Source organism: Lawsonibacter faecis, assembly GCF_014287675.1.
GTDB lineage: Bacteria > Bacillota > Clostridia > Oscillospirales > Oscillospiraceae > Pseudoflavonifractor > Pseudoflavonifractor faecis.
In genome coordinates, this window is the sequence record NZ_JACOPQ010000019.1 from 1 (window position 1) to 57671 (window position 57671).

Consider the following 57671-nt stretch of genomic DNA (forward strand, 5'->3'; position numbering starts at 1 on the left):
TCCTCCCCCAGGCGCTCATCCCAGGAGTTGGCCATGGTCGCCGCCGTGGGGAAGCAGGTTGCGGGGAGACTGGCGTTCAGCCCCAGGTGGTCCGCCGCCCCCGCCTGCTTGCGCAGCCCGTGGGGGCCGTCCGACAGGTACATCTCCGGGATGCCCAGCCGCTTCACGGCCTTCGTTGTAAACTGGGTCCCCCCGCTCAGCAGACTGCATTTCTCCTCCAAGGTCATTTGTGAGATTAATTCCGTATATTTCAAATCACATTCCCCCTTATTGTGCTCGGACACATTAGCATTTGCAGTATAGCATATCCCCTAAAAAAGAAAAGCCTCTTTGCGCAAACGGTTGTTTTTCGTTCGTAAATTGCATTCGACCGCACCGCGAAAGTGCCGAATGGAAAAAATTTTTTGCTCGTGACGCAGCGTCACGAATGATACTGGGAAACGGAGGCGATATTAAAAGGGCATATACAGTGGCCGGAGTGCCCATGTATCTCGGTCTTGTGGAGCGTCTGAACGGCCAGCGGTGAGACGTTCCCCTTCCGCAAGGCGGCGGTGGCGTTTCATCTCATCGACAGCCCCACCCACACCGTCTATATCCCGGAGGGGGATGGCGGGGGGCTGGTAAAGCGCCTGCGTGCCGGCGAGCGGAGCCGCGCTCTGTTCCGCAGGCTGGGACGGTACGGCGTGTCTGTTTACGAAAACCACTTCCGGGCGCTGGAGCAGGCCGGAGGCTTGGAACTCCTGGAGGACGGCTCCGCCATTCTGATAAATTCAAGTCTGTATGGGGACCATACCTGGCTGTCGCTGGAGACGGATCTCGAAACTGGATTATTCACCTCATATAATTGAGGCGCAGGAACTTTGTTTTGTTCCTGCGCCTCACTACAGGCCGCATGACGGATATTTGTTTGATTCCGCCGACTGCGGACGGCGGAGCTCTGCGAGGCTTTTACTGCGGAGGGAATTTTGAAAGTCTGAGGTCCTGCGGCCCCAAAGGGGCAGCAGGACCTCTCTGTTCATTGCTTACGATTGCTTATACCAGGCCGTACCGCTGCAGCAGCTCCATGATGATGGTGCCGTCCACCTTTTTCAGCGCGTGCTTGCCCAGGAACTCGGCCACGAAGGGCAGCTTGATGTCCTCCAGCTTTTTTCCGTCCATCATCTTGCTGGTGGAGTCCAGCAGGACGCGGATGTCATAGCAGGAGCCCCAGACCTCGGGCACGCCCCGGTCCACGTCCAGCAGGGTGTAAACTGCCTCCATGGCGGTGCGGACGGAGTACTCGGTGGTGAAGACGGTGTCCCGCACAGTGTCGGCGAACTGGCCGATGAAGGCGAAGTTCACGCAGCCCTCGGGCACCACCTTGGGCCGGTCCCCCGCGGTGCGGGGCATGAAGAAGGCGGTGATGTAGGGCATCATGCAGGGGATGGTGCGGGCGCTGTTGCGGGCCATGTCCTCAATCTCGCTCTCAGGCACGCCCACATGGTAGAGCCACTCCATCGCTATCTCCGCGCCGGTGCACTCCCGCATGGGCTTCTTGACGAAATCGCCGGGCCGGTCGCCGTAAAGGCCGTAGACCCAGACCACCAGCTGCCCCTTGGGCTGCTCCTTGAAGTGAGGCTGGCGGTTGATGGTCCAGCTCATGAGCCAGGAGGAGTCCTTGCAGGTGACGATGCCGCCGGTGGTCACCTTGCCCGCGAAGGGGTCACGCTTGCAGATTTTCTCAAGATAGGGCGGGATGCGGTCGTCCAGAGTGGTTACGGTGGCGCTCTCCCAGTAGGTCTTTTCAATATTGCCGCAGAACTTCTCGGGTCGGCCGAAGGCGGGGTCCTGGGCGGCGATGTTCTTCCAGAGCTGCCAGCAGCCGCCCTCGCCGGGCCTGGTCTTCATCTCGGGCGCGGTGTCGTTGTCGCCCAGGGTGGAGTTCTCGGTGCAGGAGCCGTTGGTGACGAAGACCAGGTCGTCCTCGATGAGGTCGATGGCCTCCTCCCTGCCGTCGTGGACGCAGAGGATCTGCCGGGCAATCTTTCTGCCGTCCCGGAACTCGAAGCGCACGTTGGTCACCCGGGTGTTGTACTGGAACTGGACGTTGTGGTCCTCCAGGTACTTGATCATGGGCAGAATCAGGGACTCGTACTGGTTGTACTTGGTAAACTTCAGGGCGGAGAAGTCGGGCAGTCCGCCGATGTGGTGGATGAACCGCTGGATGTAGAGCTTCATCTCCAGGGCGGAGTGCCAGGTCTCAAAGGCGAACATGGTCTGCCAGTAGAGCCAGAAGTTGGACTGGAAAAACTCCTCGGTGAACACGTCGGTGATTTTTTTGTCGTAGAGGTCCTCATCCCGGGTGAGGAAGAGCTTCACGATCTCCATGGACGCCTTGTCCGAGAGGGCAAACTTGCCGTCGGTGTGGGCGTCCTGGCCCCGGTTCACCGTGGCCCTCTGGAGGGAGTAGTTGGGGTCGTGCTTGTTGAGCCAGTAGTACTCGTCCAGGACGGAGTGCTCCGGATTCTCGATGGAGGGGATGGAGTGGAAGAGATCCCACAGGCACTCGAAGTGGTTCTCCATCTCCCGGCCACCCCGGATGATAAAGCCCTTCTGTGGGTCGTTGATGCCGTCGCAGGCGCCGCCGGCGATGTCCAGCTCCTCCAGGATGTGGATGTGCTCGCCCTTCATCTGGCCGTCCCGGACCAGGAAGCAGGCGGCGGAGAGGGCGGCCAGGCCGGACCCCACCAGATAGGCGGATTTCCTGTCCACGCCCGCGGGCTTCTCCGGGCGGGCAAAGGCCTCATAGTTACCGTTGCTGTAATACATAACTCATACCTCCATGAAATAGTGGCGCAGCCCCTTGTCTGCCGGGGGAGCTCTTTGATGGTTGTATGATACCGCCCTTTGCCTGCGCCCGCCATAGACAGCCTCCGCCGGGTGTCGGAATTTCCGACACTCCCGGGCAACTGTCTGAAATTTGGACTGATAGCCCCGTACATCCAATCTCCGTGTCCGGAGACGACGCGGCTCGTCAAATGTTGACATTTGCCCAAAAAACAGCTATTCTTGCATTGAACGTATATCAGAAGAGGCGTACGCCTCTTCTGCCTGCCAGGGGCCCCTGGCGCAAAAATTTTTCCCGCGGGGCGGGAAAAGGGAGTGAATGCGATGCGCCGCCGGATTCCCGCCGCCCTCCTGTCCGCCTGCCTGCTCCTGACCGCCGCCTGCTCGGACGAGCCGCCGGCGGCGGAATCTCCTCCGCCCTCCTCCACGGTCGTGGCGGAGCCTCCGGTCCTCCCCGCAGCCTCCCGGCCCGTGACGCTGGAGACCGTCCGCGCCTCCGCGCCTGCCGACCTGCCGGCGGACGCCCCGTATGCCGACGCGGTGAGCTATGCCCTGTATCACGGCTTCCTCCGCGGGGACGAGGAGGGCCGCTTCCGCCCCGACGACCTGGTGGACCGGGCCACGGTGGTCACGGTCCTCCAGCGGATGTCCGGCCGGACCGCCGACTACGACGGGCGCTTCTCCGACGTCTCCGCCGGCGACTGGTGCGCCTCCGGCGCGGCATGGGCGGCGGAGACAGGCGTTGACGCCGGCACACCCGGGGGGCTGTTCCGTCCCGCGGACCGGGTGACCCGCGCCGAGCTGGCCGCCATGCTCTACCGCTACGCCGGCCTGATGGGGTACGACACCGCCCTCTCCGGGAGCCTGGAGGCCTTTGACGACTCCGCCCTGGCGCCGGACTCCGCCGAACCGTCCCTGTCCTGGGCGGTGGGCGCCGGGGTTTTCAGCGGCCTTGCGGGCTTCTCCCTCTGCCCCGACGTCAGCGTCTCCCGGGGCCAGTTCGCCCAGACCCTGGTGTGTCTTCTGGCCTATGGCGAGGCCGAGAGCGTGGCCTGCGAAATCGCCGCCGGCTGCGTCAGAACCGTATCCAGCGCCAGCCGGGACCATCATGAAGAAATCCAGGCCGCCGTGGACGCTGCGGCGCGGGAGTACGGCGCAGTCGGCGTCCAGGTGGCCGTGGTGGAGGGCGGCGCGGTCACCGACACCTATGCCGGGGGCTGGGCCACCCGCTACCAGCTCTGTACCTATGACGACGCCGGCGGCGCCCTTGTCACATCCGAATACGGCGACCCCATGACGGCAGACCACAAGCTGCGGGTGGCCTCCCTGTCCAAGGTGGCGCTGGCCATGGGGGCCATGTGCCTTAGGGAGGAGGGCGTGATAGACCTGGACGAGGACCTGGGGACCTACTGGGGCTGCCGGGTGCGAAATCCCGATTACCCCGACGCCCCCATCACCCTGCGGGCCATTCTCTCCCACACCTCCTCCATCTTTCTGGCGGGGGACGGCGTGTCCCGGGAGTACGCCCAGGTCCGGAGCCGGCTCTCCGGCGGCGCCGGCTTCAGCCGCGTCCAGCCCGGCTCCATCTGCTCCTGGGGCTATAATAACTACGCCTTCGCCGTGCTGGGCATGACCCTGGAGCAGGCGGCGGGCCAGGTGATGGACGACGTTATGACCCAGCGTATCTTCCGCAGCCTGGATATCGACGCCGCCTTTGAGACCGGGAGCATCCGCAACACCGACCTTCTCGCCACCCTCTACAACCACAGCGGCGGGGTGGAGCGCTCCGTCAGCGCCCAGAAGTCCCTGGGACTCGCCTCCGCCACCCCCGGGGCCACGGGCCGCTTCTTCGCGGGCGGCTTCACCATCTCCGCCGCCGATCTGGCCAAGCTGGTGGCCGTCCTCGCGGGCGACGGCGTCTGCGAGGGGCTGCGGGTGCTCTCCGCCGAGTCGGTGGAGATGATGGAATCTCCCCTGGGCATCCCCAGCGCCCCGGAGGAGTCCTGCCCGTTCGTCCAATGCCACCCGCTCCGCTACCAGGAGGATATCTACGGCCGCGGCGGCCTCTTCTACCACACCGGCAGCTCTTACGGCGTCTACAACTGCATCTCCTACGACCCCGACACTGGGGACGGCGTGGTGGTTCTCACCACCGGGGCCAGCGCCGCCAGGGACGACCGGGGTATCTACGCCGTCTGCGGCGATATCACCCGGTACATTTATGAGGTTCTCGCCTGATGTGCATCTCATCCGTCCCGATACGACATGGAGGTCCTATGCTGAAACGATTGTTCACCCTTCTGCCGGCCGTCTGCCTGCTGATTTCCCTGGGCGGCTGCGCGGGCGCTCCCCCCGTCCACACCGCCGATATGCCCCTGGAGTCACAGACGGCTCCGCCCGCCCCCGTCCCGACGCCCACGCCCACGCCCGCCCCGGACCCGGAGCCGCCCGCCCCCACAGTGGCAACACTCGCTGTCTGCGGCGACGTCATGAGCCATATGCCCGTCACCAACGACGCCTGGGACGCGGAGCGGGGCGTCTACGACTACACCCCCATTATGGCCGAGGCCGAACCCTATGTCTCCGCCGCCGACTACGCCGTCGCCAACCTGGAGACCACCCTGGCCGGCGGTCCCGGGTACTCGGGCTATCCCCGGTTTCACTCGCCCGACGCCCTGGCCTATGATTTGAAGTCCCTGGGCTTCGATCTGCTCCTCACCGCCAATAACCACTGCATGGACACCGGCTTTCAGGGCCTCTCCCGCACGCTGGACGTGCTGGACGAGGCGGGTCTCGCCCATGTGGGCACCAGCCGGACTTTGGAGGAGGCCCAGTCCGATATCACGGTGGCCGACGTGGGCGGCATCTCGGTGGCCTTTCTGGGGTACACCTACGGCACCAACGGCATCCCGCTCTCCGGCGACGCGCCCTTCTGCGTAAATCTCTTCAACACCGACTATATGACCAGCCTCTCCACGCCGGACACAGACCGGCTCCTCCGGGATATGGCGGCCGCCCGGGCGCTGGAGACCGACCTCATCGCCGTCATGATTCACTGGGGCGTGGAGTACCGCGTCGAGCAGAACGAGTATCAGGAGCGCCTTGCGGATCTCCTGATTGAAAACGGCGCGGACCTCGTCCTGGGCGGCCACCCCCACGTCCTCCAGCCCATGGAGCAGCGGACTGTGACGGGCGCGGACGGGCGCGGGCATACGGGCTTCGTCTGCTATTCCCTGGGCAATTTCATCTCCTCCCAGAACTACGCTCTCACCGACACCACGGTGGTCCTTACCCTGGAGCTGACGAGGGATAACGTCACCGGGGAGGCAGCCGTAACGGACTGGACCTACGTCCCCCTGCTGATGCTGGACCGCGGGGGCGGCAGCGGGCGCTTCGGGCTCATCGACGCCCATGCCGCCCTCAGCGGCGCCCAGCCGCCGGAGCCCGGCCTGGAGGCCAGGCTCACCCGCGCCATAGAGGACTGCCACAGGATTTTGGGCCCCGAACACGACCCCCGGGCGGAGGGCTCCCGGCAGGAGCCCTCGGACGAACCCGCCGCGTAAACCCAAAGGCAGCGGAATCCAAAGCAAAGGCCGGCCCTTCTTTTCCGTCATGCCGGCTGAAAGAGCGTCTCCAGCGCCGCCGGCGATATGCCGGGCCTGGGATGTCGCTTCCCAGATGGAATGCGGCGGAAAACCCCGGTCTAACGAAACTCCAACAAAGCGCATGGTATCCTTTCCGGAGGCAGAGATGGCGGACGGCCTCCTGACCCTGGCGAATCCGGAGGCCGCCCAGGCAGATGGGACGGCGGACGCCCTGCCCCATATCTTTGAGCCCTTCTACCGGGCCGATCCCTCCCGCTCCCAGCAGATCCCCGGCTTCGGCCTGGGCCTGGCGGTCGTCAGGATGGTCGCGGCGCGGCATGGCGGAGCGATAGAGGTGACGACCCAAGGGGGCCGACTCGGCATTCACCATAACCTTTGGGGCCAATCATGCAGGCAATTAAAATCGCCGCTCATGAAGCAGCCGGGTCAATGCCCGGCTGCTTCATGAATGCGTGAGCCGGGCAGGGCGGAAAGCCTGCTTTCCGCCATCGGGACAGGCGGCTCTATTTCAGCTCCATTCTGATGCCGTCGCAGGCAGCCACGGATTCAGGAAAAATCGCCCGGGCGGCGCTGAGCGCCTCCCACGGGGCGGTGAGCGCAGGGCTGTAGTGGGTGATCCAGAGGCGCTTCGCCCCGGCCCGCCGGGCCAGCTCCCCAGCCTCGGCGAATACCATGTGTCCCTTTTCGTGGGCCTTCTCCGCATCCGCCCCGTACAGCCCTTCCGCAATCATGAGCCCGGCGTTCCGGCCAAGCTCCGCCACCGCCTCCACCGGCCTGGTGTCGGTGGAGTAGCTGACCACATAGGGCTCCCGCACGCCGGAGAGCACCTGCTCCGGCAGGATCAGCCGCCCGTCCTCCAGCGTGACCGCCTCCCCGGCGTGCAGTGCGCGGTAGAACTGCTGCGGAATACGGAGCAGTCCTGCCTTTTCGGGGCTGAAGACCGGCTTGCGCGCGACCTCGATCCGCCAGCCGTAGCAGGGCACCCGGTGGTCCAGCGCCCGGCAGGTCATGGTGAGGCCCTCCCAGCCGGGCAGCGTATCCCCCGGCAGGAGCTCCGCCGCATGGACCGGAAACGGCAGCGGCGCCACCACCAGAAGAGCGGTGAGCACCTCCCGCAGCCCCGGAGGCCCGGCGATGAGCAAAGGCTCGGTGCGCCCGGTGTTCCCCAAGGAGAGCAGAAGCCCCGGAAGGCCCATCACATGGTCGGCGTGGAAGTGGGTGATGAGGATGGTCTCCAGGCGGCTCAGCTTACAGCCCGCCTCCCGCAGGGCGATCTGGGTCCCCTCCCCGCAGTCGATGAGCAGGGCGCCGCCCTGATACTCCATCCAGCAGCAGGTCAGCCACCGCCCGGGCAGCGGCAGCATCCCGCCGGTCCCCGGCAGGCATACGCTCAGCATGGCTCCTCCCTTTCCTCAGCCCTCAAGCTGAAATGACGGTCTTCTTTCCGCCGCTTCTTTTCTAACCGCTGACTTTCAAAATGCTTTTTCTATAGGGTTCGTTGATGGCGGACAGGTATACTGGTGTTTTCTAAAAATATTGTCTGACCACCGCTTTGACGATTTCGGCGCTCCCCCGCCCGCGGCGGAGCGGGAGAGCGCCGATGGTAAAAGCGGCAGGCGAAGGTACCGCGTCAAGGTGGGCCGGACTTGCGTCAGCCCCGCCGCGGATTCCACACCCCATAGAGTTGCCGGCTGATTCAGAAGAGGATGAGCAGGAAAGACGCCAGCAAGCCGCAGATGGCCGCGAACTCCACCAGGCACAGCTTGATGATGGTACGGCGGAACCCCTCCATATCGGTGAGGGCCTCCCTCCTGACCGCGCCCGCCGCAACGCCGCCCCCGGCCAGCGTGGTGAGGGCGTTGACGGCGCCGAAGAGCGCGCAGAACGCCGGGAGGCTGAGTCCCAGCTCCAGAGCTTCCGGCATGCCGCTGAAGCATCCGCTCTGCATGGCCAGGTAGAACGCCTGAACGACGCCATAGATGACCTTTGTCCCGCCATAGGCCAGGACGATTATCATCCGCGCGTTCTCCGCCCCGGTGTCCGTCCTTTCGGCCGCCCACTCGTCCCGGGCCAGGTCCCGGTTCCTCCGCGCCATCATGACCCACAGGACCGAAATGACGAAGGCCAGCAGTGGAAGCCCGGCAAGGACCAGAAAAGCCATATAAACTGAATCCATCAAGATTGCCCCCCTCCAGGAATTGATGAAAATGCGAACTCATATCCAAAATTATATAGTATAGCAGCCGGTATGACAAGCTCTTACCTGCGTGGGTGTGAAGCCCAGGAGCCGCTTGGAATACCGGCCATCCTCATCAGCAAATAATGACCTTCTGGACCCTAAAATCGGAGGACTCATCTGCCCAGCCAGCTATCCGGCGGCCAGCAGCAGCGTGGCGGGCAGACTGTCGCGCTGCTGCTAGCCGCCTCCGGCCTGCCCCTGTTCCGGCACTGTGAGTTAAATCGAAGCCGGAGGAGATACTGCCGCGAGTGCGGCGTCCCAAGCGTTTTTGCCAACGGCAAAACCTTGATGCCGGGCGGATTTACTCCGCCCGAGCAGATGAAATAAACCGGGTGGAGCCGCCAAAGGCGGCGGAACCCAAAAAGAGGGACAGGAAAGTCAAACCCGAAGTCTGAAAAAAATTCGCCGCGAGTGCGGCGTGCCAAGCATTTTTGCCTTCGGCAAAAATCTTGATGCCGGGCGGATTCACTCCGCCCGAGCAGATAAAATGAACCGGGTGGAGCCGCCCAAAGGCGGCGGAACCCAAAAAAGAAGCACTGGCTTTGCCAGTGCTTCTTTTTTGGTGCCGGTAGTCGGACTCGAACCGACACGATGTCGCCACCAACGGATTTTGAGTCCGTCACGTCTACCAATTCCATCATACCGGCATGTAACGCTGGATATTATACCGCATTTTTGCCTGCTTGGCAAGCTGTTTTTCCCGGTTCTGCCGGTAAACACCCCGCCGCTCCCGCGAAGGCAGAGCCGCCTCCCGGCCGGGCCGGGAGGCGGCTTCATCAGTTGCGTTCTCAGGGATTGTTTAGTTCGGCCTCTTTCAGCCCGGGATGATCCATGGGCTTGATGATGGTGCGGTAAGCCCCCAGGAAGAAGAGGGTGCACAGCAGCAGTGAGGAGAGCTCCGCAATCGGGTAGGCCCACCAGACCAGGGTCACCTCGCCCAGCTTTGCAAGGAGCCAGGCGGCGGGCAGCAGGACCACCAGCTGGCGGATAATGGACACCAGCATGCTCTGAATGCCCCGGCCCAGGGCCTGGAAGGTGGAGGAGGTGATGATGTTGTACCCCGCCAGTGGGAAACAGATGCTGATGATCCGCATGGCGGGTATGCCGATACGCAGCATATCGTCCGAGGCGTTGAAGATCAGGAGAATCTTGTCGGGGATGAGCTGCATGATGATAAGCCCCACCGCCATGATGGCGACGGCATAGACCATGGAGAGCTTCACGGTCTTCATCAGCCGGTCCTTCCGGCGGGCGCCGTAATTGTAGGCGATGATGGGTACCATGCCGTTGTTAAGGCCGAAAATGGGCATGAAGACGAAGCTCTGCACCTTGCCGTAAACCGTGAGGACCGCGGCGGCTGTGTCCGTAAAGCCCAGCAGGATTTTGTTCATGCCGAAGATCATCAGGGAGCTGATGGAGTTCATGATAATGGAGGGGAGACCCACGGCGTAGATTTTCCTGATAATCCAGCCGTCAGGCCGAAAGTGCCGCAGGGAGAGCTTGATCTCCGGGTTTTTGAAGTGGTTGAGCAGGACGGCCAGAATGGCCGCCACAATCTGGCCCAGGACGGTGGCCAGCGCAGCGCCGGTCACGCCCATCTTGGGGAAGGGCCCCAGGCCGAAGATCAGGATGGGGTCGAAGACGATGTTGAATATGGCGCCGACGCCCTGGGTGATCATGGTGTAGAACGTGCGGCCGGTGGACTGGAGCAGCCGCTCGAAGATGATCTCAATGAAGATGCCGAAGGAGCCGATGCAGCAGACCACCATGTAGTCCACGCCGTACTCCACAATTTCGGGGATATCGGTCTGAGCCAGGTAGAAGGGTCGGGCCAGCAGCGTGCCGACCACCATGAACACCACGCAGGAAACGGCGGTGAGGAAGACGCCGTTGTCGGCGGTCTTGTTGGCCCGCTCGAAATCCTTCTCGCCCAGGCTCTTGGAGAGAAGGGCGTTGACGCCCACGCCGGTGCCCACGGCCAGGGCGATCATAATGTTTTGAATGGGGAAGGCCATACCGACGGCAGTGAGGGCCCGCTCGCTGATCTGGGCCACGAATACGCTGTCCACCACGTTATAGAGGGCCTGAATCAGCATGGACAGCATCATCGGCACCGACATGGACAGCAGGAGCTTGTTCACGGGCATGACGCCCATCTTATTCTCTGGGATACGCTCGGACATATAAAATTTTACATTCCTTTCAATTCACACTTCCCGCCCTGCGTCCGCTCAGCCGAGCTGGGCCTCCCTGGCGAGGGCCGCATGGTAGATGATCTCCACAGCGGTGTCCAGCCCCAGGGCGGAGCTGACGCAGAGGTCATAGCTCTTGCGATCGCCCCAGCGGATGCTGGTGAAATAATTGTAGTAGGAGGCGCGCTGCTTATCCTGGCGGATGACGAAGCCCTCCAGGTTGTCCTCCTTGTCGTGGTACTCCTCACGGGCGCGCTGCACGCGCTGCTCCAGAGGCGCGTAGACAAAGGTGCGCAGCAGCTCCTTGTGCTCGCGCAGGATGTAGTCGGCGCAGCGGCCCACGATGACGCAGCCGCCCTTGTCCGCCAGATCCTTGATGACCCCGGACTGGGCGATAAACACCTGGTCGGGGATGGACAGGGAGTGGGTGGAGAAGTACAGGTCGTACATAAAGCTGTTGGTGGGACGGCGCTCGGCCTCCCGGACAAAATTCTCCGCAAAGCCGGTCTTCTTGGCGACGCCCTGGATGACCTCCTTGTCGTAGAAGGGGACGCCCAGCTTCTCCGCCAGGCGCTGGGCAACGATGCGGCCGCCGGAGCCGTACTCCCGGCCGATGGTAACGATAGTCTTCATAAAAACCTCCGTTTCTGCCGCATAGCGGCGACAAAAAGTATGGTGGAAAATACATTGGCGATTTCCCCGCGCCGGAGCACGTACCCCGGCGCTCATCCCCACACAAGGATGAAAAAAACCGCCCTTCGGCGGCGATAAGGCTGGAAGAGCTGACCGCCTTCCCTTACGATTTCATTATACTGGAATTTAGCCGTAAGGTCAATCATCCGTTTCAATTTTGTGAAAACAGCTTAGATTGCGGCGTTTTTCCCCCGGAAATCTGTTTCTCCTTGACAGCCTCCCGTCCCAGGCCTTAGGATAGGGGGAGAACACGACTTATGAAGGAGTGACCACAGTGAAACATATCAGTTTTATCGGCGTGGGTATCATGGGCAAGGCGATGGTCCGCAATCTCATGAAGGCCGGCTTCTCACTCACCATCTACAGCCGCACCCGGTCCAAGTGCGAGGACGTCATCGCCGAGGGGGCGGCCTGGGCGGACACCGTGGCCGATTGCGTAAAGCACGCCGACGCCGTCTGCACCATCGTGGGCTACCCCGCCGACGTGGAGGCCGTCTATTTCGGCGCGGGCGGCATCATTGAAAACGCCCCTGCCGGGGCCTATCTGGTGGACATGACCACCACCAGCCCCGCCCTCTCCGCGCGCATCTGGGCCGCGGGCCGGGAGAGGGATCTCCACCCCCTGGACGCCCCCGTCACCGGCGGCGACACCGGGGCCAGAGCCGGCACCCTCTCCATCCTGGTGGGCGGGGACGAGGCCGATTTCCAAGCCTGCATGCCCCTCTTCGAGGCCATGGGCAGGAACATCGTCCATTTCGGCGGCGCGGGCGCGGGCCAGCACGCCAAGATGGCCAACCAGATCGCCATCGCCGGGGCCCTCTCCGGCGTCTGCGAGGCGCTGACCTACGCCGGCGCCAAGGGCCTGGACCCCACCGCCCTCCTCTCCGCCATCTCCACCGGTGCGGCCGGTTCCTTCCAGATGACCGCCATGGGTCCAAAGATGGTCGCCGGCGACTTCGCCCCCGGCTTCATCATGAAGCATTTCATCAAGGATATGGGCCTGGCCGACGAGGAGGCCAGGGCCGCGGACCTCACCCTCCCCGTGCTGCAGCAGGTCCTGGGCGAGTGCCGCTCCCTGGAGGAGTCCGGCTTCGGCGACCTGGGCACCCAGGGCCTCATCAAGTACTACCAGCCCTGACGCCGGGAATGTCCCTCCCTTAATCATAAATTTCCCGTAAATCCTGACACCGGATGTCAGGGTTTGCGCGGTATCATACCCCCAGATGGATTTGAAAGGAGGGCTTTTCATGCTGGAACTGCCCGAGGCCCAAACGATAGCCCGCCAGCTCGGCGAGACCGTCCTGGGCCGGGAAATTATCTCCGTTGCGGCCGGGGCCTCTCCCCACCGCTTCGCCTTCTTCACCGGGGACAGCGCCAACTATCCCCTGCTCCTCACCGGCCGCACCATCGACGCCGCCTACCCCCTGGCCCGTCTGGTGGAGCTGGCCCTGGGGGATTACCGCCTGACCCTGGGGGACGGCGCAAACCTCCGCTACCTGGCCCCCGGCGCGGCCGTGCCGAAGAAGCACCAGCTTCTCCTGGGCCTGGACGACGGCTCCCATCTGGTCTGCACCGTCCAGATGTACGGCAGCCTGGAGTGCTTCCGCGACGGTGAGAACGACAATTTCTACTATCTGGTCACCAGGGAGAAGCCCACGCCCCTCTCGGAAGGTTTCGACGCGGACTACTGGTCCTCTCTCCTCTCCAGCGCCGGCCCCAGCCTCACCGCCAAGGCCTTCCTCGCCACTGAGCAGCGTATCCCCGGCCTGGGCAACGGGGTTTTGCAGGACATCCTCTTCACCGCCCGCATCCACCCCAAAACCAAGCTCTCCGCCCTGACGGACGGGGAGCTGGATACCCTCTTCCACCGCGTCAAATCGGTCCTGGCCGACATGGCCGCCAAGGGGGGCCGGGACACGGAGAAGGACCTCTTCGGCAATCCAGGCGGCTACCGCACCCTTCTCTCCGCCAAGACGGTGAAGCATCCCTGCCCCTACTGCCTGGGCGCCATCCAGCGCCAGGCCTACCTGGGCGGCAACATCTACTTCTGTCCCCACTGCCAGCCGCTGAAACTTTAGGATATCCCCGCCGCACCAAGGCTTCCCACGCAGGGGAAGTCTTGCTCTGTCTCCGCCTCCCCGCTCATGGAAGGAGCTGCGGCCCCTGCGCTGCGGGGCCAGGGCTTCCCAATATGCCTCCGTAACCCCGTAAAAAGCGAGCGTGGACGGCACATGCCGTCCACGCTCGTTATGTACTGCTCAGAACAGCCCCGAGATAACCCCGTTTTCATCCACGTCGATTTTCTCCGCGGCAGGGACCTTGGGTAGGCCCGGCATGGCTCCCCACCCGGCCAAGGCCGCGCGGGGACCCCGGATTTCATTCAAATCGGTGGAAATGAATTCCACCGATTTCAAGGTTTTGGCCGCCTCAGCGCCGTTGCGGGCCGGTACGCATACCGGCGGGCAAGCCATACCCGGGCCAAAACGCTTGTGCGCCGCACTTGCGGCGGTCATGACCATGCCCGACTCAGAACAGCCCCGAGATAACCCCGTTTTCATCCACGTCGATTTTCTCCGCGGCAGGGACCTTGGGTAGGCCCGGCATGGTCATAATATCGCCCGTGAGGGCCACCACGAAGCCCGCGCCGGCGGAGACCTTCAGGTTGCGCACCGTAATGCGGAAGCCCTTGGGCGCACCCAGCAGGGCCGCGTCGTCGGAGAAGGAGTACTGGGTCTTGGCCATGCAGATGGGCAGGCCGCCGTACCCCAGCTCCTCCAGCTGTTTGAGCTGCTTTTTCGCATTGGGGGTGAGGTCCACGCCGTCGGCGTGATAGATTTTGGCGGCGATGGCGTTCAGCTTGTTCTCGATGCTGTCCGCCGCGTCGTAGCTGAAGCGGAACTCGCTTGGCGTCTCGCAGAGGCGCAGGACCTCCTCGGCCAGGGCCCTGCCGCCCGCGCCGCCCTTGGCCCACACCTCGGAGAGGGCCACGTTGACCCCCAGCTCCCTGCACTTGTCCTCCACCAGCTTGAGCTCGGCGGCGGTGTCGGTGGGGAAGGCGTTGATGGCCACCACGCAGGGCAGACCGTAGACCTCACGGATGTTCCCCACGTGCTGCAGGAGGTTGGGCAGGCCCTTCTCCAGGGCCTCCAGATTCTCGCTGTTGAGGTCCGCCTTGGCCACGCCCCCGTGGTGCTTGAGGGCCCGTACGGTGGCCACCACCACCACGGCGGAGGGGACCAGGCCGCCATAGCGGCACTTGATGTCCAGGAACTTCTCCGCGCCCAGATCGGCGCCGAAGCCCGCCTCGGTCACCACATAGTCGCCCAGCTTGAGGGCGGTGTCGGTGGCGGAGATGGAGTTGCAGCCGTGGGCGATGTTGGCGAAGGGCCCGCCGTGGATGAGGGCAGGGGTGTGCTCCAGGGTCTGGACCAGGTTGGGCTTGATGGCGTCCTTCAGGAGGGCGGTCATGGCCCCGTCGGCCTTCAGATCCCGGGCGGTTACGGGCTTGTCGCTGCGGGTGTAGGCCACCACCATCCGGCCCAGCCGCTCCTTCAAATCCATCAGGCCGGAGGAGAGGCAGAGCACCGCCATAATCTCGCTGGCGACCGTGATGTCGAACCCATCCTCCCGGGGCACGCCGTTGACCTTGCCGCCTAGCCCGCAGACAATGCTGCGCAGCTGCCGGTCGTTCATGTCCAGGCAGCGCTTCCAGGTGATTTTCCGCACATCGATGTCCAGGGCGTTGCCCTGCTGGATGTGGTTGTCCAGCATCGCCGAGAGCAGGTTGTTGGCCGCGCCGATGGCGTGGAAGTCGCCGGTAAAGTGGAGGTTGATATCCTCCATGGGCACCACCTGGGCGTAGCCGCCGCCGGCCGCCCCGCCCTTCACGCCGAAGACGGGCCCCAGGGAGGGCTCCCGCAGCGCCAGAACCACCTTCTTGCCCAGCAGATTCAGCGCGTCGGACAGCCCCACGCTGGTGGTGGTCTTACCCTCGCCGGCAGGGGTGGGGTTGATGGCGGTGACCAGAATGAGCTTGCCCTTCCGGGGCAAATCCCGGAGCGCGCCGATATCCAGTTTGGCCTTGGTGCGGCCGTAGGGCTCCAGGGCGTTTTCCCCGATACCCAGCTTGGCTGCGATTTCCGTAATAGGAAGCATTGTGGACTCCTGGGCAATTTCGATGTCGGTCTTCATCTGCTCTGCTCCTCCTTTAGAATTCCTAATATTGGAAAGTCTTGCCGATTGAAAAGGGCGCACTACTCAGGTACGTAGTGCGCCCAGACGGTCGGCCTTTTCTGGGGTCCGTGGGAGAATCGGCGGAAAGAGGCCCGGGGGCGTTTCGGCTGTGTTCCATCTGACCCTGCGGCTATACTCCATGTGGTGATTCCACTTCCGTCAGTCATATAGCTCACATTCAGGATACCAAAGTTTGGGCGGCCTGTCAATAGACCGGCCGCCCGACTCCCATAAGTTATATTTCTGACGATGAACATTAACGCCTATTCCGTCTGCGCCATGGGGACAGGCTTCCCGGAATAGGCCAATTCCTCAAAATCCGCCACCGGCATGGGCCGGGCGAAGACAAAGCCCTGCACCATGTCGCAGCTGGTCCGCCGCAGAAATTCCGCCTGCCGGGGCCGCTCCACTCCCTCGCAGACAGTCTGGATTCTCAGTCTGCGCGCCAGCTCCAGCACGCTCTGGACCACGGAGTCCCCCCGGTCGTTCTCCCCCTCGTCGGAGAAGAAGGTCCGGTCCAGCTTGATGACGTCGATGTTCAGATCCTTGAGCATATTCAGTGACGAGTAGCCGCTGCCGAAATCGTCCAGCGAGCAGCGGTAGCCCCGCTGGTGGAACTCCCCCAGCACCATCCGCAGCGCCTCCGCGTTCTCGAAGGCCACGGTCTCGGTGAGTTCGAACTCCAAAAGCTCCGGCGGCACGTCGTATCTGGCCCGGATCTCGTCGTACGGGGCGAGGATATTCAGGCTGCGCAGATGGACCCGGGAGAGGTTCACCGAGATGGGCATGGGTTTTTTCCCCTCGTCCAGCCATTTGCGCAGCAGCCTGCAGACCTGCTCAAAGACGTAGAGGTCCACCTTCACGATGAAGCCGTTCTGCTCAAAGAGGGGGATGAACTCGCTGGGGGGCAGCAGTCCCCGGGTCCGGTCCCGCCAGCGCACCAGCGCCTCCGCTCCGGCCACGCTGTTCCAGCGCAGCTCCACCTTGGGCTGGAGGTAGACCTCAAATTCCCCCGCCGCCAGGGCGGCCTCCATGCGGTTTTCAATCTCCTTCTCCCGGAGCATCCGGCTGCGCCCGTCATTGGTGTAGAAGGCGCAGACGTTCACGCTGCCCGGCTTGCTCCGCTTGGCGGCCTCCCTGGCCTCGTTGGCCCGGCCCTGGATGGTCACGATGTCCAGCTGTGGATCGTCCACGATGCAGACTCCCTCAGCCATAGTGAGCAGATACTTCTCCTGCAGCTTATCATTGAAGCGGTTGATCTCCTCGGCCATCTCCCCCAGGCGCCGCTCCAGCACCGCCCTGTCCCCGCACTTCAGCAGCAGCTTGAACACGTCGCCCGAAATCCGGGCCAGCAGCTCGCCCTCGCCCAGCCGGGCGGCTATGACGTCGTGGATAAATTTGAGGGTCTTGTCCCCCATCTCGCTGCCGAAGGTGTCGTTGATGAGCTTGAATTTCTCCACATCCATGGAGACCAGCGCATAGGTCCCGGGCGGCGCGGCGCGGAGCAGCTTCACCGCCTCCCTGGTGAAGTAGGCGCGGCTGCGTCCCCCGGTCACCGGGTCGCAGAAGGCCAGCTGCTCCAGCTCCTTCCGCTGGCGGCGGAAGCTGCGCTTCACCAGGAGGATCAGCGCCAGGAAGAGGAGCACAATGGCGCTGTCCACCACCACGGCCAGGAGGATCATCCTGTCCACCGTCCTCCCCGCCGTCTCGGTGGGCACCACCGAGAGGAGGTACCAGTCGTTGTAGTCCAGCGGCTGGTAGACCATCGTCTTGTGAATCCCGTCGCGCAGCGCGTAGTAGAGGATGCCCGAGCGGCCCGACTCCATGTCGCTGCGCACCTGCCCGATGTCGTACCCCCGGTCCACACGCCCCAGCTCCAGGTCCAGGAAGAGGTTCAGGTCCTCGTCGGGCGCGTTTTTGCTGTCGGTGGATGTGACCACGTCACCCTGTCGGTCCACGATGACCGAGTATCCCTCCCCGCCGAAGCTCTCCACGCCCAGATAGCTGCGCATATCGTCCAGCAGCGCGCTCCCGGCAAGGACGCCCACCTGGGCACCGTCCTGCCAAAGCGGCACCGCGTACACCACCGCCATCGCCTCCTCCGTGGGGGAGTAGGCCACGTCGGACACCGCGGCCTCACCGCCCAGCGCCCGCAGGATGACCGGGCTGCCGCTCACTGAGAGGCTGCGGCCGTCGGTGGTCTCCATCCAGCCGTCCATATCCGCAATTCCCATGCGTACCATGTGGTTGCTCCCGGCGGCCACCCGCAGCAGCTCCATCCGCTCTCCCGGCTTCTCCAGCCGCAGGCAGAGATCTCCCGCGGTGTCCATGGCCTCAAAGACGTCCGCCATCCGTTGATCCACCTGATCCGCGATGTGGTTGGACACCTCCCCCAGGTACCGCTCTGTCTCCCCGTGCATGAAATTACGAAGAATGCTGACCCTGATAAAGCACATCAGCGCCACCACCGCACCCACCAGCAGCAGTCCAGCGATGAACACGCGAAAGCCGTGCGCACCCTCGTCCCAGTCTGTCTTCACCTGTTCACCTCCCCGCGTCACTCGTCCACGCGGAATCCATTTCTGCCCTGCTTTTTAGCCTCGTAGAGCGCCCGGTCCGCGCGCTGGTAGAGCTGACCGAAGGACTCGCCGCTGCCGGCCAGGGCCGCGCCGATGCTCACGCTCACCCGCAGCCCGGCCTCTCCGGTCTCCAGCGCCTGCGCCTGCTTGAGAATCAGGCGGCACTTGTCCTCCACCACCGTCCGCTCCTTCACGCTGGTCATAAATATTGCAAACTCGTCCCCGCCCAGCCGGCCCAGCAGGTCCTCCTGGCGGAACACCCTGCCCAGCACGCCGGAGAGTCCGGAGAGCACGCGGTCGCCGGTAAAGTGCCCATACTGGTCGTTGACGCTCTTGAAGTGGTCAATGTCGATGATGAGCAGCGCGCCCCGCCTCTCGCCGCCGTCCATAGCCTCGGCAGCCATGCTGCGGATGGTGGCGGAGTTGTAGAGCCCGGTCAGGCTGTCCCGCTGGGCCTGCTCCACCAGCAGCGCCCGCTCCTCTTTTTCCCGCTGGATATTGGTCAGCTTGCCGATGGTGACCAGGGGCTTGCCCCCCTCGTCCTTGAGCTGCTTGGCGGTGACCCGGAACCAGCAGCGGCTCCCGTCGGAGAGGGAGAGCTGCATATCCCTGCCCTGCTCCCCGCCGCTCTGGAGCATCCGGAACAGCTCCCGGCCCGCCGCGCCCTTTTCGGAGTCCTCCTGCCCGATGCGGAACCCAAAATGCTCTTGCACCACGGGCACGCCCAGCATCCGGGCGCTCCTGGCCGCCAGAGTGAGGCGGTCCTTCCGGTAGTCGTATTCGAAAAGATGCTCGTTTGAGAGCTCGCACAGCTGGGCATATCTGCGGTTTTCCAGCTCCGCCTGCCGCATCAGGCGCATCCGGGAGTGGTAATAGAGCAGCAACGCCCCGGCGATGACCAACGCCAGCACCGCCGCCGCCATCATGACCACCCAGGGGTTGGCCTTCACGAAGGCGCCCAGGGTGATGGACTCCTCCGGCACCGCGTTGCGGTAGACCATAGCCTGCAGCTCGTCATTGGGAATGCTGAGCACCGCCTTGTTGAGAATGGTGAGCAGGGTCATATCCACCGGCTTGGACACGCCAATGCACAGCTCCTGCGTGGTGCCCGACTGGGGCACCAGCGAGACATTGCGGTATTTATCGCGGTTGGCGTAGTACTGTACGGTGTAGCCGTTCCCGTAGGAGTAGTCCGCCCGGCCGCTGTCCACCGCCTCAATGCACTCGCGCACGGTGTCGTACCAAATGACGTCCCCCATGTATTCGCCGCGGTAGATGAGCCCCTTGGCCAGGGCCAGCCGCTTGCCCGCCAGGCTGGACGCGTCTATGCTCCCCCCCAGCACCATCACAATCTGGGCCTCCAGATAGGGCCGTCCCAGGGCGACGCCGTAGTACTCGGCGCTCTCGTAGTCGTAGGGGACGCAGGCAGCCATGTCCACCGTCCCCTCCTCCATAAACCGCACCAGCTCCTCCGAGGAGTGGGCCGTCACATACTGGAACTGTAGGCCCGTCTGCTGCGCAATATAGTCAAAGACCTCCCGGGCCACCCCCACAAACTCCCCGGTGTCCGGGTCGATGTCCTGTATCGGGGCCTTCCCCTCCACCACCGCCACCCGCAGGGTGTCCACGCCCCTGATATAGGTCCGCTCCTCGCCGCCCAGGCGGAGGCTGTCGTCCTTATGTCCAAAATACTTTTCGTATAGCTCCACCTCGAAATAGGGGTCCGCCTTGCTGATCTCCGCAATGGCGCTGCTGAGCCTTGCGGTCACCTGACTGTTCCCCTTGGTGGTGGCGAAGTAGAACGGGTTGGGGGAAAAGCGGACGATCTGCCGCATATCGTCCTCCAGGGCGACATCCACCCAGAGCACCGCGTCGGCCTCGCCGCTGTGCAGCTTCTCCAGCTGCTCCCTGTCGCTCTTGCAGGCGACGTACTCCACGCTGATCTGGCTGCTCTCGCAAAAGCGCGCGAGCTGCTCGTTGCGGGATACGGCCCGCTCAATCACCGCCACCCGCAGCACCCTGCCGATGGCGTAATTGCTCTCGGTGATGTCGCTCTCGTCCAGCACGGCCAGAACGGAGTGAGAGGTACCGTAGCTGTAGCCGGGATAGTCGTAAATCTCCTCCAGGGCGTCGCTGTAGTTCATGGCGCCCAGCAGGTCCAGATCGCCGCGCTCAAGCATCTCCAGCATTTCGGACAAAACGTCGTTGAGGCTGCCGTCCATCTGCACAAATTCATACTCCCAGCCGGTATACTGGGCGATTTCCCGGAGGTACTCGTAGGTATACCCCGACAGGTTTCCATCTCCGTCCACCTCGGTGAGCCCCGCCTGAATCGGAAAACCCACCCGCAGGGTCTCGCCGGACTCTGCCGTCGCCCGGCCCGGCGGTGCCAGGGCGACGCAGAGCAGCACCGTCATAACCGCGGCCGTCAGCCGCGCCAGCCTCCCCACCGCTCCACCTACTCTCTCTTTTGCATCATTTCCTGATAGCATATTCTACAGCATAACGAGGAAAAGCACAAGTTATATCATCCTGTTTCGTGCGCATTTATCTGCCCAAATATGTAACTATTCCATATTTTTACTGTACTTTTTGCACAGATTACCTATCCATGTTTTAGTTTTTTTGTCATGGTTGTCAAGCGCGGCTTTTTGTGTTAAACTATGCTTGGACCGGGATGGACTTCGTCCCCCCGGCTACATACAAACAGGCGGTACGGGACTACTCCATTCACGGGTACGTCCGTGCCCGAAATAGGCCCGTCTCGCCGTAAAAAAGGAGGAGACCAAAACCCGCCGGGCCGGCGGTGCGGCAGTGTGGAGACCTGCCGTAAAGCGTGCGGGGTGTCGCTCCCTGCCCGCAAGACTGTATTTGCAGAGGCTTTGCAGTCACGGCCTTGTACATGGCAACTTTGAGTCTGAAGAACATCAAGAAGATCTACGACAAGAACGTCGTAGCCGTCCACGATTTCAACCTGGAGATCGCGGACAAGGAATTCATCGTCCTGGTCGGACCTTCCGGCTGCGGCAAGTCCACCACCCTGCGTATGATCGCGGGCCTGGAGGACATCTCCGACGGCGACCTTTTCATCGGCGAGAAGCGGATGAACGACGTGGAGCCCAAGGATCGCGACATCGCAATGGTGTTCCAGAACTACGCCCTCTATCCCCATATGACCGTGTACGAAAATATGGCCTTCGCCCTGAAGCTGCGTAAGACTCCCAAGGCCGAGATCGACAAAAAGGTCCGCGAGGCCGCCGAGATCCTCGATATCACCACCTACCTGGAGCGCAAGCCCAAGGCTCTGTCCGGCGGCCAGCGCCAGCGTGTGGCCATCGGCCGCGCCATCGTGCGTGAGCCCCAGGTCTTCCTGATGGACGAACCCCTGTCCAACCTGGACGCCAAGCTGCGCAACCAGATGCGCGCCGAGATCATCAAGCTCCGCCAGCGCATCGACACCACCTTCATCTACGTCACCCACGACCAGACCGAGGCCATGACCCTGGGCGACCGCATCGTCATTATGAAGGACGGCTTCATCCAGCAGATCGGTACACCCCAGCAGGTCTTCGACCACCCCGCCAACATCTTCGTGGCCGGCTTCATCGGCTCCCCCCAGATGAACCTCTTCGACGCCAAGCTGGTCAAGGACGGCGCCGGTTATTACTGTACCTACGGCGAGACCCGTGTGGCGCTCTCCGACCGCATCCAGAAGGGCCTGGCCGCCAAGGGCGTGAACTCCATGGACGTCACCCTGGGCTGCCGCCCCGAGCATATGACCCTCAAGCAGGCCGCCGACCCCACCACCGTCAACGCCCATGTGGACGTGTCCGAGATGATGGGCAGCGAGGTCCATCTCCATGTGGTCGCCGGCGAGAAGGACGTGGTTCTGCGCATCCCCTCCACCGACCTGCCCGCCCAGCACCGGGCCGGCATTCCCTTCGGCACCGAGGTCCACTTCTCCTTCCCGGAGGACCTGGTCCATCTCTTCGACCCGTCCACCGAGCTGAACCTGCTGGCCCTGTAAGATAAGAACTAAGAATCAGATAATTCGGTCTGCCGCGAAGCTTCGCGGCAGACCGAATTTTTATTTCTCCCCGCAGGGGCAGGCCGCGCCGCTCTATTAACTTCCGGTTTATTTTCCATCTCACAATTTAATAAGCCCTCAATTGCGCTCCCCCCCGCGCCCTGATACAATAGCCTCAACGAAAGGAGCGCTGCAAATGCCGATGAACGAGATCATCCGCGAACAGCGGAAGGCGCTGGGCCTCACCCAGGAGCAGGTGGCGGACTATCTGGGGGTCACCGCCCCGGCGGTCAACAAATGGGAGAAGGGGGCCACCTGTCCGGACATCGCCCTGCTCTCCCCTCTCGCCCGGCTCCTCAGGGTGGACCCCAACACGCTGCTCTGCTTCGGCGAGGGCCCCACCGGGCAGGAGGTTGCCCGCCTCTGCAGCGAGATCGGCGCCGCCATGCGGACGGGCGGCTTCGCACGGGGCTTCGACCTCGCCATGACCCATCTCCGGACGTACCCCGCCTGCGCCCCCCTGCTCCACAGCGCCGCCATGCTGCTGGACGGCGGCCTGATGATGTCCGGCCTGTCCCCGGAGGAGAGAGAACCCTACGCCGCCCGGATCATCACCCTCTATGAACGCGCCGCCGACTGCGGGGACGGGGAGATCCGCGTCAGCTCCACCTTCCTGCTGGCCTCAAAGCACATTGCTTCCGGGCAGTACGACAGCGCCCAGGCCCTGCTGGACCGCCTCCCCGAGCGCAGCGCCATGGACAAGCGTCTGCTCCAGGCCAATCTCTGGGCCAGACAGGGGAAGCTGGCCCAGGCCGCCGAGGTCCTGGAGTCCCGCCTGCTCTCCGCCCTCAACGAGCTCCAGGCCCTCCTGCTGCCCCTGGCCGAGATCGCCCGGAAGGAGGGCCGGGCCGGCGACGCCGACCGGATTGCGGAAATGGCCGGGCAGGCCGTGGACCTCTTCGGCCAGTGGTCCTACGCCGCAGCCGTCCCGCCCTTCCAGCTCGCCCTGGCCCGGGAGGACGCCGCAGCCGCCCTGGCCCGGCTCTCCGAGCTGCTGGAGGCCGTCCTCGCCCCCTGGGACTGCCGCTCCTCCCCGCTGTACCGCCACCTCCCGCTCAGGGAGAGTCCCGGGGATTTCGGCGCACAGTTCCTCCCCGCCCTGCTCGCGGACCTGGAGTCCGATCCGGGCTGCGACTTTCTCCGCACGTCTCCTGAATTTCACGCGCTCATCGCCCGCTACCGCGCCAAATGCTGAAACCCACCCGGCAGCCTCATCAGACTGCCGGGTGGGTTTCTGTTTTGCTCTTCTCCTCCCTTGACAGGGGGGAGAACCGGCCGGGGCGGAGGATTTCATCCCAGCCCCAAGCCGCCCCTGTATAGCGCCGCCTTACAGCGCCCCCAGCACTTCCCCGGCGGCCTCCAGCGTCCGCCGTAGGTCCTCCCCGCTGTGGGCGGCGGAGACGAACATGGCCTCGAACTGGGCGGGAGCCAGATAGACCCCCCGCTCCAGCATCCCGGCGAAATAGCGGGCGTACTTTCCCACGTCGCTGCCCTTGGCGTCGGTAAAGGTGTTCACGTCGTCCGGGGTGAAGAAGGGGGAGAGCACCGAGCCCACCTGGTTGATGCGCACCCCGGTCCCGGTCCGCGCCGCGATCTCCCGCAGGCCGTCCGCCAGCCGCGCGGCGTAGCCGTTGATGCCGGAATAGACCTCCGGATGGGCCTTCAGATAGCGCAGCTGGGCCAGCCCCGCCGCCATGGCCACGGGATTCCCGGAGAGGGTCCCCGCCTGGTAGACGCTCCCGCAGGGAGCCACCTGCTCCATCAGCGCCCGGCTGGCGCAGTAGGCCCCCACGGGCATCCCGCCGCCGATGATCTTGCCGAAGGTGACGATATCCGCCCGCACGCCGAAGAACTCCTGAGCCCCGCCCAGGGCCAGGCGGAAGCCGGTGATGACCTCGTCGAAAATGAGCAGGGCCCCGTGTTTGTCGCAGAGGGCGCGCAGGCCCTCCAGGAAGCCGGGGGCGGGACCCACCACGCCCATGTTGGCGGCCACGGGCTCCACGATGACGGCCGCCACCTCTCCCGCGTTCTCATTCAGAAGGACCTCCACGCTCTGCAGGTCGTTGAACTGGGCGGTGAGCGTGTCCTTCGCGGCCCCCACGGGCACGCCCGCGGAGGAGGGGTGCCCCCCCGCCAGGGCGGAGGACCCGGCGTTGACGAGCATACAGTCGGAGTGGCCGTGGTAGCAGCCCTCGAACTTGATGAGCTTCTCCCGCCCGGTGGCCCCCCGGGCCAGCCGCAGGGCGGACATGACGGCCTCGGTGCCGGAGTTCACCATCCGCACCATCTCAATATTGGGCACCAGCTCCACCATGAGCCGGGCGATCTCCACCTCCCGCTCCGTGGGCGCGCCGAAGGAGAGTCCGTCCTTCACGGCCTCCTCCACCGCCTCCCTGACCGCCGGGTGGTTGTGCCCCAGTATCATGGGGCCCCAGGAGCAGACGTAGTCGATGTAGCTCCTCCCGTCCGCGTCGTGGATATACGCGCCGTCGGCCCTGGTGATGAAGCGGGGGGCCATGCCCACGGCCCGGAAGGCCCGCACCGGGGAGTTGACCCCGCCGGGCAGCACCCTTTTCGCCGCCTCAAAGAGCTGTTCGCTGCGGTCCATCAGCCGATGTCCCCCTTCCTCATGGCCTGGGAGAGCTCCTTGGCGTAGTAGGTGATGAGGATGTCCGCCCCCGCCCGGAAGATGGAAACCGCGCTCTCGCACATGACGCGGTACTCGTCGATGAGCCCCGCCGCCGCCGCAGCCTTGGTCATGGCGTACTCCCCGGAGACGGAGTAGGCGCACATGGGCAGATCAAAAGCGTCGGAGCACTCCCGGATGATGTCGAGGTAGCTGAGGGCGGGCTTCACCATGAGGATGTCCGCCCCCTCCTCCACGTCCAGGGCGCACTCCTTCACGGCCTCCTTGCGGTTGTGGGGGTCCATCTGGTAGCCCTTTCGGTCCCCGAAGGAGGGCGCGGAGCCCGCCGCCTCCCGGAAGGGGCCGTAAAACGCGCTGGCGTACTTGGCGGAGTAGGACATGATGGGGGTGTTCTGGTGGCCGTTCTTGTCCAGAACGGCCCGGATGGCCGCCACCCGGCCGTCCATCATGTCGGAGGGGGCCACCATGTCCGCCCCGGCCTCCACGTGGGAGAGGGCGGTCCTGCTCAGAAGCTCCAGGGTCTTGTCGTTGTCCACCTCGTGTCCGCACAGGGCCCCGCAGTGGCCGTGGTCGGTGTACTCGCACATACACACGTCGGTAATGACGTAGAAGTCGGGAAATTCCTTCTTGATGGCCCGGATGGCCTGCTGGACCACGCCCTTCCTGTCCCAGGCGGAGGAGCCGCTGGCGTCCTTCTTTGCCGGCAGGCCGAAGAGGATGCACCGGCCCACCCCGGCCTCCACGCACTCCCGCACCGCACCGCAGACGCTGTCCAGCCCGTAGTGGTACTGCCCCTCCAGCGCGTCGATGGCCCGCCTGCCCGTGAGCTGCTCGTCCACAAAGATGGGGTAAATGAGGCTGTCGGGGGACATCCGCGTCTCCCGCACCATATGCCGCAGGCTGTCGCACCCCCGCAGCCTGCGGGGCCGAATGGTCATATCCATCATAACTCCTCCAAATATCATATCCCGGCGGGGCGGGGCGGGGCGCCAAGCCCCATCACGGTCTCCACCAGCGCGTCCATGTCGGCCCTCTCCGCCACCACGGTGCGGATGCCGTGCTTTCCGGCCTCCCCGGCGGTCTGCACGCCGATGCACGCCCCGGTCACCCCGGAGAAATCAAAGTCCTCCCCCACGGAGGCGACGAACCCCTTCACGGTGGACGCGCTGGTAAAGGTCACCAGCAGGTCCTCTCCCCGCTCCAGCAGCTCCCGCAGCTCCCCCGACCGGGGATTCTCATAGACCGTCCGGTAGGTGTGGACGTCGTCATAGGGAATCTTACCCCCATCCAGCGCCGCAGTCAAGGCCGGGGAGCCCAGCTCAGCCCGGAGGATGAGCACCCTTCCCCGCGCCCGCTCCGCCAGCCCCGCGCCCAGATGCTCCGCGTCGTACACTTCGGGCACATAGTCCGCCCGCAGGCCGTGGGCCTTCAACTCCCCGGCGGTTCCGCCGCCGATGGCCGCCAGCTTTACGCTCCCCAGGGCCCGGGCGTCCTTACCCTGCCGGTCCAGCTCGTCCATCAGGGCGGACACCCCGGCGGGGCTGGTGAGGGCCAGCCACTCGTACGCTCCGATCCGCTCCATCGCCCGGGCCATGTCCGGACAGGGCACGATGGGCACGGTCTCGATGCAGGGGTACTCCACCACGTCGGCTCCCAGGTCCCGCAGCCGGCCGGCCAGGGTCCCCGCCCGCTCCCTGGGCCGGGTGACCACCACACGCCTGCCCTTCAGGGGCAGCCTGTCAAACCAGTCGAACCGCTCCCCCAGGGCGCACACGCTGCCGAAGACGCTGATGGCGGGCGCGCCCACCCGCTCGGCCGCCGCCTTCTCCGCCAGGGTGGCGGCGGTGGCGTCCACGCGCCGCTGCATGGGCGTGGTGCCCTGCTCCACAATGGACGCGGGGGTGTCCGGGTCCATACCGGCGGCCACCAGCCCCGCGCAGATGGCGCTCAGGCTCGTGACGCCCATGAGGAACACCAGGGTCCCCCCGGTGCGCACCAGGGCCTCGAAGTCGATGTCCAGGGGCTTTCCGTCACGGGCGTGGCCGGTGATGATGTGGAGCGAGGAGGTGAAGTCCCGGTGGGTCACCGGAATGCCGCCATAGGCGGGCACGGCGATGGCCGAGGTCACGCCGGGCACCACCTCGAAGGGTACGCCGCGCTCCTCCAGCAGTTCCAGCTCCTCGCCGCCCCGGCCGAAGAGGAAGGGGTCGCCCCCCTTGAGGCGCACCACCCGCTTGCCCTCCAGGGCCTTGTCCAGCAGGATTTGGTTGATGCCCTCCTGGGGCACCGTGTGGCGGGCCGCCCGCTTGCCCACGTCGATTTTCTCAGCCCCTTCGGGCATGAGGGCCAGGATGGGCGCGCCCACCAGGGCGTCGTACACCACCACCTGGGCCTCCTCCAGAGCTCTGCGGCCCTTCAGGGTCAGCAGTCCCGGATCGCCCGGTCCCGCGCCCACCAAAATCACGCTGCCCACCATAGGCCCGTTCTCCTTTCCTGCCGCCATCCATTGCCGCGGCAGATCACTTTTCATCGATGCCGTTTCAGTTTTCACGCCTGACCTGTCCCGCCAGCTCCGCGCCCAGCCGCTCGGCCTCCGCCCTGGGGCCGGCCGCGCGCACCCGGCGGCCGCACTCGTCCATGCCGGTCAGCGTGAGAATTTCCCCCTCCACGGTGGCGAAGGCCGCCACCGGCGAGGAGCACCCCCCGTCCAGCGCCCGGACGAAGGCCCGCTCCGCCAGGAGGCAGTCGGTGGCGTCGGCGTCCCGGAACCCGTCCAGCCAGGGGGTATCCGTCCCCGCCCGGGCCTGGACGGCCAGAATGCCCTGCCCCGCGGCGGGGAGCATCTCCTCCGGCGTAAAGCACCGGCTGATCCGCCCCTCCAGCCCCAGCCGCCTGAGTCCGGCGGCCGCCAGCACCAGGGCGGAGTACTGCCCCTCGTCCAGCTTTCGCAGCCGGGTCTGGACGTTGCCCCGCACCGGGGCCGACTCCACCCCGGGGAAAAGCCGCTTCAGCTGCAGCGCCCGCCGCCGGGACGCGCACCCGATGGGCCTTCCTGCGTCCAGCGCGTCAATCCCCGCGGGCAGCACCAGGGCGTCCCTGGGGTCTCCCCGCCGGGAGAAGGCCACCAGCGGCAGCCGCGGGTCGGTCTCCATGGGCAGGTCCTTGCAGCTATGTACCGTCAGATCCACCCGGCCCTCCAGCAGGGCGGCGTCCAGCTCCTTGACAAAGAGCCCCTTGCCCCCCACCTTGTCCAGGGTCCGGTCCAGAATCTTGTCCCCCGTGGTCTTCATGGTCACCAGCTCCAGCTCGATGGACGCATCCCAGGCCCGGATGGCCCCCATCACCGCCTCGGCCTGCCAGACCGCCAGGACGCTCTCCCGGCTTCCAACACGCAGCTTCATATAAACCTCCATGCTCCGCCGCATCAATCCGGGCCGAAAGCCCTCCGTGGGCGGAGGTGTTTCGGCAGACGCCGCGGCCGCCGCTTCAGCGGCGAGCGGCACGCCGATTTCTATGCCTTGTTTGATGTTTGATAAATGGCAGTCTGCCCGGCGGCGCGGGAGCTTTTCGTCTGGCAAGCCGTTTTTTCGCAGGAATCCTGACGGATTTCAGGGAAACACTGCGCCGTCCAGGCGGGAAAAGACCCGCCGATTGGGCGTGTTGACGTTTTCTAACAATATTTATGCCCCGCGTGGTCTCACGCGAGCTCCTCCAGTGTTTTGCGGATGGCCTTTGCGGCCTCCGCCGTCCGCCTGTGCCCCACGCCGTCGGATACCACGCCAGCCACCAGACCATCCCCCAGGCACACCGCCGGAAAGAAGAAGGTGCACTCCTCCTGCGCGTCGGCCACGCTGACGGGGATGCCCAGGGCCCGGGCGTCATCCCCCACCTGCCGGTTGACGGCCCGGTCATCGGTGGCGGCCACAGCCAGAAGGGCCCCGTTCAAATCGCCCTTCTCATAGGGCCGCGCCAGCCACCGCTCCGGCTCTCCCCGGCCCTTCCACACGGGCGCCACCACCGTGACCTCCGCGCCGAAGGACTGCAGCACGCTGATGCGGCGGCAGGCGATGGCGCCGCCGCCCACCATGACCACCTTCCTACCCCGCAGGTCAATGAACAGCGGGAACCGGGGCGCCGCCTGCTCCCCGGCCGGGATGCGCTCTCTGTAGCCGGCCCACTGGCGCAGGCGGTCCATATGCTTTTCGATGATCTCGCCCACCCGGGCGGGGATCTCCGGGCGGTATCCCTCCCCCAGCTGGTCCACGTTGAAAAGCCGCACGCCCTCCAGCGCCCCGGCCTCGGGCTGGATATCCCGGGGAATGGCCAGGTCCACCAGCACCGCCGGGCGGCGCGCCAGCGCAGCGAATTCCTCCGCCGTCACGGTAAAGTGGGGGCTGGTGGTGGCCGAGACCAGCACCTGCGCCCGCTCCATGGCAGCGTAGCGCTCCTCATAGGGGGCGACGGCGCAGCCCCTGGGCACCACGGTCTCCCCGTGGTGGTAGGTCCGCAGGGTCACCGTCACGGCGCACCCCGCGTCCCGCAGAAGGCCGGCGGCCAGCCGTCCCATCTCGCCGTTGCCGATGACCAGGGCCGTCCTGCCCTCCAGGCGGCCCAGCTCCCGCTCCAGCACCTCCACGGCCCGCTGGGCCGCCGAGTGGGAGACCCCCGTGAGGCGCACGTTGGTCTTGACCTCCTTGGCCGCCGACACGGCGGTGCGGAAGAGGGTCTCCAGCACGCTGTCCGCCCCGCCGAACTCCCTCGCCGCGGCGATGGCGGTCTTCACCTGGGAGACGATCTGGTCCTCGCCCCAGATCTGGGACTTGAGCCCCGCCGCCACCTCGCAGAGGTGCCGGGCCGCGTCCTCCCCCCGCCGGGTGACGAAGGCGTGGGAGAAGGGCGCGTGCTCCTGCCCCGCCGCGGCGCAGAGCAGCGCCGCCGGGTCCGGCGCCTCCCCCTCCCCGCAGGAGAGGTAAATCTCCGTGCGGTTGCAGGTGGAGATGAGCACGCACCCCAGCACCCCGGCGCGGGTCTCCCGGATATGCGCGGCCAGCTCTCCCGCCTGGCTTTTGGTAAAGGAGAGCCGCTCCCGCAGCTCAATGGGCGCCAGGGCGTAGTCCAGCCCGGCCATGGCGATGTTCATATGGCAATCAGCCTCTCCTGTATGTATCGTTCTCTCGGGTTCCGCATCCCATCCCGCCGGGGCTTTTCGGACATTCCCCCGCCGGTCTCATTCCTTTACGATGACCACGGAGAAGTACCCCTCCCCCGCCTCCAGCTCTTTCAGACTCTCATAGACCCGCTCGCCCTCCATGCCGCAGTTGGCCACCATGGCGGCCCCCTCCAGCAGCCCTCGGGCCTCCAGCTTGTCCCGCAGGGCGGGCAGGGCCCTGCCCGACTTCATAAATACCTTATTGGAGGGGAAATCGATGCACTCCTCCACCCCCTCGTAGGACGCGGGGACGATGAGCAGCCGCTCGGCCCCCTCGCACAGGGAGGTGTTGAGCCTGGCGGCCACGGCGCAGAAGGAGGGCACGCCGGGAATCAGCTCTGCCCGGTAGCCCCGGGAGAGCACCTTCTTATGGACATAGATGTAGGTGGAGTAGACCGTGGGGTCCCCCAGGGTGATGAACGCCACATTCTTCCCCGCGTCCAGCAGGGCGCAGATGTCATCCGCAATCTTCCCGTAGCAGCCGTCCAGCAGCGCCTTGTCCCGCACCATGGGCGTGGGGCAGTAGAGAAGCTCCCTGTCCGCCGTCCACTCCCGCACGATGTTGAGGGCGGTCTTCTCGCCGCTCCCCTTGTCGGGGACGGCCACCACGTCGGCCTCCCGCAGGATGCGCGCGGCCTTCATGGTCACCAGCTCCGGGTCGCCGGGACCCACGCCCACACCGTACAGCATTCCCTTTTTCATGCTCATTCCTCCCCGGCCGCCGCCAGCGCGTGGCCCACGAACATCTCCCGGACGCCCCGGTATTCCCCCAGCCCTTTTAGGTTACATAACACTTCGTAGCCCAGACTCTCCAGGCGGCTTTTCCAGGAGTCCTCATCCGCTCCGGCCAGGTCGTTTTTCGCGTGGTCCCCCGCCACCACCATCAGGGGGCAGAGGACCGCCCGCTTCACCTCGGGCCGCTCCGCCATGCGCCGGAGCACCTGCTCCAGCGCCGGGTAGCCCTCCACGGTGCCGATGAGGACGTCCCTGCGCCCCAGGTCGTGAAAGACGTACTCCAGCTGGGCGTAGGACGGGTTGACATAATGTTCCGTACCGTGACCCATGAAGATCATTGCCGTATCCTCCCGCTCCTCCGGCAGCTCGGCCAGCACCGCCGCCGCCAGGGCGTGATAATCCTCCACGGTGGTGAGGAGGGGCGCGCCCACGCTCAACCGGGCGAACCGACTGCGGCAGGGCTCCGCCTGGGCGAGCAGCTTGTCGTACTCCTCGCCGTTAATGACGTGGGTGGGCTGAATCACCACGTCGGTACAGCCCTCCCGCAGGAGGTCCTCCAGGGCCTCGGCCGCACTGGGGATGTCCAGGCCGTCCCGCGCCTTCAGCTTCCGGCAGATCATGCCGCTGGTAAATGCCCGGCGGAAGGCCCGCTTCGGGAAGGCTGCCGCCAGCTCGGCCTCGATGGCCCCGATGGTCCGCGCCAGGGTGTCCGCGTGGCTGGTGCCGAAGGACACCGCCAGGATGGCCTTTTTCTCATCCATACTCAAGCTCCTTTTATCAGGTTTCCCGGACATGCACAACGGGTTTAGCCGGCAGCGCAGCGCTGCCGCCGCTTCCCGCAGCGCTCAGTCAGAATGTGGAATTCTTCGCCGGGGTACGCGCCGGCTCTGGATATCAGCTTTTGGGGCAGATGATAGCGCGCGGAATGCCGACGCTTTATGACATGGGCGCGGCGAGGCCCCTTTATGTTCATCTATCGCCCGGCGGCGGTGCCCTATTCCCGCGCGTTCCCGGACGCGAGATAGATAAGCGCGTTGCAGATGGCCGCCGCCACATTGCTGCCGCCCTTTCTGCCCCGGGCCACGATATGGGGCGCGGCGGTGGTGAGCAGCAACTCCTTGCTCTCCACCACATTCACAAACCCCACCGGCACGCCGATGACCAGCGCGGGGTCCGCCTTCCCCTCGTCCATCAGCTCGCAGAGGCGCACCAAGGCGGTGGGGGCGTTGCCGATGGCGAATATCACGCTTCCCTCCAGCGCCGCCGCCCGCTCCATGGAGACGGTGGCGCGCGTCTCTCCCCGGGCCTTGGCCTCGGCGGCCACGTCGGGGTCGGACATGAAGCAGACCGCCCTGCCGCCGAATTTCTCCAGCACCCGCTTATTGACCCCGGACCAGGCCATCTGGGTGTCGGTGACGATGGTGCAGCCGCCCTTGACAGCGGCGATTCCCCTCGCCACCGCCCCCTCTGAAAACACCAGATTGTCGGCGTAGTCAAAGTCGGCGCTGGTGTGAATCACCCTTTTCACCACCGGGAGCTGATCCGCGGGAAAGCTCCGCGCCCCCAGCTCGGCCCCGATGATCTCCATGCTCCGCGCCTCAATCTCCGCGGGCGCGACGCGCTGTAACGTAATCTTCATTGTACGCTCCAATCCCGGCCCGGAAGAAGCCGGCTCAGCTTAATTACTTTTCAGGTCTGATTCGCTTCCGTCCAGAATGCGGTAAACGGCCTCCATGTCCAGCGCGGCGCGCATCCCGTCGGCCAGCTTGTCGTACTGCAGTTCCTTGTAGGCCCTCCAGTCCACCGCCCCGGCGGAGCCGTCCAGGCCCTTGGCCTTGAGCAGGCAGTTGACCAGCGCGGCGGCGCACCCGGAGCGGTCGAAAATACCGTGGACATAGCAGCCCCAGACGTTCCCGCAGGCCAGCCCGTCGGTATGCCCCTCCCCCTCCAGGGTCTGAAAATCCACCAGCGGCGCGTTTCCGCCCAGGTCGGTGCGGCCCATATGGATCTCATACCCCTCGAAGGGGACTCCCTCCATGTCCGCGAACACCCCCGCCGGGGCCCGGAAGCGCCCGGTTACCCGGGTCCGGGTCTTCTCACCGAAGAACACGGTCTCATGGGGCAGCAGCCCCAGCCCGGCCAGGGCGCCGCCCCCCTCCACCCCCCCGGGGTCGGAGACGGTGCGGCCCAGCATCTGATACCCGCCGCAGATGCCCGCCACCGCGCCGCCTCTGGCGGCATGCTTCAGGATGGCATTTTCCAGCCCGCTCTGGCGGAGCCAGCGCAGGTCGTCCATGGTGTTCTTGGTGCCGGGCAGGAGGATGAGGTCGGGATTGCCCAGCTCCTTGACGGAGCGGACGTAGCGGAGACTGACCTCCTCCATCCGCTCCAGGGGATTGAAATCCGTGAAGTTCGAGAGCCGCGGCAGGCGGATGACCGCGATATCCGCCAGGCCCACCCTGGCGCCGGGGCGGTACTCCAGCCGCTGGGACAGGGAGTCCTCGTCGTCCACGTCCACATCCAGCATGGGCACCACGCCCAGCACCGGCTTGCGGGCGATGTTCTCAAGCTGCGCCAGCCCGGGCCGGAGAATCTCCACGTCCCCCCGGAACTTGTTGATGATAAAGCCCTTGATGCGCGCCTGCTCGTCCGGCTCCAGCAGGGCCACCGTGCCGTAGAGGGCGGCGAAGACCCCGCCCCGGTCGATGTCCCCGGCCAGAAGCACCGGGGCGTTCGCCGCCTTGGCCATGCCCATGTTGACAATGTCGTCTTTTCGCAGATTGATCTCCGCCGGGCTGCCCGCCCCCTCGATGACGATGATGTCGTGCTCCGCCGCCAGGGAGCGGTAGGCCTCCATAACGTCGGGGAGCAGCCTGGCTTTGTAGGCGAAGTAGTCCGCCGCCTTCATGGTCCCTCTGGGCACGCCGTTCACGATGACCTGGCTCCCGGTGTCGTTGGTGGGCTTGAGGAGGATGGGGTTCATCCGCACGGAGGGCTCCACCCCCGCCGCCTCTGCCTGCATCACTTGGGCGCGGCCCATCTCCAGACCCTCGGCGGTAATGAAGGAGTTGAGGGCCATGTTCTGGGACTTGAAGGGGGCCACAGAGTAGCCGTCCTGCCTGAAGATGCGGCACAGCCCCGCCGCCAGCAGGCTCTTTCCCGCGTTGGAGGCCGTGCCCTGAATCATAATCGCCTTTGCCATCTACAGCACCTCTTTCAGCGCGGAAATCAATCTCTCGTTCTCACCGTGGGGCCTGACCGCGATCCGGTAGAAGTCCGGGCCCAGCCCCTCATAGTTGGCGCAGGAGCGGACCAAAATGCCCCGCTCCAGCAGCCTTTCCTTCAAATCGGCCCTGCCGGGGGCCTGAAAGAGCAGATAATTGGCCTCCCCGGGCCAGATTTTGAGGTTCAGGGCGCACATCTGCTCCAGAAGCCAGCTCCGCTCCGTCTGAATGAGCTTTCGCGCCTCCTCCGGCCACCGGGGACAGCCCATGGCCGCAATCCCCGCCGCCTGGGCCGCGCCGGAGACGCTCCAGGGCTGGCCGCAGAGGGACAGCCGCTCCAGAAGGGCCCCGTCGGCACTGAGGCAGTACCCCAGCCGCAGGCCGGGGATGGCGTAGCTCTTGGTGAAGGCCCGCAGGAGCAGCAGACGGGGATTTTCCGCCAGCCTGGGGGCCAGCCCCGGCCCCGCGCCGTCAGACAGGCTCAAAAAGCACTCGTCCACCACCAGAAGGATGCGGTTTTCCCCGCATTGATGCAGAATCTGCTCCATAAGCGGGGCCTTCACCCTTCTTCCCGTGGGGTTATTGGGGCTGCAGAGGAAAAACACGTCCAAACCGGGGGTCAGCTCTTCTAAAACCCGCTCCGTGAGGTCAAAATTCTCTTTGGCGTACAGCCGGTGGGAGAACACCTGCGTGCCCACGGCGCCCAGGGCCTGGGCGTACTCGGAGAAGGTGGGGGCGGTTACCAGCGCACGGGCGGGCCGCAGGGCGATGGCCAGCCGGAAGATGAGGTCCGCCGCCCCGTTTCCGCAGAGAATCTGTCCCGGCTCCACGCGGTCGCGGGCAGCGATGGCGGCGGTCAGCTCCCGGCAGAGGGGGTCGGGGTAGTGGACGCAGCCGTCCACCGCCGCCCTGGCCGCCGCGCGTACGGCCCCGGGCATCCCCAGGGGGTTCAGATTGGCAGAGAAGTCCAGTATCTCGCCCCCGTATCGGGCCTTTGCGGACAGGATATCGCCGCCGTGGGTATATTCCGCCAAACGAAACCGCCTCTTTTCCATTAAAACAGACTCAGAATCAGCGGTACTCCGCAGAAGAGCACCAGGGACACGAAAGCCGTGGCGTACAGAAGCCGGTTGGCCCGGACGATGTCCAGCGGCTCCACCGGATGGTCGCCGTCGCCGATGGTGGGCTTTTCCAGCCGCCTGCCGAAGTAGACAGCCGGACCGGCCAGCTGGATGTGCAGCGCTCCGGCGGCAGCCGCCTCGGTATGGGCCGAGTTGGGGGACTTGTGGTTCTTCCGGTCCCGCCGCATAATCCGCAGGGCATTGCGCCCGTCAAACCCGGCGAAGGCCGACGCGAAGCACATCAGCACCCCCGCCAGCCGGGCGGGGATGAAGTTGAGCACGTCGTCCCACCTGGCCGCGGCGCGTCCGAAGTACAGGTACCGGTCGTTCCGGTAGCCCACCATGGAGTCCATGGTGTTGGCCGCCTTGTAGAACATGCCCAGGGGCGCGCCGCCGAGGGCCAGGAAAATCAGCGGCGCGATGACGCCGTCGGAGGCGTTCTCCGCCACGGTCTCCACCGCCGCCTTGGCCACCCCCGTCCCGTCCAGCCCATCGGTGTCCCGGCCCACAATCATGGAGACGGCGCGGCGCGCCTCCTGGAGCGTGCCGTCCTTCAGCGCCCGGTAGACCTTCATGCTCTCGTCCCGGAGGGATTTGGTGGCCAGGAGCTGGTAGCAGATCAGGGTCTCGGCGGCAAAAGCCAGCCAGACGGAGAGCTGCCCGCACAGCCGGATGACCAGCCAGGTAAAGAGCGTGGAGACGCCCAGCACCAGCGCCACCAGCACACCCCCGCCCAGCAGCTCCCCGGACGGACTCTTGGGAAAGATTTTGCGCAGGCCCTTTTCCAGGAGGGAGATCAGCGCCCCAATGGCCCGGACCGGGTGGGGCAGCCAATGTGGGTCGCCGACGATGAGGTCCAGGCAGAAGCCCAGCAGCAGGGCAAACAGCCGCATGGAAAGCGTCATTCCCTCACCTTCCCCACCGCGCCGGTGACGGTCAGCGTCAGCGGCGCGGCCGTCAGCTCCGCACGGTAGCCCCCGCAGTTTTCAAAGAGCCAGTCGTAATAGGCCCGCCTGGGGACGCCGAACTGGGAGAGCATGCTCATAAAGAGGCCCCCGTGGGCCACGACGCCAGCCCGTTTCCAGCCCCTGGCGGCGCAGTCCCGCGCGATCTCCTCCAGGGCCGCGGCCGCCCGGCGGTTGCAGTTCTCAATGGGCTCGCCGACGGACAGCTCGCCGCTGAGCCACCGCCGGTATACCGGGTCGTCCTGGAGCTCGGCGTGGCACTTGCCCTCGTAGGGGCCGAAGTCGGTCTCCCGCAGGTTGGGGACGGTGGTCCGCGCCACGCCCTCCCAGAGGAGGCCGGCGGTCTGCTGGCAGCGCGTCAGGGGGCTGACATAGAGGTGCTCCACGGGCGGAAGGGTGGGCGCCACCGCTCTGGCCAGCGCCTCCCCCTGGGGCGCCAGGGGCTGATCCAGGCTGCCCACGAAGCGGCGCTCCAGGTTGCCGGGGGTCATCCCGTGGCGAATCAGTATCAATTCCATGGAAGTTCTCCTTTCAGGGGGCTGGGAAGGCCGCAGAACACGCGCACCACGCGGTCCGCCCGCCGGGCCAGATGGCAGCAGAGGCGGCCCACCGCCTCCCGCCAGGCCCGGTCGGCCTTGTCGATGGGGACCACGCCGCAGCCCACCTCGTCGCAGACGATAATGACGTCCGGGTTGGCCGCCAGGAGGCCCTCCAGGCCGGTATCCGGATGGAGGCGCATCCAGCGCTCCAAATCGTCAAAAATCGGCTTATGTTCGGCTGTTCCGGGGTCGCGGGCCACATCCTCCGGGGAGAGGCCGGTTTTTTCGAGAATATAGGCCAATTTCCCCTGATTTGCTCCGCCGATAACGAGAATCACAGCAAGACCACCGCCTTTTGGCCCAGAATCACGGCCAGGACTATGGCGCACTCGCAGATTTGGAGGAAAAAGCCCGCCAAATCCCCGGTAATGCCGCCGAACTGGCGGCGGGACATACGGATATAGTAGAGGAAGCTCAGCGCGGCCCCGATGAGGGAGGCGGTCCCCGTCCAGGGGTCCAGCGCCACCATCAGCACCGCGCAGACTCCCAGCCAGAGGCCCAGGATTATCCTGGCCCTGGAGGCGTCCATGGGCTGGGTAAAGGTTGCCAGCAGGCCGGAGCCCCGGGCGTTGGGCTGGGTCACCGCCGCCAGGCCCGAGAGTCCTCGGGAGAGGACCGGCCCCAGGGCCAGCACCAGGGCCGCCCTGTCCGTGGGCAGGACCTCGCACCAGGCGGCGAAGAACAGGAGCAGATAGACCGTGCAGCAGATGATGGCGAAGGCCCCGGTGTGGGAGTCCTTTAAAATCTCCAGCTTGCGCGCCCTGTCCTGGTGGGAGCCCAGGGCATCCGAGGTATCGCAGAAGCCGTCCAGATGGATGGCCCCGGAGACCGCGATGGGGATGAGCAGGGAGACCGCCCCCCGGAGGAAGGGGCCGATGCCCAGCGCGGCGCAGAGGAGGAACCAGCCGTACAGCAGCGCCCCGATGACAACGCCGATGACCGGGAACCAGCACAGCGCCCAGGAGAGGCTCTTTTTGTCCCACTCCACGCTCGGCGCGGGGAGCTTGGAGTACATGGCGAGGGCGATGAACAGGCTTTTCATGGCGGGGCCTCCTTTGGGGATGGAAGTTCGGGCGCGCCGGTCCGGCGCGCCCTACGGCTTGTGCCGGACGGGGATGCCGCAGACCACCTCGTATACCGCGCCGGCCCGGCGGGCCAGGGCGCGGGAGAGTGCGGCCAGGAGGGCGAGGTAGGCGGCGGTCTCGCCGTCATAGGCGACGCCGTCGGAATAGACTTCGCCGGTGACCACCACAAGAAGCTCCGCTGCGCAGATCAGGCGGTCCAGCGCGGCGAGGATGCGCCCCTCGGCCCCGCCGGGGCCGGCGGGGCCGAAAAACTCGTTGGCCGCCAGGTTGGGCAGGTCCTCCAGCAGGACGGCGGGGGCGGGCGGCAGGGTCAGGGGACTGTCCGCGAAGGGGAGCTCCACCGTTGTGAAGCCCTTATCCGCCCGCATGGCGCGGTGGCGCTCCACGCGGGCCTCGCTCTCCTTGTCCCGCACCTGCATGGTGGCGAGGTAGACGCGGCTTACGAGGCCGCTTTGTACGATCAGGCTCTCCGAAAAGGCGGATTTGCCGCTGGCGGAGCCGCCGGAGACCAGGATGAGCATAGGCGTCACCTCACGGGTTGGATTCGGACAGCCCCCTCCGCCAGCCCTTGGGGCCGGAGGGCGGCGGGGGCGTCAGGCCAGGGGGACGTAGGCGTCCATATTGATGCCGTCGAAGGTGGCCATCTCATTGTAGACGGCGAGGCCCATGTCGAGAAGGGGCATGACCGCCGCCGCGCCGGTGCCCTCGCCCAGGCACATATTGGCAAAGAGGAAGGGCGTGAGGCCCAGGGCCTCCACCACCATGGCTCCCGCGGGCTCGTTGGAGGCGTGGCTGCCCAGCATATAATCCTTGGCTGCGGGGCAGATGGCCGCGGCGGCCAGGGCCGCGGCGGAGGAGATGAACCCGTCCACCAGGACCGGGATGTGGAAATACGCTCCGCCCAGGAAGACCCCCGCCAGGCCGCACAAGTCCAGGCCGCCCACCTTGGAGAGGACGTCCACGCCGTCTGCGCTGTCGGGCCGGTTGAGGGCGACGGCCCGCTCAATGGCGTCCACCTTGCGGCGCAGGCCCTCGGAGGAGAGGCCCGCGCCCCGGCCCGTCACCTCGGAGGGCGACTTATGTAAGAGCACGGAGACGACGGCGCTGGAGGTGGTGGTATTGCCGATGCCCATCTCGCCGGTGCCCAGGAGGGTATACCCCTGCTCCTTGAGGGCGCGGACCACGTCGATGCCCACCTCAATGGCCCGGACGGCCTCCTCCCGGGTCATGGCGGGACCCTGGGTCATATTGGCGGTGCCCCGGCGGACGTTCCGCTGGAGGATCTTCTCCCCCTTGACGGGGACGGCCACGCCGATATCCACGGGGACGACCTCCGCCCCGGCCCGGCGGGCCATGCAGCAGACGCTGGTGTCCCCGGTGGACATATTCTCGGTGACAATGGCGGTGACCTCCTGGCCGGTCTGGGTGACTCCCTCGGCCACCACGCCGTTGTCGGCGCACATAACCACGACCGCCCGCTTGCCCAGATCCACCCTGGGGCTGCCCGTCATGCCCGCGATGCGGATGACGGCGTCCTCAAGAAGGCCCAGACTGCTCAGTGGATGGGCGACCGCGTCCCAGTGGGTCTTGGCCGCGGACATGGCGGCGCGGTCCGCCGGGGTGATGGATGAAACGACTTCGGAGAGAGTAAGCATACGAATAACCCCTCTTTTTTGATTGATTTGCGCGGGGAAGCGGCGGCGGAAAAGACGGCCGACAATTTGTGAATCGCTTCTACAGCGGCGTGCCGTACTGTGCGCAGGCGGCCACAAAGCGGCGGGCGGCGGCGGGAATGCCGCAGAAGTGGAAATGGGGAAAGCCAGCATAGAGGGTGGGCGTCGCGTAGGCGCAGGGCCAGGAGCGGGAGGACTGGGGCTTTTGGGCGAGGAACGCCTCGCCGGGGTCCTCGCTCTCCCAGTAGTGGAACTCGTGGGCGGGGAGAGATTCCCCCCTGGCGCAGAGGAGATTGTCCGCCGATGCGCTCAGGGAGACGTACCCGAAGCGGCTGAGGCGGCGGGTGCGGTAGGCGCGGTGGGGGAAATACCCGGCCATGGGGTAATTCTGTCCGTCGGCCCCCTCCAGTTCGGCGTGCAGATAGAGAAAGCCGCCGCACTCGGCCACGGTGGGGACGCCCCGCTCAATGGCGGCGCGGAGGCTGGCGCGCATGGATGCGTTTGACGAGAGCTCCTTCGCGTAGAGCTCCGGGTAGCCGCCGCCCAGGTAGATGCCCCGGGTGCCGGCGGGGAGGTCCCCGTCGCTCAGGGGGGAGAACTCCACCAGCTCCGCGCCCAATTGCTCCAAAAGCCGCAGGCCGTCGGCATAGTAAAAGCAAAAGGCGCGGTCCCGGGCCACGGCGATGCGGGGACGGGGGACGGGTCTCCCCCGTCCGGCTCCGACGGCATTTCCCCCCTTGGGGGGAGCGGCGGGAGGAGCGCCCTCTCCCGCAGGGCGTTCCGAGAAGAGCGGACTTTGACCCCCGGGGTCCCCGCAAGGCCCCTGGGGCTTTGTGGGGGGGAGGAGGGGCAAGGAAGCGGAGAGAGGAGCGCCCTCCCCCGCAGGGCGTTCCGAGAAGAGCGGACTTTGACCCCCGGGGTCCCCGCAAAGCCCCTGGGGCTTTGTGGGGGGGAGGAGGGGCAAGGAAGCGGAGAGAGGAGCGCCCTCCCCCGCAGGGCGTTCCGAGAAGAGCGGACTTTGACCCGACGACGCGAGCGCCAAAAGGCCGTCGATATCCAGGGTCTGCTCGGCCTGGCGGGACAGGCGGCGCAGCTTTTCCTTCAGGTCCGCCACCTCGGCGGCGGTGACCAGTCCCAAGTGGCGGCTCTCCAGGGAGCAGTCGGGCAGGTTGGGAAGACAGCCGTAGACCGTGATTCCCGTCTCCGCCTCTATCGCCGCCTTCAGGCGGGGGTAGAGCATGGGGGAGACGCGGTTTAAAATCACGCCCCGGATGTGGCTGTCGGGCCGGAAGGAGGCAAAGCCCTTCACCTCCGCCGCCGCTGAGAGTGCGCGGCCCCTGCCGTCCAGAACCAGCACGGCGGGGACGTCGGCGGCCCGGGCCAGGTCGTAGGCGCTGGCGTCGCTGGAGAGGGCCACGCCGTCATAGTACCCCATGACACCCTCGATGATGGACACGCCGCAGTCTTTGCCGTTCTCCCGGAGCAGGCGGCAGGCCTCCTCCTCCCCCAGCAAAAAGAGGTCCAGGTTGCGGCTCTTGGCGCCGATGACCTCACTGTGGAACATGGGGTCGATGTAGTCCGGGCCGCATTTGAAGGCCGCCGGGTTCAGCCCCCGGTCCACAAGGGCCTGGAGGAGTGCGCAGGTGACGGTGGTCTTCCCTCCCCCGCTGGCGGCGGCGCAGAGGAGAAGCCTCGGCAGGGCGGTCACCCCTGGCCCTCCCCGGAGATGATAAAGACCGGGTTCTGGGCGGTCATCATATGGTAGGTCCCCACGCTGCGGGCTTTGGTGACGGACACCTGGGCAATCTCCACGTTTTTAAGGCCCATGCCGTCAAAGAGGCGGGTGGCCTCGGCGAGGGTCTCCAGCGTCACGGCGGTGACCACCACCCTGGCGGCGGGGTTTTTGTCGAAGACGATACCCAGAATCTCCGCCATACTGCCGGAGGTGCCCCCCAGGAAGACCCGGTCGGGGGCGGGCAGGGGCTGGAGAGCCTCGGGTGCCTCCCCCGCCACCAATTTTAAATTGCCCGCGCCGAATTTGGCCTTGTTCTGGGCCATCAGCTCCAGGGCGGCCTGCTCCCGCTCCACTGCGTAGACCTGGCCGTCCGGGACAGCCAGGGCCCCCTGGATGGATACCGACCCGGTACCCGCGCCCACATCCCAGAGGATGTGGTGGGAGTAGAGATGGAGCTTGGAGAGGGCCAGGGTGCGCACCTCCTCCTTGGTCATGGGCGCGTCGCCCCGGAGAAAGTCGTCGTCGGAGATGCCGGGGACGGCCACGCCCGTGCGGACCGGGGCGGGGTTTGCCACCAGCATGACGGCCAGGGAGTCGAAGTCCTTCCGGGCGAGGTCGGCGGCGGTGCCGTAGGAAACCGCCTCGTCGGGGTAGGAGAGCCGCTCCCCCACCCAGACCGCCAGCTCCCCCATGCCCCGCTCGGCAAGCTCGGCGCAGATGTCCTGGGCGCGGTTATCGCCGCCGGTGAGGAGGAAGGTCTTGCCGTGGGACCGGACCGCCCCCACGCAGTCGCAGGAGCGGCCGTGGGCGCTGACGATGTGGACGTCCTGCCAGGCGGTGCAGATCCGGGCGCAGAAGTAGGACAGGGAGCTGATTCCGGGAATGGAGAGGACCTCGTAGTCGGCGAGGAGGGCATAGAGGCCCCTGGCCCCGCTGTAGAAGCCCACGTCCCCGGAGAGGAGCACGCCCGAGGTGGTCCCCTCCGGCATCTCCCCAATCTTGGCGGCGATGTCCGCCGCCGCAATGAGGGGGGCAAGCTCCTTCCCGCTGTGGATATACGGCTCCACCAGGCGGGTGGCCCCCAGGAGGAGGTCGCACTCCTCAATGGCGGCGGACGCCTCCGCCGTCAGGGTTTCCGGGTTGCCCATGCCCATGCCGATGAGATAGACGCGGCCTTTCATACGATTGCCTCCAAATTGATGTTTTTCTGTCCTGCGGCGCAGGGGACGGGGATGCGCGGGGCGGAGCAGCCGCGCCCCTACAGGGCGGTGAGGAACGATACCATCTCCTGATAGGTGAGGCCTTCCTCGGCGGCGGGACGGTCGATAATCAGGAGCTTCACGCCCGCCTCACCCGCGGCGGCCACCTTCTCCCAGAAGCCGCCCGCGCCGCCGCTGGCCTTGGTGACCAGGGTCTTGATTTGATACTGGCCGATGAGGGCCAGATTCATCTCCGTGGTAAAGGGGCCCTGCATACACAGCACATGGGCGCTCGGGAAGCCCAGCTCCAGGCACTGGGAGAGGGAGTCCAGGCTGGGCAGGACCCTGGGATAAATCCGCTCCCGGAGAGCCGGGGCGGCATAGTGGCGCAGGTCCTTGCTGCCCGTGGTGAGGAGGACGTTGCCGGGAAGGGCCGCGAGCATCTCCGCCGCATCCGCAGCGGAGGGGGCGTGGAGCCAGCCGTCCCCCTCGCAAGGGCCCTCCCGGACGAGGCGGTGATACGGCAGGCGGGTATGCTCTGAGGCGGCACGGATATTGCGGCTCACCTCCACCGCGTAGGGGTGGGTGGCGTCCACCACGCGCTCGAAGGGGGCGGAGGCCATCAGGGCCTCCATGGCGCCGCTGTCCAGGCGGCCGGTATGGACGGTAATGTTAGGGCCGGCCGGGGCCAGGGCCGCGCCATAGCCCGTGGCGACGCAGAGCGTAACGGTGTGGCCGTGTCCGGCCAGCCAGGAGGCCAGGTCCCGGCCCTCGGTGGTTCCGCCGAAGAGGAGGATGTGCATATTGTCGCCTGCCTTTATTGAGGGATGGGAGGTGGGAAGTCTTTGTCAGCCGTTGCGCTGAAGGTAGCCCCGGGGTGTGACCATTTTCCCGCCGAGAAGCCCCGTCTTGCTGCTGCCGATAAAGACGGTGGTGAACATATCCACCTGGGTGTCCCGCAGCTCGCCGAGGGTGAGGGTATGGGCCTCCTCCCCCTCCCGGCCGATATTGCGGACATAGCCGCAGACCGTGTCCGGGGACTTCTCCCGCAGGAGGATGCCGCAGGCCCGCCGGAGGTAGTCCGGGCGGCTGTGGCTGGAGGGGTTATAGAGGCAGATGACGAAGTCGGCCTGGGCCGCGCAGGAGAGGCGCCTTTCAATCAGGTCCCAGGGTGTGAGGAGGTCGGAGAGGGAGATTACGGCGAAGTCGTGGGTCAGAGGCGCGCCCAGAAGAGCCGCGCCGCCGCAGGCGGCGGTGATGCCGGGGACCACCTCGATGTCGATGGGGTCATACTCCCGGGCCACCTCGTACACCAGGCCCGCCATGCCGTACACCCCGGAGTCCCCGGAACAGACCACGGCCACGTCCCTCCCGGTGAGGGCGGCCTCCACGGCGGCCCGGCAGCGGTCCACCTCCCGGCGCATCCCGGTGGAGAGGACCTCCTTCTCCGGGAAGTCCTTCTTCACGAGCTCAATATACGCGGTATAGCCCACGATGAGATCGCAGGCGGCCAGCGCCTCCCGGGCGCGGCCGGTCAGGTCCGCGCCCCCGCCGGGGCCGAGACCGATAACGGTTACTTTCATGTTGGTTCCTCCTTCATATGGGGACGGGATAACGCCGCTCCCTCAAGGGGCGCCCTTTGAGGCGGCTGCGCCCGGAAATCGGACGGTAAAGGGGACGGCGGCCAGGGCGGCGGTGACGCCGTTGAGAGCCTGCTTCCTCACCAGAAGGGCCCCGCCGGCAAGGGCCGCGGCCCGCTCGCAGACATTGTCCACGCCGGTGACGGAATGGACGAACAGGGACGGTGTGAAGTCCCCCTCCACGGCGGAGAGCTCCTCCGCAGTGTAACAGGTCAGGGGCCAGGCGCGGCTGCGGCAGAAGGCCAGCAGGCCCGGCTCGTCCCGCTTCATGTCGATGGTATAGACGCCTAAGACCGCCCGGGGGGAGAGGCAGCGCTCCGTGAGGACGCGGTCCACGGCGGCGGCGATGGCCTCCTCAGAAGCGCCCCGGCGGCAGCCCAGGCCCAGGCGGAGGATTTTGGGGATCACCCGCAGGGTCTCGGGAAAGGGCGCGCTGCCCGGATCCAGGGTAATTGCGAAGCCCAGGGGGGCAGGGCCCCCGGTCACGCCCATGGGCAGGGGGCCTTCCGTGGGGAAGTCGCTCCGGAAGCCCACGGTCCCCCCGGCCAGCAGTGCGGCGGAGATGTGCCTGGCCGCGGCACGCCCATCAATGGCGCAGCCCTGCCGGGCCGCCCACTGGTCCACGGCAAAGACGCCGTTGACGTCGGTGGCGGTGGACACCGCGGCCCGGCCGCGGGTGAGGGCGGCGACGCGGCGGGCCAGGTCGTTGGCGCCGCCCACATGGCCGGAGAGGAGCGGGACCGCCCAGGCCCCGGCCTCGTCCACGCTGACCACGGCGGGGTCGGTAAATTTGTCCTTGACATGGGGGGCTATCGCCCGGACGGCGATGCCGCAGGCCCCGACGAAAACGAGGGCGTCCGCGCTGCTCCAGGCCCCGGCGGTCCATGCCTCCAGGCTGGTATACGGCTGGGCGTCCGCCTCCGCGGCAAAGCGGGGCGGGACGTGGAGGGAGCCGCCCAGGCCGTCCGCCAGGCGGCGGGCCAACAGGGCCCCCCGGCGGGTGAAGGCGATGACCGCGCAGGTCATTTGCTGGCCTCGCGGCAGCCGTGGGTAAAGGCGGGATCGTAGAGCTTGGAGCGGTCGTACTCGGCGTCCAAAAAGCCGCCGATGGTGATGAGGGCGGTCTTGGTCACACAGTTCTCCCGGGCGGTCCGGGCCAGGGTGGAGACGGTGCAGCGGCAGACCTTCTCCTCCGGCCAGGTGGCCTTATAGACAATGGCGGCGGGGGTGTCTGGGGAGTAGCCGCCCTCCATCAGCTCCTTTTCCACATCCTCCAAGAGGCCTGTGGACAAAAAGAGGACCATGGTGCAGCCGTGGGAGGCCATTTTGGAGAGCTTCTCCCCCTCGGGCACGCCGGTGCGCCCCGACATGCGGGTGATGATGACCGACTGGGAGACCTCGGGGAGGGTGTACTCCGCCTGGAGGGCCGCGGCCGCGCCGGAGAAGGAGGATACGCCGGGGGTCACGTCGTAGGCGATGTTCATCCCGTCCAGGGCGTCCATCTGCTCCCGGATGGCCCCGTAGAGGGATGGGTCGCCGGTGTGGAGGCGGACGGTAGTCCCGCCGGCGGACTCGGTCTGCTCCATGACGGCGAGGACCTCCTCCAGGGTCATGCCCGCGCTGTCGTAGACGGTACAGGATTCCTTTTTGTGGTCCAGGAGGGCGGGGTTCACGAGGCTGCCCGCGTAGATAATCACGTCCGCCTCGCCCAGGAGCCTGGCTCCCCGGAGGGTGATGAGGTCCGGGGCCCCGGGGCCCGCGCCGATGAAATGTACCATGATGAGTACCTCCTAATGTTGGTGGGAATGCTGAGATGGGGGCTGCGGAGGAATCCCCGGCTCTTCCGCCCTGCGGGGGCTGCGCCCCTCAGGGGCGGGCCGGTGGAGCGCCAGGAGGGGATCTGCGCCGGGGGTCTTGCCCAGGACGCCGAAGCGGTTGGAGAAAAAGAGGGCTTCGATCTCCATCCCCTCCCCCGCCCGGTGCTTGAGCTGGCGGTCCAGGGCGGCGGCGATAGAGGACATGACCCTCTCCCGCAGTCCGGCCGCCTCCAGCAGCTCCACGGCACCGTCGGTGGCGGCGCAGGCAAAAATCCGCTCTGTCAGGGCGCGGCTCCCGCCGCAGAGGGCGGTGTGGGCGGCCAGAGTCTCGGCGCGGCCGTCGGCGGTGCGGGAGTGGGTGTTCATCGTCCCGGCGGCCACCTTTGCCAGCTTGCCGAAGTGGCCCACCAGAAGAAGGCTGCGAAAGCCCAGGGCCGCGGCGTGGTCGATGGCCGCCCCCACGTAATTGGAGCAGAGGGCCCAGCGGCTCAGCTCCAGACCCAGCACGTCCCGTGCGAAGTCCTCGCCGTAATTGCCGGGGGTGACCAGCACGTCCCGCGCGCCGGAGGCGCGGACCATGTCCAGCTCCAGCAGAACGGAGGAGATCAGCGCCTCCTCGCTCATGGGGCGGACGATGCCGCTGGTACCCAGGACCGAGATGCCGCCCGCAATGCCCAGGCGGGGGTTGAAGGTCTTCTTTGCCAGGGCCTCCCCGGCGGGAATGGAGATGACGGCTCTCAGGCCGCCGGGGGAACCGCTCCGGGCGAGCACGTCCGCCAGCTGGTCGGATATCATCCTGCGGGGGACCCGGTTGATGGCCGCCGCGCCCACCGGCTGGTCGAGGCCGGGGAGGGTGACCCGGCCCACGCCGGGGCCGCCGTCGATCTCAATGCCGGGCGCGGCCGTCTGCTCCACCCGGGCGAAGACCAGGGCGCCGTCGGTCACGTCGGGGTCGTCCCCGCCGTCCTTGCGGACCGCGCAGGAGGCCCAGCCGGGGCCGGAGGTCTGCTCCAGCAGCTCGGCCTCCACCCAGACGCCCGCCGGGGTATTGATGCGCACGGCGGGGAGGGCGCGGCCCAGGAGGAGTGCTTCCGCCGCGCCCCGTGCCGCCGCCGCGGCGCAGGTGCCCGTGGTGTAGCCGCAGCGCAGGCGGTCGCGGCCGACGGAGATGTAGTGGTCCAGCTTGGGCATGGGGCACCTGCCTTTCTGTGGGGAATGGGGAACAGGGGGCGGATTGCCCCAGGGGGGACGGCTCTCCCTGAGAGCCGCCGGACGTAAAAAAGCCCTCCCCAAAGGGGAGGGCCCGTTCCTGGTTCCGCGTGCCGCTACTCTCCACCTCAGAGTACGTTCCATGGAACAGCGGCAGGTCTCCTGGCTTGCGCTTCAGCCTCAGACGCGCCTTCTCAGCCTTACGGCCAATGGCATTACGTCCTCGTCCACGCTTACAGTAGAGGTAAGACTGCGCCGGATTTTCACCGGGCTTCCCTATTATGCGGCCGGGAGGCCGCACCGCGTTCGCTCAATATGACATTGGTGGTATTATAGCAGGATACGACTTTCTTGTAAAGGTAAATTCTATGCGATATTTGGTATAAATCAGCGACCGGCGGCGAGGATGCTCAGTAGCCCTTGCCCTCGCAGCAGCAGCCGCAGGAGGGGCCGGCGATGATTTTGACGCCCGCGCTGGCGCCCAGGCGGCTGGCGCCGGCCTCGATCATGGCCACGGCGTCCTCATAGGTGCGCACGCCGCCGGAGGCCTTTACGCCCATGTCGGGCCCGACCGCTGCGCGCATGAGGGCCACGTCGTGGGCGGTGGCGCCGCCGGAGGAGTAGCCGGTGGAGGTCTTGACGAAGGCGGCCCCGGCCTTCTTGCTGAGCTGGCAGGCCTTAACCTTCTCCTCGTCGGTGAGGAGGCAGGTCTCCAGAATGACCTTAACCCCCGCTTTGCCGCCGGCGGCCTTCACCACGGCGGCGATGTCCCGCTCCACCAGGTCCCAGTCCCCGGACTTGGCAGCGCCCACATTGAGGACCATATCCACCTCCCGGGCGCCCTCGGCCACGGCCTGGGCGGTCTCGGCGGCCTTGGCCTCGGGGGTGTGGGTGCCGAAGGGGAAGCCCACGACGCAGCAGGGCGTCACGCCGGTGCCGGAGAGCTCCTTCGCCACCAGGGCGATATAGGAGGGGTTGACGCAGACGCTGGCGAAACAGTGCTCCCGGGCCTCGGCGCAGATCTTCTCGATATCCGCCACGGTGGCCTCGGGCTTGAGCAGGGTGTGGTCGATATAGGACGCCAGGGACGCGGGGTCGATGTTTTTCTTCATTTCGCTCATACTAGCATTACCTCCTGTTATTTGGGGAAAGTGATTGTTGGGAAAGGCGGCCTGCCGCGGCCCCTTCGGCGTCTTCAGAGCTTCGCATTGTCGGAGAAGCCGTCCACCAGGGCGGCAAGGGCCTCCACCGCCTCCCGCTCGTCCGGGCCATGGGCGGTGAGGACCGCCCGCTCGCCCCGTCCGAGGCCCAGGGCCAGGAGCATGATGATGGACTTGGCATTGTAGCGGCTCTCCTCCCCCACCCGGCGCAGCTCAATCTCAGACTGAAACCCGCCGGCCAGGTGCACGAACGCCGAGGCCGGACGGGCGTGAAGCCCGGCGGCGTTTTTAATCTCTATCTCTCTGCTGCACACCTTCGAGCGCTCCCCTCCCGATGATATGGCTTTATTTTATCCCATCCCGCACGCCATTTCAACGACCTTTGTCCATTCGGCGGCCTTTTTCACCGCCAAAACGCCAAAAGAGCGCTTCCTCAATCCCTACTGCTTTAGGTGGATTTCCCATTGACAAAGTCTTACCAAAAATTTATACTGTTTACGACAAAAACAGATTGGAAAAAATGGAATTCAACCGCGCATCTTGAAAGGATGGAATCGGACGTGAGCACGATTAAACTGGGCGAGAACCTCTACAGCGTCGGTGTGCTGAACCCCTCCCTGCGGGTGTTCGACATCGTGATGACCTCCCCCTACGGCACCAGCTACAACGCCTACCTCCTGACCGGGGAAAAGAACGTGCTGGTGGAGACCGTACATGCAGACTACTGGGACGAGTACCGCGCCAATATCGAGGCCATTGTCCCTCTGGAAAAAATCGACTTTCTTATTATGAACCACAACGAACCCGACCATTCGGGCAGCGTGGCCCGGCTGATGGAGTACTGCCCCAACCTCACCGTCTGCTGCACCGCCGCGGGCAAAAAGCACCTGGAGGACATCACCAACCGCACGTTGGCGTGCAGGGTGGTCAAGGCGGGGGACAAGCTGGAGCTGGGGGAGCGCACGCTGGAGTTCATCCCCTCCCCCATGCTCCACTGGGCCGATTCCATGTTCACCTGGAGCGGGCGTGACAAGGCCCTCTTCACCTGCGACTTCCTGGGCACCCACTTCTGCGAGCCCACCATGCTGGACACGGGGCTCCACTACGAACAGGAATACCTCTGTCAGGTGAAAAACTACTACGACTGCATCTTCGGGCCCTTCAAGCCCCACGTGCTGGCGGGACTTGAGAAAATCAAGGACCTCTCCCCGGCAATCGTCTGCCCCAGCCACGGCCCCTGCCTCACGGAGCGCATCGGCGAAATCAAGGCCCTCTATGAGAAATGGAGCACGCCCGCGCCCCGGGAGAGGAAGCTGGCTGCGGTGCTGTACTGCTCCGCCTACGGCTGCACAGGCGCTCTGGCAGCAGCCGCCGCCGGAGCGCTGGAGGAGGCCGGGCTGGAGACGGTCCTCCGGGATGTGACCTATTCCGACCCGCGCGAGTGCGCGGAGCTGGCCAACGGGTGCGACCTGCTGGCGGTGGGCGCTCCCACCATCAACCGGGACGCGCCCAAGGCCATCTGGGACGTGCTCTGCTCCATCGACGCAGTAAACTGCGCCAAAAAGCCCGCCGTCGTCTTCGGCTCCTACGGCTGGAGCGGCGAGGCCGCCGAGATGCTGCGCACCCGCCTGGCCCAGCTCCGGTTCGACGTGCCCGGGGCGGGCTACCGGGTGCTCTTCACCCCCACCGAGGCTGATCTGGAGGCCGTGAGGCAGATGGCCAGGGAAGCGGCGGAGAAAGTAAAGAAGTAACTGCGGACAGAGCATTTTACCCGGAGTGAAACGGCCGATAGCCGTTTCACTCCGGGTAAATTGCTGCATGGAGCGCCTAAGCGGGCGGCCCGGTCTGTGAAAGCGCCCGGTGCGTGTCGGCCTGCAGCCGTCCGCACCGGGCGCTTATCGGTCTGTTTTACTTCTGCCTGTCGCTCTCGATGAGGCGCTTGACGGCCTCAATGCCCACGCGGACGGCGGAGGAGACGTCGTGGCTCTCGTCCTGGGGGAGGCCGGCGGCGTCCCGCTCCTGGTTCCAGATGACGTGGAAGGCGGAGCCGCAGCGCACGCCCAGGGCGGCGGCGCAGGTGAAGAGGGCGGCGGACTCCATCTCGGAGGAGAGGGTGCCCAGGCGCTTCCAGGCCTCCCACTTGTTCTGCAGCTCATAGCTGACGGGCATACGGGCGGGGTCGTGCTGGCCGTAGAAGGAGTCCTTGCACTGCACCACGCCGGCGTGCCAGGTGTGGCCCAGGGCCTTGGCCCCCTCCACCAGGGCGGTGAGGACCTCATAGTCGGCCACGGCGGGGAACTCGATGGGGGCGTACTCCCGGCTGGCCCCCTCCATCCGGATGGCGCCGGTGGCGATAACCACGTCGCCCGACTTCACGTCCAGCTTGATGCCGCCGCAGGTGCCCACCCGTACGAAGGTATCGGCGCCTATTTTGGTCAGCTCCTCCATGGCGATGACGGCGGAGGGGCCGCCGATGCCGGTGGAACAGACGCTGACCTTCTCTCCCAGGAGGGTGCCGGTATAGGTGGTGTACTCCCGGTTGGACTGGACCTTCACGGGATTGTCGAAGAAGGAGGCGATAAACTCACAGCGGCCGGGGTCGCCGGGCAGAAGGACGTAGCGGCCCACGTCGCCCTCTCTGCACTTGATGTGGAACTGAAGCTCATGTTCGTGCATTTCGTTCACCTCAGATAATAAATTTGGCTCTGGTTTGTCTAATTATACCCCGCCCCCTTCCCAAGGTACAACCCCAGGTGTCCTTTTCCTGTCCCAAACCGCCGCAAAAGCGCCTGCGCCTATTGCTTCTATGCAAAGATTGCGTTAAGATAGGGCTGCGTGTTGCAGTATCAGCGTTAAAACTTTCACCATTGATATAAGAGAGGGATAAACTTGAAAATCATTATCGTGGGCGACGGCAAGGTGGGCTTCACTCTGGCGGAGCATCTCTCCAGGGAGGAGCACGACGTCACCGTCATCGACACCAACGACGACGCCCTGCGCCGCGCGTCGGAGTCCCTGGACGTCCTGTGCGTCAAGGGCAACGGCGCGTCTATTATGGCACTGCGGGAGTCCGGTGTGGACACCGCCGACATCATCATCGCCGCCACCAGCCTGGACGAGGTAAACATGGTCTGCTGCCTCACCGCCAAGCGGCTGGGCGCCAAGTACACCATCGCCCGGGTGCGCAACGTGGAGTACGCGGTGGAGCTCTCCGTCCTCAAAAAGGAACTGGGCATCGACATGGTCATCAACCCCGAGAACGCCACGGCGGTGGAGATCTCCCGGCTGCTGCGCTTCCCCTCGGCGGCCAATATCGAGACCTTCTACCGGGGCCGGGTGGAGCTTATCGGCTTTCGGGTGCAGGAGGACGACTTCATCTGCGGCCACTCCCTGGCGGAGCTGAATCACCGGGTCAAGGAGCTGCCCATCCTCTTCTGCGCCGCGGAGCGGGGCGATGAGGTCATCATCCCCGACGGGCGGTACGCGCCCCAGGCGGGGGACAAGCTCTACCTCATCGGCCAGCCCATCGGCATGAGCCAGTTCTTCAAGCTGCTGGGCCGGTACACCCCCAAGGTGAAGGATGTGTTCATCGTGGGCGGCGGGCGCATCGCCCACTACCTGACCGCCATCCTGGAGGGCATGAACATGCATGTGAAGCTGGTGGAGCGGAACATGGACCGCTGCCGCCACATCAGCGAGGTGCTGCCCAGGACCATGGTGATCTGCGGCGACGGCACCGACCAGGAGCTGCTGGAGTCGGAGAGCGTGTCCGCGTCCGACGCCTTTATCGCCCTCACCGACCGGGACGAGGACAACCTCATCATCTCCCTCTACGCCATGCAGATGGGCATCGGCAAGGTCATCGCCAAGAGCAACCGGCAGAACTACGCGGGCATCGCCCGGGCGGTGGGGCTGGACAGCGTCATCTCCCCCAAGCTCATCACCGCCAACCAGATCCTCCAGGTGGTGCGCGGCATGGAAAACTCCAAGGGCAGCGTGATGACCGCGCTCTACAAAATCGCCAGCGGCAACGCCGAGGCCATGGAGTTCGTGGTGAACCAGACCACCCGGCACCTGGGCCAGCCCTTAAAGGACCTGAAGCTCAAGAAGGGCATTCTCATCGCCGTCATCATCCACCACAACCGCATTGTCATCCCCGAGGGCTCCTCCTCCATGAGCCAGGGCGACACCGTTATCATCGTCTCCCGGGACCAGGGCATTCTGGACGTGAACGACATCTTCGACGAGTCCGCCCTGGATCTCTCCTCCGCCATGGGAGGGATTGGATGAACTTCAGACTGGTCTTCAAGGTGACGGGCAAGACCCTGCTGGTGGAGGCCTTCTGCCTCCTGCTGCCCCTGGCGGTCACCTTATTCTACGGCGAGGACCCTACCCCCTTCCTCTATACCATCGCCGCCATCTTTGTGGTGGGCGGCGCGCTCTCCTTCCTCCCCGCCAGCGACCACTTCTTTGCGAGGGAGGGCTTTTTCTCGGTAGGGCTCATCTGGGTGCTGGTCTCAGCCTTCGGGGCGCTGCCCTTCTTCTTCTCCGGGTACTTCCCCTCCTATGTGGACTGCTTCTTCGAGGCGGCCAGCGGCTTCACCACCACGGGCGCGTCCATCCTCCCCGCCGTGGAGGGCCTGCCCATGGGCGTCCTCTTCTGGCGGTCCTTCACCCACTGGCTGGGCGGCATGGGGGTGCTCATCCTCACCATCGCCCTGCTCCCCTCTCTGGGCAGCCGCACCCTCCACCTGATGAAGGCGGAGAGCCCCGGCCCGGTGGTCTCCAAGCTGGTGCCCAAGACCAGCCAGTCCTCCAAAATTCTCTACGGGATCTACTGCGCCCTGACCCTGATCCAGATCATCTGCCTCAAGCTGACGGGCATGCCCTGGTTCGACTCCGTCGTCAACTCCTTCGCCACCGCGGGCACCGGCGGCTTCTCCGTCAAAAACGCCTCCATCGGGGCCTACGGAAGCCCGGCGGCGGAGATTATCATCACCATCTTCATGCTGCTCTTCTCGGTGAACTTCGCACTCTACTTCCTGCTGCTGTGCGGAAAGGTCAGGCAGGTTTTCCAGAGCGACGAGTTCCGCTTCTTCCTCTTCATCGTGGCGGGGAGCATTCTGCTCATCACCCTGAACCTCTGGCTGACCGGCGGATACTACGCCACCCTGGGCGAGACCGTCCGCCACGCCTCTTTCCAGGTGGGAACCATCATCTCCACCACCGGCTTCGCCAGCACCAACTTCGACCTCTGGCCGGAGTTCTCCCGGATTCTGCTGGTGCTGCTGATGTTCGTGGGCGCCTGCGCCGGGTCCACCGGCGGCGCCCTCAAGTGCTCCAGAGTGCTGGTGCTCCTCAAATGCGTGCGCCGGGAGGTCCGGCAGGTGGTCCACCCCCGGTCGGTGAACGTGGTCAAGCTGGACGGCAAGGTGGTCCCCGAGGAGACCCTGCGCTCCATCCTGCTCTTCTTCTTCGCCTATATGTTCATCACCGCCGCGTCCACCCTGGTGGTGGCGCTGGACAATTTCTCCTTTGGCACCACCCTCACCGCCGTAGTGGCCTGTATCGGCAACATCGGCCCCGGACTGGAGCTGGTGGGGCCCATGGGCAACTACGCGGGCTTCTCCTGCCTCTCCAAAATCGTCCTTTCCATGTGTATGATTGTGGGTCGTCTGGAGCTTTTGCCCATTTTGGTGCTCTTTAGCAGAAATGCATGGAAACGCTCGTAACGGCTCGAACCATTTTGTGAATACCTTCCAAATCAAGTCTTTTTCCCCCTGCTTCGGCAAAGAATTCCCTTGCAAAACGGCGCTCTTATGGTAATATTAAGATATCGTCAAGCGTGTGTAGTTCAGGCTTAAGCATCGTCCGCTCCGGCGAAGACCCGCGTTAACTTAAGCCGAACCCCTGCGCTAATTGCAAAAGGAGTGGGAAATTTGGAAGCTCAAAACCTCTTTTGGATCGGCCTGGTAGGCGCCGTACTGGCCCTGCTCTTCGCCCTGTTCCAAAGCCGGAAGGTGCTCAGGTTCTCAGAGGGCACCGACCTGATGAAAAAGATTGCCGCCTCCATCCGCCAGGGCGCGAACGCCTATCTCAAGCGCCAGTACACCACCGTCGTCAAGTTCTTCATCGTCATGGTCATCATTCTTGCGATACTGGCGGTGGTGAAGTTCGTCTCCCCCTTCGTGCCCTTCGCCTTCGTCACCGGCGGGTTCTACTCCGCTCTGGCGGGCTTCGTGGGCATGAAAATCGCCACCAGCTCCAACGCCCGCACTGCCCACGCCGCCCACGAGAGCCTGAACAAGGGCCTCAACGTGGCGTTCTCCTCCGGCGCGGTCATGGGCTTCACTGTGGTGGGCCTGGGCCTTCTGGACATCAGCGTGTGGTTCATCATCCTCAACTACGGCTTCCACCTGCCCTTCAGTGAGATCGCCCAGACCATGGTCATGTTCGGCATGGGCGCGTCCTCCATGGCCCTCTTCGCCCGTGTGGGCGGCGGCATCTTCACCAAGGCCGCCGACGTGGGCGCGGACCTTGTGGGCAAGGTGGAGGCGGGCATCCCCGAGGACGACCCCCGCAACCCCGCCACCATCGCCGACAACGTGGGCGACAACGTGGGCGACGTGGCCGGCATGGGCGCGGACCTCTACGAGAGCTACGTGGGCTCCATCCTCGCCACCTTCGCCCTGGGCGCCAGCGCCTACGGCGCGCTGGGCAAGGGCTGGAACGCCATGCTCCTGCCCGTGGCCATCGCCGTGGTGGGTGTGCTCTGCTCCATCCTGGGCACCTTCCTCATCCGCACCAAGGAGGACGCCACCCAGAAGAGCCTCCTGGCCACCCTGCGCAAGGGCACCTACACCGCCGCCGCTCTGGCCGCCATACTGGCCGCCCCTCTGACCTGGTTCATTCTGGGCAGCGAGTACATGGGCGTGTACGTGGCCATTCTGGCCGGCCTGGTGGCGGGCTGCGCCATCGGCTACTTCACCGAGTACTACACCTCCGATACTTATAAGCCCACCCAGACCCTGGCCGATTCCACCGAGACCGGCGCGGCCACCACCATCATCGGCGGCATCTCCCTGGGCATGAAGTCCACCGCCGCCCCCATCGTCATCATCGCCATCGCCGTCATCGTGGCCTTCCTGTCCGCCGGCGGCTCCCTGTCCACCAACAGCGCCGACTACGCCGCCCTGTTCAGCAAGGGTCTCTACGGCATCGGCATCGCCGCCGTCGGCATGCTCTCCACCCTGGGCATCACCCTGGCCACCGACGCCTACGGCCCCGTGGCCGACAACGCCGGCGGCATCGCCGAGATGAGCGGCCTGGGCGAGGAGGTCCGCGAGCGGACCGACGCCCTGGACTCCCTGGGCAACACCACCGCCGCCACCGGCAAGGGCTTCGCCATCGGCTCCGCGGCCCTGACCGCCCTGGCCCTGCTGGTCTCCTACGTGGACGTGGTCAACGGCAAGCTGGCCGAGATGGGCGACGGGCACCTGCTGGACCTCTCCCTCACCAACCCCGCCGTGCTGGTGGGCCTCTTTATCGGCGCGATGCTCACCTTTATGTTCGCCGCCATGACCATGAGCGGCGTCCAGCGGGCGGCCCAGTCCATCGTGGTGGAGGTCCGCCGCCAGTTCCGCGAGATTCAGGGCATCATGGAGGGCAAAACCGATCCCGACTACGCCGCATGCGTGGATCTCTGCACCCGCGGCGCGCTCCACGAGATGATCGCCCCCTCCCTGCTGGCCGTCATCGTGCCCATTATCACCGGCCTGATTCTGGGCGCGGAGGGCGTTGTGGGCCTGCTGGGCGGCGTCACCGTCACCGGCTTCGTGGTGGCCGTGTTCATGTCCAACGCCGGCGGCGCCTGGGACAACGCCAAGAAGTACATTGAGGGCGGCAAGCACGGCGGCAAGGGTTCCGACTGCCACAAGGCCGCCGTCATCGGCGACACCGTGGGCGACCCCTTCAAGGACACCTCCGGCCCCTCCCTCAACATCCTCATCAAGCTCTGCTCCACGGTCTCCATCGTGTTCTCGACCCTGATTGTGAATTTCAATCTGTTTAAATAAGATATGATATAGGGAAGGGCGCGAACGCGCCCTTCCCTTTTATATTGTTCCGGGAATAAGCGTTCGGGCGCGCCGCGCCGTTTTGATGCGTCGGGCCGCGGGCTGCTCAGGGCTGTTTTTTGTGATATTTTCCTCATTTGTCCTTCATTTCTGATGGTTTTCTGTGCTATACTGTGGATACCAACTCTCAAGGAGGACGTCTCTATGACAGATAAGGAATTGGTCGAACGCGCCTTTACCATGCTGGAACGCTCCTACGTCCCCTACTCCGGCTTCCCTGTGGGGGCGGCCATCGAGTGCGCCGACGGCACCGTCTTTACCGGCTGCAACGTGGAGAACGCCGCCTACGGCTCCTCCATCTGCGCAGAGCGCACCGCCCTCGTCAAGGCGGTCAGCGAGGGGCACCGTGACGACTTCGTCCGGATCGCCGTTGTGGGCAACTCTAAGGACTACTGCTGGCCCTGCGGCGCCTGCCGCCAGATGCTCTACGAATTTGCGCCCGGCCTCACCGTGCTGGTGGCCCGGGGCGACCATGACTTCGTCACCCTGCCCCTCCACGATCTCATGCCCCACGGCTTCGGCCCCAAGGACCTGGAGCAGGAGGGCGGCTGAGCGTCCCCTCAGTATGAAACAGCGCTGCGGCAATGCGGCGCTGTTTTTTTGTCCCCTGCCCCTCTTGACAGCCGGCATGGGATGCTCTATAATGAACATTGTTCATATATATCAGTAACGAAACTTATTATTTAAAAGGGGTGCTATCAATGAAAAAGCTGCTCAACATCGGCTTCCTCTATGCCATTCTCGCCATGGCCGGCGGCGTGTTCTACCGGGAGTTTACAAAATTCAACGGCTTTACCGGCCGGACCGCCCTGGGCGTGGTACATACCCATCTCTTCCTCCTGGGCATGGTCATGTTCCTCCTTGCCGCGCTTTTCGCCGCCAGGCTGCCCCTGGGCCAGACCAGGCTCTTTAGGGGCTTTCTGGTGGTATACAATATCGGCGTGCCTCTGACTGTGGTGATGCTGCTCGTCCGGGGCATCCCCCAGGTGCTGGGTATGGAGCTTTCCCGGGGGATGGACGCCGCTGTCTCCGGCGTCGCGGGTATCGGCCACATCCTAACCGGC

49 protein-coding genes, 1 tRNA gene, 1 pseudogene and 1 riboswitch (1 of these 52 running past the window's edge) are annotated in these 57671 nt (G+C 65.5%); of the genes and pseudogenes, 14 read left to right on the top strand and 37 right to left on the bottom strand.

Going from position 1 to position 57671, the window contains the following annotated elements; all coding sequences use genetic code 11:
- Window positions 1–227: hypothetical protein (locus tag H8S62_RS16635; protein ID WP_423788681.1), on the bottom strand; the 227-nt coding region annotated here is incomplete at its 3' end.
- Window positions 228–551: 324 nt separating this feature from the next.
- Between H8S62_RS16635 and H8S62_RS16640 the strand changes: the two genes are divergently transcribed.
- A complete protein-coding gene (locus H8S62_RS16640; protein WP_186920312.1) occupies window positions 552–848 on the top strand; it encodes a hypothetical protein in 297 nt (98 codons plus the stop codon).
- Between the two features lie 184 nt (window positions 849–1032).
- Here the strand turns inward: H8S62_RS16640 and H8S62_RS16645 are convergent, their stop codons facing one another.
- On the bottom strand, window positions 1033–2808 hold the full coding sequence (locus H8S62_RS16645; protein WP_186920313.1) for an oleate hydratase: 1776 nt from the start codon (window positions 2806–2808) through the stop codon (window positions 1033–1035).
- A gap of 342 nt (window positions 2809–3150) precedes the next feature.
- Here H8S62_RS16645 and H8S62_RS16650 point away from each other — a divergent pair, with 342 nt between their 5' ends.
- The 3 genes from H8S62_RS16650 to H8S62_RS18435 all read left to right on the top strand — a co-directional run bounded on the left by H8S62_RS16650 (window position 3151) and on the right by H8S62_RS18435 (window position 6879).
- Entirely contained in the window at window positions 3151–5064 is a 1914-nt protein-coding gene (locus H8S62_RS16650) for a serine hydrolase (protein WP_186920314.1), read from the top strand.
- Window positions 5065–5102: 38 nt separating this feature from the next.
- Window positions 5103–6389 carry a CapA family protein gene (locus H8S62_RS16655; protein WP_186920315.1) on the top strand — a complete coding sequence of 429 codons (1287 nt, stop codon included), beginning with the start codon at window positions 5103–5105 and terminating at the stop codon, window positions 6387–6389.
- 187 nt (window positions 6390–6576) lie between these two features.
- The gene (locus H8S62_RS18435) at window positions 6577–6879 is read left to right on the top strand and encodes a sensor histidine kinase (RefSeq protein ID WP_279287769.1); all 303 of its coding nucleotides are present in this window, start codon (window positions 6577–6579) and stop codon (window positions 6877–6879) included.
- 55 nt (window positions 6880–6934) lie between these two features.
- On the opposite strand, the gene H8S62_RS16665 is transcribed toward H8S62_RS18435, so the two are convergent.
- From H8S62_RS16665 to H8S62_RS16685, 5 genes are all read right to left on the bottom strand, one after another.
- The gene (locus H8S62_RS16665) at window positions 6935–7828 is read right to left on the bottom strand and encodes a ribonuclease Z (protein ID WP_186920317.1); all 894 of its coding nucleotides are present in this window, start codon (window positions 7826–7828) and stop codon (window positions 6935–6937) included.
- Between the two features lie 299 nt (window positions 7829–8127).
- Entirely contained in the window at window positions 8128–8592 is a 465-nt protein-coding gene (locus tag H8S62_RS16670) for a hypothetical protein (protein ID WP_155157538.1), read from the bottom strand.
- A gap of 638 nt (window positions 8593–9230) precedes the next feature.
- Window positions 9231–9317 (bottom strand) — tRNA-Leu (locus H8S62_RS16675).
- 141 nt (window positions 9318–9458) lie between these two features.
- Window positions 9459–10853 (bottom strand): MATE family efflux transporter, encoded by a 1395-nt coding sequence (locus H8S62_RS16680; protein WP_155145591.1) that lies wholly within the window; start codon window positions 10851–10853, stop codon window positions 9459–9461.
- Between the two features lie 48 nt (window positions 10854–10901).
- Complete coding sequence (locus tag H8S62_RS16685) at window positions 10902–11495, bottom strand: cytidylate kinase-like family protein (protein ID WP_155145593.1); 594 nt, start codon at window positions 11493–11495, stop codon at window positions 10902–10904.
- A gap of 334 nt (window positions 11496–11829) precedes the next feature.
- Here H8S62_RS16685 and H8S62_RS16690 point away from each other — a divergent pair, with 334 nt between their 5' ends.
- Together H8S62_RS16690 and H8S62_RS18440 are read left to right on the top strand one after the other, a co-directional pair.
- The gene (locus H8S62_RS16690; protein ID WP_186920318.1) at window positions 11830–12693 is read left to right on the top strand and encodes an NAD(P)-binding domain-containing protein; all 864 of its coding nucleotides are present in this window, start codon (window positions 11830–11832) and stop codon (window positions 12691–12693) included.
- A gap of 109 nt (window positions 12694–12802) precedes the next feature.
- On the top strand, window positions 12803–13633 hold the full coding sequence (locus H8S62_RS18440; RefSeq protein WP_186920319.1) for an endonuclease VIII: 831 nt from the start codon (window positions 12803–12805) through the stop codon (window positions 13631–13633).
- Window positions 13634–13813: 180 nt separating this feature from the next.
- Here the strand turns inward: H8S62_RS18440 and H8S62_RS18740 are convergent.
- The 4 genes and pseudogenes from H8S62_RS18740 to H8S62_RS16715 form a co-directional block, all read right to left on the bottom strand.
- Window positions 13814–13891 (bottom strand): annotated as a pseudogene (locus tag H8S62_RS18740) (formate--tetrahydrofolate ligase); the annotation flags it as partial.
- A 190-nt stretch (window positions 13892–14081) separates the two neighbouring features.
- A complete protein-coding gene (locus tag H8S62_RS16705; RefSeq protein WP_186920321.1) occupies window positions 14082–15746 on the bottom strand; it encodes a formate--tetrahydrofolate ligase in 1665 nt (554 codons plus the stop codon).
- A gap of 305 nt (window positions 15747–16051) precedes the next feature.
- Window positions 16052–18328 carry an EAL domain-containing protein gene (locus tag H8S62_RS16710; protein ID WP_186920322.1) on the bottom strand — a complete coding sequence of 759 codons (2277 nt, stop codon included), beginning with the start codon at window positions 18326–18328 and terminating at the stop codon, window positions 16052–16054.
- Between the two features lie 17 nt (window positions 18329–18345).
- Window positions 18346–20817, bottom strand: coding sequence for a diguanylate cyclase (locus H8S62_RS16715; protein ID WP_186920323.1), 2472 nt, complete (start codon window positions 20815–20817; stop codon window positions 18346–18348).
- 452 nt (window positions 20818–21269) lie between these two features.
- Between H8S62_RS16715 and H8S62_RS16720 the strand changes: the two genes are divergently transcribed.
- Window positions 21270–22394 (top strand): ABC transporter ATP-binding protein, encoded by a 1125-nt coding sequence (locus tag H8S62_RS16720; protein ID WP_155145605.1) that lies wholly within the window; start codon window positions 21270–21272, stop codon window positions 22392–22394.
- Window positions 22395–22590: 196 nt separating this feature from the next.
- On the top strand, window positions 22591–23649 hold the full coding sequence (locus H8S62_RS16725) for a helix-turn-helix domain-containing protein (RefSeq protein WP_186920324.1): 1059 nt from the start codon (window positions 22591–22593) through the stop codon (window positions 23647–23649).
- Window positions 23650–23781: 132 nt separating this feature from the next.
- Here H8S62_RS16725 and hemL read toward each other — a convergent pair whose 3' ends face one another.
- The 25 genes from hemL to H8S62_RS16850 all read right to left on the bottom strand — a co-directional run bounded on the left by hemL (window position 23782) and on the right by H8S62_RS16850 (window position 48786).
- Window positions 23782–25062 (bottom strand): glutamate-1-semialdehyde 2,1-aminomutase, encoded by a 1281-nt coding sequence (gene hemL, locus H8S62_RS16730; RefSeq protein ID WP_186920325.1) that lies wholly within the window; start codon window positions 25060–25062, stop codon window positions 23782–23784.
- Complete coding sequence (gene hemB / locus H8S62_RS16735) at window positions 25062–26045, bottom strand: porphobilinogen synthase (RefSeq protein ID WP_186920326.1); 984 nt, start codon at window positions 26043–26045, stop codon at window positions 25062–25064. Before hemB ends, hemL begins: the two co-directional genes overlap by 1 nt.
- 17 nt (window positions 26046–26062) lie before the next feature.
- Window positions 26063–27577, bottom strand: a complete 1515-nt coding sequence (gene cobA / locus H8S62_RS16740; protein WP_186920327.1) for a uroporphyrinogen-III C-methyltransferase — start codon at window positions 27575–27577, stop codon at window positions 26063–26065.
- Window positions 27578–27641: 64 nt separating this feature from the next.
- Window positions 27642–28502, bottom strand: coding sequence for a hydroxymethylbilane synthase (gene hemC / locus H8S62_RS16745; protein WP_186920328.1), 861 nt, complete (start codon window positions 28500–28502; stop codon window positions 27642–27644).
- A 296-nt stretch (window positions 28503–28798) separates the two neighbouring features.
- Entirely contained in the window at window positions 28799–30241 is a 1443-nt protein-coding gene (hemA, locus tag H8S62_RS16750) for a glutamyl-tRNA reductase (RefSeq protein WP_186920329.1), read from the bottom strand.
- An 87-nt stretch (window positions 30242–30328) separates the two neighbouring features.
- Complete coding sequence (cobI, locus tag H8S62_RS16755; protein ID WP_155145618.1) at window positions 30329–31012, bottom strand: precorrin-2 C(20)-methyltransferase; 684 nt, start codon at window positions 31010–31012, stop codon at window positions 30329–30331.
- Window positions 31013–31014: 2 nt separating this feature from the next.
- Window positions 31015–31806, bottom strand: a complete 792-nt coding sequence (locus tag H8S62_RS16760) for a sirohydrochlorin cobaltochelatase (RefSeq protein ID WP_186920330.1) — start codon at window positions 31804–31806, stop codon at window positions 31015–31017.
- A gap of 233 nt (window positions 31807–32039) precedes the next feature.
- Window positions 32040–32684, bottom strand: a complete 645-nt coding sequence (locus H8S62_RS16765) for a precorrin-8X methylmutase (RefSeq protein WP_186920331.1) — start codon at window positions 32682–32684, stop codon at window positions 32040–32042.
- 39 nt (window positions 32685–32723) lie between these two features.
- Window positions 32724–34247 carry a cobyric acid synthase gene (locus tag H8S62_RS16770; protein ID WP_186920332.1) on the bottom strand — a complete coding sequence of 508 codons (1524 nt, stop codon included), beginning with the start codon at window positions 34245–34247 and terminating at the stop codon, window positions 32724–32726.
- Window positions 34248–35303 (bottom strand): threonine-phosphate decarboxylase CobD, encoded by a 1056-nt coding sequence (cobD, locus tag H8S62_RS16775; RefSeq protein WP_186920333.1) that lies wholly within the window; start codon window positions 35301–35303, stop codon window positions 34248–34250.
- Window positions 35304–35323: 20 nt separating this feature from the next.
- Window positions 35324–36295, bottom strand: a complete 972-nt coding sequence (cbiB, locus tag H8S62_RS16780) for an adenosylcobinamide-phosphate synthase CbiB (RefSeq protein WP_243255811.1) — start codon at window positions 36293–36295, stop codon at window positions 35324–35326.
- Window positions 36292–36873: a histidine phosphatase family protein gene (locus H8S62_RS16785; protein ID WP_186920334.1), complete on the bottom strand. Its 582-nt coding sequence runs from the start codon at window positions 36871–36873 to the stop codon at window positions 36292–36294. The genes cbiB and H8S62_RS16785 overlap by 4 nt, the downstream gene beginning before the upstream one ends.
- Window positions 36864–37232, bottom strand: a complete 369-nt coding sequence (locus tag H8S62_RS16790; RefSeq protein ID WP_186920335.1) for a bifunctional adenosylcobinamide kinase/adenosylcobinamide-phosphate guanylyltransferase — start codon at window positions 37230–37232, stop codon at window positions 36864–36866. The genes H8S62_RS16785 and H8S62_RS16790 overlap by 10 nt, the downstream gene beginning before the upstream one ends.
- Window positions 37229–37996: an adenosylcobinamide-GDP ribazoletransferase gene (gene cobS / locus H8S62_RS16795; protein WP_186920336.1), complete on the bottom strand. Its 768-nt coding sequence runs from the start codon at window positions 37994–37996 to the stop codon at window positions 37229–37231. Before cobS ends, H8S62_RS16790 begins: the two co-directional genes overlap by 4 nt.
- A gap of 51 nt (window positions 37997–38047) precedes the next feature.
- Complete coding sequence (locus H8S62_RS16800; RefSeq protein WP_186920337.1) at window positions 38048–38560, bottom strand: bifunctional adenosylcobinamide kinase/adenosylcobinamide-phosphate guanylyltransferase; 513 nt, start codon at window positions 38558–38560, stop codon at window positions 38048–38050.
- A gap of 72 nt (window positions 38561–38632) precedes the next feature.
- Window positions 38633–39694 (bottom strand): nicotinate-nucleotide--dimethylbenzimidazole phosphoribosyltransferase, encoded by a 1062-nt coding sequence (gene cobT, locus H8S62_RS16805; protein ID WP_186920338.1) that lies wholly within the window; start codon window positions 39692–39694, stop codon window positions 38633–38635.
- A gap of 79 nt (window positions 39695–39773) precedes the next feature.
- Window positions 39774–41420 (bottom strand): cobyrinic acid a,c-diamide synthase CobB, encoded by a 1647-nt coding sequence (locus H8S62_RS16810; RefSeq protein ID WP_186920339.1) that lies wholly within the window; start codon window positions 41418–41420, stop codon window positions 39774–39776.
- Entirely contained in the window at window positions 41417–42628 is a 1212-nt protein-coding gene (cbiE, locus tag H8S62_RS16815; RefSeq protein ID WP_186920340.1) for a precorrin-6y C5,15-methyltransferase (decarboxylating) subunit CbiE, read from the bottom strand. Before cbiE ends, H8S62_RS16810 begins: the two co-directional genes overlap by 4 nt.
- A 77-nt stretch (window positions 42629–42705) precedes the next feature.
- Entirely contained in the window at window positions 42706–43449 is a 744-nt protein-coding gene (gene cobK / locus H8S62_RS16820) for a precorrin-6A reductase (protein ID WP_186920341.1), read from the bottom strand.
- Between the two features lie 45 nt (window positions 43450–43494).
- On the bottom strand, window positions 43495–44229 hold the full coding sequence (gene cobJ, locus H8S62_RS16825; RefSeq protein WP_155145639.1) for a precorrin-3B C(17)-methyltransferase: 735 nt from the start codon (window positions 44227–44229) through the stop codon (window positions 43495–43497).
- Between the two features lie 42 nt (window positions 44230–44271).
- Complete coding sequence (locus H8S62_RS16830; protein ID WP_186920342.1) at window positions 44272–45312, bottom strand: cobalt-precorrin 5A hydrolase; 1041 nt, start codon at window positions 45310–45312, stop codon at window positions 44272–44274.
- A complete protein-coding gene (gene cobM / locus H8S62_RS16835; protein ID WP_186920343.1) occupies window positions 45309–46064 on the bottom strand; it encodes a precorrin-4 C(11)-methyltransferase in 756 nt (251 codons plus the stop codon). Before cobM ends, H8S62_RS16830 begins: the two co-directional genes overlap by 4 nt.
- A 12-nt stretch (window positions 46065–46076) precedes the next feature.
- Window positions 46077–47294: a cobalt-precorrin-5B (C(1))-methyltransferase CbiD gene (cbiD, locus tag H8S62_RS16840; protein WP_186920344.1), complete on the bottom strand. Its 1218-nt coding sequence runs from the start codon at window positions 47292–47294 to the stop codon at window positions 46077–46079.
- 153 nt (window positions 47295–47447) lie between these two features.
- Window positions 47448–47632, bottom strand: a riboswitch (cobalamin riboswitch).
- A gap of 90 nt (window positions 47633–47722) precedes the next feature.
- Window positions 47723–48412 carry a deoxyribose-phosphate aldolase gene (deoC, locus tag H8S62_RS16845; protein WP_341481075.1) on the bottom strand — a complete coding sequence of 230 codons (690 nt, stop codon included), beginning with the start codon at window positions 48410–48412 and terminating at the stop codon, window positions 47723–47725.
- Window positions 48413–48507: 95 nt separating this feature from the next.
- Complete coding sequence (locus H8S62_RS16850) at window positions 48508–48786, bottom strand: HPr family phosphocarrier protein (protein WP_173023794.1); 279 nt, start codon at window positions 48784–48786, stop codon at window positions 48508–48510.
- A gap of 246 nt (window positions 48787–49032) precedes the next feature.
- On the opposite strand from H8S62_RS16850, the gene H8S62_RS16855 reads away from it, so the two are divergent.
- Window positions 49033–50223 carry an oxygen-binding di-iron domain-containing protein gene (locus H8S62_RS16855; RefSeq protein ID WP_186920345.1) on the top strand — a complete coding sequence of 397 codons (1191 nt, stop codon included), beginning with the start codon at window positions 49033–49035 and terminating at the stop codon, window positions 50221–50223.
- 157 nt (window positions 50224–50380) lie between these two features.
- Here the strand turns inward: H8S62_RS16855 and udp are convergent, their stop codons facing one another.
- Entirely contained in the window at window positions 50381–51148 is a 768-nt protein-coding gene (gene udp, locus H8S62_RS16860; RefSeq protein ID WP_155145650.1) for a uridine phosphorylase, read from the bottom strand.
- 213 nt (window positions 51149–51361) lie between these two features.
- Between udp and trkA the strand changes: the two genes are divergently transcribed.
- The 5 genes from trkA to H8S62_RS16885 form a co-directional block, all read left to right on the top strand.
- Window positions 51362–52762 carry a Trk system potassium transporter TrkA gene (gene trkA / locus H8S62_RS16865; protein ID WP_186920346.1) on the top strand — a complete coding sequence of 467 codons (1401 nt, stop codon included), beginning with the start codon at window positions 51362–51364 and terminating at the stop codon, window positions 52760–52762.
- Window positions 52759–54204 carry a TrkH family potassium uptake protein gene (locus tag H8S62_RS16870; RefSeq protein ID WP_186920347.1) on the top strand — a complete coding sequence of 482 codons (1446 nt, stop codon included), beginning with the start codon at window positions 52759–52761 and terminating at the stop codon, window positions 54202–54204. The genes trkA and H8S62_RS16870 overlap by 4 nt, the downstream gene beginning before the upstream one ends.
- A gap of 198 nt (window positions 54205–54402) precedes the next feature.
- The gene (locus H8S62_RS16875) at window positions 54403–56547 is read left to right on the top strand and encodes a sodium-translocating pyrophosphatase (protein ID WP_173023796.1); all 2145 of its coding nucleotides are present in this window, start codon (window positions 54403–54405) and stop codon (window positions 56545–56547) included.
- A gap of 204 nt (window positions 56548–56751) precedes the next feature.
- Window positions 56752–57159 (top strand): cytidine deaminase, encoded by a 408-nt coding sequence (locus H8S62_RS16880; RefSeq protein ID WP_155145658.1) that lies wholly within the window; start codon window positions 56752–56754, stop codon window positions 57157–57159.
- Window positions 57160–57308: 149 nt separating this feature from the next.
- On the top strand, window positions 57309–57671 hold the 5' portion of the coding sequence (locus tag H8S62_RS16885; RefSeq protein ID WP_186920348.1) for a DUF2871 domain-containing protein. Its footprint extends 57 nt past the window's final position; 363 of the gene's 420 nt are visible here — the first part of the coding sequence; the start codon lies at window positions 57309–57311; its stop codon lies beyond the right edge, outside the window.

Excerpts from the sequence above, each read along its gene's own strand:
- H8S62_RS16645 (WP_186920313.1), bottom strand. The coding sequence starts at position 2,808 with ATGTATTACAGCAACGGTAACTATGAGGCCTTTGCCCGCCCGGAGAAG.
- H8S62_RS16650 (WP_186920314.1), top strand. The coding sequence starts at position 3,151 with ATGCGCCGCCGGATTCCCGCCGCCCTCCTGTCCGCCTGCCTGCTCCTG.
- H8S62_RS16655 (WP_186920315.1), top strand. The coding sequence starts at position 5,103 with ATGCTGAAACGATTGTTCACCCTTCTGCCGGCCGTCTGCCTGCTGATT.
- H8S62_RS18435 (WP_279287769.1), top strand. The coding sequence starts at position 6,577 with ATGGCGGACGGCCTCCTGACCCTGGCGAATCCGGAGGCCGCCCAGGCA.
- H8S62_RS16665 (WP_186920317.1), bottom strand. The coding sequence starts at position 7,828 with ATGCTGAGCGTATGCCTGCCGGGGACCGGCGGGATGCTGCCGCTGCCC.
- H8S62_RS16670 (WP_155157538.1), bottom strand. The coding sequence starts at position 8,592 with ATGGCTTTTCTGGTCCTTGCCGGGCTTCCACTGCTGGCCTTCGTCATT.
- H8S62_RS16680 (WP_155145591.1), bottom strand. The coding sequence starts at position 10,853 with ATGTCCGAGCGTATCCCAGAGAATAAGATGGGCGTCATGCCCGTGAAC.
- H8S62_RS16685 (WP_155145593.1), bottom strand. The coding sequence starts at position 11,495 with ATGAAGACTATCGTTACCATCGGCCGGGAGTACGGCTCCGGCGGCCGC.
- H8S62_RS18440 (WP_186920319.1), top strand. The coding sequence starts at position 12,803 with ATGCTGGAACTGCCCGAGGCCCAAACGATAGCCCGCCAGCTCGGCGAG.
- H8S62_RS16705 (WP_186920321.1), bottom strand. The coding sequence starts at position 15,746 with ATGAAGACCGACATCGAAATTGCCCAGGAGTCCACAATGCTTCCTATT.
- H8S62_RS16720 (WP_155145605.1), top strand. The coding sequence starts at position 21,270 with ATGGCAACTTTGAGTCTGAAGAACATCAAGAAGATCTACGACAAGAAC.
- H8S62_RS16725 (WP_186920324.1), top strand. The coding sequence starts at position 22,591 with ATGCCGATGAACGAGATCATCCGCGAACAGCGGAAGGCGCTGGGCCTC.
- hemL (WP_186920325.1), bottom strand. The coding sequence starts at position 25,062 with ATGGACCGCAGCGAACAGCTCTTTGAGGCGGCGAAAAGGGTGCTGCCC.
- hemB (WP_186920326.1), bottom strand. The coding sequence starts at position 26,045 with ATGGATATGACCATTCGGCCCCGCAGGCTGCGGGGGTGCGACAGCCTG.
- cobA (WP_186920327.1), bottom strand. The coding sequence starts at position 27,577 with ATGGTGGGCAGCGTGATTTTGGTGGGCGCGGGACCGGGCGATCCGGGA.
- hemC (WP_186920328.1), bottom strand. The coding sequence starts at position 28,502 with ATGAAGCTGCGTGTTGGAAGCCGGGAGAGCGTCCTGGCGGTCTGGCAG.
- hemA (WP_186920329.1), bottom strand. The coding sequence starts at position 30,241 with ATGAACATCGCCATGGCCGGGCTGGACTACGCCCTGGCGCCCATTGAG.
- cobI (WP_155145618.1), bottom strand. The coding sequence starts at position 31,012 with ATGAAAAAGGGAATGCTGTACGGTGTGGGCGTGGGTCCCGGCGACCCG.
- H8S62_RS16760 (WP_186920330.1), bottom strand. The coding sequence starts at position 31,806 with ATGGATGAGAAAAAGGCCATCCTGGCGGTGTCCTTCGGCACCAGCCAC.
- H8S62_RS16765 (WP_186920331.1), bottom strand. The coding sequence starts at position 32,684 with ATGAAGATTACGTTACAGCGCGTCGCGCCCGCGGAGATTGAGGCGCGG.
- H8S62_RS16770 (WP_186920332.1), bottom strand. The coding sequence starts at position 34,247 with ATGGCAAAGGCGATTATGATTCAGGGCACGGCCTCCAACGCGGGAAAG.
- cbiB (WP_243255811.1), bottom strand. The coding sequence starts at position 36,295 with ATGACGCTTTCCATGCGGCTGTTTGCCCTGCTGCTGGGCTTCTGCCTG.
- H8S62_RS16785 (WP_186920334.1), bottom strand. The coding sequence starts at position 36,873 with ATGGAATTGATACTGATTCGCCACGGGATGACCCCCGGCAACCTGGAG.
- cobS (WP_186920336.1), bottom strand. The coding sequence starts at position 37,996 with ATGAAAAGCCTGTTCATCGCCCTCGCCATGTACTCCAAGCTCCCCGCG.
- H8S62_RS16800 (WP_186920337.1), bottom strand. The coding sequence starts at position 38,560 with ATGCTCATCCTGGTCTCCGGCGGCTCCGCCAGCGGCAAATCCGCCTTT.
- cobT (WP_186920338.1), bottom strand. The coding sequence starts at position 39,694 with ATGCTTACTCTCTCCGAAGTCGTTTCATCCATCACCCCGGCGGACCGC.
- cbiE (WP_186920340.1), bottom strand. The coding sequence starts at position 42,628 with ATGAAAGGCCGCGTCTATCTCATCGGCATGGGCATGGGCAACCCGGAA.
- cobK (WP_186920341.1), bottom strand. The coding sequence starts at position 43,449 with ATGCACATCCTCCTCTTCGGCGGAACCACCGAGGGCCGGGACCTGGCC.
- cobJ (WP_155145639.1), bottom strand. The coding sequence starts at position 44,229 with ATGAAAGTAACCGTTATCGGTCTCGGCCCCGGCGGGGGCGCGGACCTG.
- H8S62_RS16830 (WP_186920342.1), bottom strand. The coding sequence starts at position 45,312 with ATGACCTGCGCGGTCATCGCCTTCACCCGCCGGGGGGCCCTGTTGGCC.
- cobM (WP_186920343.1), bottom strand. The coding sequence starts at position 46,064 with ATGGTACATTTCATCGGCGCGGGCCCCGGGGCCCCGGACCTCATCACC.
- cbiD (WP_186920344.1), bottom strand. The coding sequence starts at position 47,294 with ATGCCCAAGCTGGACCACTACATCTCCGTCGGCCGCGACCGCCTGCGC.
- udp (WP_155145650.1), bottom strand. The coding sequence starts at position 51,148 with ATGCACGAACATGAGCTTCAGTTCCACATCAAGTGCAGAGAGGGCGAC.
- H8S62_RS16870 (WP_186920347.1), top strand. The coding sequence starts at position 52,759 with ATGAACTTCAGACTGGTCTTCAAGGTGACGGGCAAGACCCTGCTGGTG.
- H8S62_RS16880 (WP_155145658.1), top strand. The coding sequence starts at position 56,752 with ATGACAGATAAGGAATTGGTCGAACGCGCCTTTACCATGCTGGAACGC.